General features: G+C 61.5%; 47 protein-coding genes and 1 tRNA gene (1 of these 48 running past the window's edge). 21 read left to right on the forward strand and 27 right to left on the reverse strand.

All coding sequences use genetic code 11. The features are described from left to right. Positions 1-649: 649 nt before the first annotated feature. The 4 genes from F0P96_RS04545 to F0P96_RS04560 all read right to left on the reverse strand — a co-directional run bounded on the left by F0P96_RS04545 (position 650) and on the right by F0P96_RS04560 (position 5,024). Entirely contained in the window at positions 650-1,921 is a 1,272-nt protein-coding gene (locus F0P96_RS04545) for an adenylosuccinate synthase (protein ID WP_151077650.1), read from the reverse strand. Beyond that, positions 1,922-2,272, reverse strand: a complete 351-nt coding sequence (locus F0P96_RS04550; protein WP_151077651.1) for an STAS domain-containing protein — start codon at positions 2,270-2,272, stop codon at positions 1,922-1,924. Beyond that, entirely contained in the window at positions 2,269-2,739 is a 471-nt protein-coding gene (locus F0P96_RS04555; RefSeq protein WP_151077652.1) for a Fur family transcriptional regulator, read from the reverse strand. The genes F0P96_RS04550 and F0P96_RS04555 overlap by 4 nt, the downstream gene beginning before the upstream one ends. 77 nt (positions 2,740-2,816) lie before the next feature. Further along, the gene (locus tag F0P96_RS04560; RefSeq protein ID WP_151077653.1) at positions 2,817-5,024 is read right to left on the reverse strand and encodes a RelA/SpoT family protein; all 2,208 of its coding nucleotides are present in this window, start codon (positions 5,022-5,024) and stop codon (positions 2,817-2,819) included. Positions 5,025-5,175: 151 nt separating this feature from the next. On the opposite strand from F0P96_RS04560, the gene F0P96_RS04565 reads away from it, so the two are divergent. The 5 genes from F0P96_RS04565 to clpX all read left to right on the forward strand — a co-directional run bounded on the left by F0P96_RS04565 (position 5,176) and on the right by clpX (position 9,601). Next, positions 5,176-5,676, forward strand: coding sequence for a hypothetical protein (locus F0P96_RS04565; RefSeq protein WP_151077654.1), 501 nt, complete (start codon positions 5,176-5,178; stop codon positions 5,674-5,676). A gap of 126 nt (positions 5,677-5,802) precedes the next feature. Next, positions 5,803-5,887 (forward strand) — tRNA-Leu (locus F0P96_RS04570). A 137-nt stretch (positions 5,888-6,024) separates the two neighbouring features. Continuing rightward, positions 6,025-7,350, forward strand: coding sequence for a trigger factor (tig, locus tag F0P96_RS04575; protein WP_151077655.1), 1,326 nt, complete (start codon positions 6,025-6,027; stop codon positions 7,348-7,350). A 132-nt stretch (positions 7,351-7,482) separates the two neighbouring features. Then, entirely contained in the window at positions 7,483-8,187 is a 705-nt protein-coding gene (locus tag F0P96_RS04580) for an ATP-dependent Clp protease proteolytic subunit (protein ID WP_151077656.1), read from the forward strand. Positions 8,188-8,374: 187 nt separating this feature from the next. Further along, positions 8,375-9,601, forward strand: coding sequence for an ATP-dependent Clp protease ATP-binding subunit ClpX (clpX, locus tag F0P96_RS04585; protein WP_151077657.1), 1,227 nt, complete (start codon positions 8,375-8,377; stop codon positions 9,599-9,601). A gap of 163 nt (positions 9,602-9,764) precedes the next feature. On the opposite strand, the gene lpxB is transcribed toward clpX, so the two are convergent. From lpxB to F0P96_RS04605, 4 genes are all read right to left on the reverse strand, one after another. After that, on the reverse strand, positions 9,765-10,874 hold the full coding sequence (gene lpxB, locus F0P96_RS04590) for a lipid-A-disaccharide synthase (RefSeq protein WP_151077658.1): 1,110 nt from the start codon (positions 10,872-10,874) through the stop codon (positions 9,765-9,767). A 93-nt stretch (positions 10,875-10,967) separates the two neighbouring features. Then, positions 10,968-11,387, reverse strand: a complete 420-nt coding sequence (locus tag F0P96_RS04595; RefSeq protein WP_151077659.1) for a 6-pyruvoyl trahydropterin synthase family protein — start codon at positions 11,385-11,387, stop codon at positions 10,968-10,970. 133 nt (positions 11,388-11,520) lie between these two features. Next, positions 11,521-12,522: a FecCD family ABC transporter permease gene (locus F0P96_RS04600; protein ID WP_151077660.1), complete on the reverse strand. Its 1,002-nt coding sequence runs from the start codon at positions 12,520-12,522 to the stop codon at positions 11,521-11,523. Next, positions 12,519-13,388, reverse strand: coding sequence for an ABC transporter substrate-binding protein (locus tag F0P96_RS04605; protein ID WP_235917384.1), 870 nt, complete (start codon positions 13,386-13,388; stop codon positions 12,519-12,521). Before F0P96_RS04605 ends, F0P96_RS04600 begins: the two co-directional genes overlap by 4 nt. 261 nt (positions 13,389-13,649) lie before the next feature. Between F0P96_RS04605 and F0P96_RS04610 the strand changes: the two genes are divergently transcribed. The 3 genes from F0P96_RS04610 to F0P96_RS04620 all read left to right on the forward strand — a co-directional run bounded on the left by F0P96_RS04610 (position 13,650) and on the right by F0P96_RS04620 (position 17,296). Beyond that, complete coding sequence (locus F0P96_RS04610; RefSeq protein ID WP_151077662.1) at positions 13,650-14,762, forward strand: DUF3298 domain-containing protein; 1,113 nt, start codon at positions 13,650-13,652, stop codon at positions 14,760-14,762. Positions 14,763-14,819: 57 nt separating this feature from the next. Then, positions 14,820-15,785, forward strand: coding sequence for an ADP-glyceromanno-heptose 6-epimerase (rfaD, locus tag F0P96_RS04615; protein WP_151077663.1), 966 nt, complete (start codon positions 14,820-14,822; stop codon positions 15,783-15,785). 107 nt (positions 15,786-15,892) lie between these two features. Further along, entirely contained in the window at positions 15,893-17,296 is a 1,404-nt protein-coding gene (locus F0P96_RS04620; protein WP_151077664.1) for an FAD/NAD(P)-binding protein, read from the forward strand. 107 nt (positions 17,297-17,403) lie between these two features. Here the strand turns inward: F0P96_RS04620 and F0P96_RS04625 are convergent, their stop codons facing one another. Together F0P96_RS04625 and F0P96_RS04630 are read right to left on the reverse strand one after the other, a co-directional pair. Continuing rightward, entirely contained in the window at positions 17,404-17,652 is a 249-nt protein-coding gene (locus tag F0P96_RS04625; RefSeq protein WP_151077665.1) for a hypothetical protein, read from the reverse strand. Between the two features lie 113 nt (positions 17,653-17,765). Beyond that, positions 17,766-18,767 (reverse strand): zinc-binding dehydrogenase, encoded by a 1,002-nt coding sequence (locus tag F0P96_RS04630; RefSeq protein WP_151077666.1) that lies wholly within the window; start codon positions 18,765-18,767, stop codon positions 17,766-17,768. Between the two features lie 140 nt (positions 18,768-18,907). Here F0P96_RS04630 and F0P96_RS04635 point away from each other — a divergent pair, with 140 nt between their 5' ends. Further along, complete coding sequence (locus F0P96_RS04635; RefSeq protein WP_151077667.1) at positions 18,908-19,384, forward strand: MarR family winged helix-turn-helix transcriptional regulator; 477 nt, start codon at positions 18,908-18,910, stop codon at positions 19,382-19,384. A gap of 17 nt (positions 19,385-19,401) precedes the next feature. Here the strand turns inward: F0P96_RS04635 and F0P96_RS04640 are convergent, their stop codons facing one another. Further along, entirely contained in the window at positions 19,402-19,809 is a 408-nt protein-coding gene (locus F0P96_RS04640; protein ID WP_151077668.1) for a thiol-disulfide oxidoreductase DCC family protein, read from the reverse strand. A gap of 242 nt (positions 19,810-20,051) precedes the next feature. Here F0P96_RS04640 and F0P96_RS04645 point away from each other — a divergent pair, with 242 nt between their 5' ends. From F0P96_RS04645 to F0P96_RS04665, 4 genes are all read left to right on the forward strand, one after another. Then, a complete protein-coding gene (locus tag F0P96_RS04645) occupies positions 20,052-20,381 on the forward strand; it encodes a hypothetical protein (protein ID WP_151077669.1) in 330 nt (109 codons plus the stop codon). A 191-nt stretch (positions 20,382-20,572) separates the two neighbouring features. After that, on the forward strand, positions 20,573-21,019 hold the full coding sequence (locus tag F0P96_RS20885) for a hypothetical protein (protein WP_160620452.1): 447 nt from the start codon (positions 20,573-20,575) through the stop codon (positions 21,017-21,019). A 9-nt stretch (positions 21,020-21,028) separates the two neighbouring features. Beyond that, on the forward strand, positions 21,029-22,660 hold the full coding sequence (locus F0P96_RS04660; protein ID WP_235917385.1) for a hypothetical protein: 1,632 nt from the start codon (positions 21,029-21,031) through the stop codon (positions 22,658-22,660). A 28-nt stretch (positions 22,661-22,688) separates the two neighbouring features. Then, the gene (locus F0P96_RS04665; protein ID WP_151077671.1) at positions 22,689-23,795 is read left to right on the forward strand and encodes an MBL fold metallo-hydrolase; all 1,107 of its coding nucleotides are present in this window, start codon (positions 22,689-22,691) and stop codon (positions 23,793-23,795) included. A gap of 69 nt (positions 23,796-23,864) precedes the next feature. On the opposite strand, the gene F0P96_RS04670 is transcribed toward F0P96_RS04665, so the two are convergent. Then, entirely contained in the window at positions 23,865-24,608 is a 744-nt protein-coding gene (locus F0P96_RS04670; protein ID WP_151077672.1) for an adenine nucleotide alpha hydrolase, read from the reverse strand. A 188-nt stretch (positions 24,609-24,796) separates the two neighbouring features. Between F0P96_RS04670 and F0P96_RS04675 the strand changes: the two genes are divergently transcribed. Continuing rightward, a complete protein-coding gene (locus F0P96_RS04675) occupies positions 24,797-25,285 on the forward strand; it encodes a hypothetical protein (protein WP_151077673.1) in 489 nt (162 codons plus the stop codon). Between the two features lie 70 nt (positions 25,286-25,355). Here F0P96_RS04675 and F0P96_RS04680 read toward each other — a convergent pair whose 3' ends face one another. Next, positions 25,356-25,994 (reverse strand): flavin reductase family protein, encoded by a 639-nt coding sequence (locus F0P96_RS04680; RefSeq protein WP_151077674.1) that lies wholly within the window; start codon positions 25,992-25,994, stop codon positions 25,356-25,358. A 404-nt stretch (positions 25,995-26,398) separates the two neighbouring features. Between F0P96_RS04680 and F0P96_RS04685 the strand changes: the two genes are divergently transcribed. Together F0P96_RS04685 and F0P96_RS20890 are read left to right on the forward strand one after the other, a co-directional pair. Further along, complete coding sequence (locus tag F0P96_RS04685) at positions 26,399-26,605, forward strand: hypothetical protein (RefSeq protein ID WP_151077675.1); 207 nt, start codon at positions 26,399-26,401, stop codon at positions 26,603-26,605. A 77-nt stretch (positions 26,606-26,682) separates the two neighbouring features. Continuing rightward, the gene (locus tag F0P96_RS20890) at positions 26,683-26,970 is read left to right on the forward strand and encodes a hypothetical protein (RefSeq protein WP_160620450.1); all 288 of its coding nucleotides are present in this window, start codon (positions 26,683-26,685) and stop codon (positions 26,968-26,970) included. Between the two features lie 218 nt (positions 26,971-27,188). On the opposite strand, the gene F0P96_RS04695 is transcribed toward F0P96_RS20890, so the two are convergent. From F0P96_RS04695 to F0P96_RS04705, 3 genes are all read right to left on the reverse strand, one after another. Beyond that, positions 27,189-29,018 (reverse strand): DUF885 domain-containing protein, encoded by a 1,830-nt coding sequence (locus tag F0P96_RS04695; RefSeq protein ID WP_151077676.1) that lies wholly within the window; start codon positions 29,016-29,018, stop codon positions 27,189-27,191. Positions 29,019-29,184: 166 nt separating this feature from the next. Next, positions 29,185-30,432 carry a T9SS type A sorting domain-containing protein gene (locus tag F0P96_RS04700; protein ID WP_160620448.1) on the reverse strand — a complete coding sequence of 416 codons (1,248 nt, stop codon included), beginning with the start codon at positions 30,430-30,432 and terminating at the stop codon, positions 29,185-29,187. A 573-nt stretch (positions 30,433-31,005) separates the two neighbouring features. Further along, positions 31,006-32,283, reverse strand: coding sequence for a tetratricopeptide repeat protein (locus F0P96_RS04705; protein ID WP_151077678.1), 1,278 nt, complete (start codon positions 32,281-32,283; stop codon positions 31,006-31,008). 271 nt (positions 32,284-32,554) lie between these two features. Between F0P96_RS04705 and F0P96_RS04710 the strand changes: the two genes are divergently transcribed. Further along, on the forward strand, positions 32,555-33,268 hold the full coding sequence (locus F0P96_RS04710; protein WP_151077679.1) for a 3-ketoacyl-ACP reductase: 714 nt from the start codon (positions 32,555-32,557) through the stop codon (positions 33,266-33,268). Positions 33,269-33,470: 202 nt separating this feature from the next. After that, positions 33,471-33,659, forward strand: a complete 189-nt coding sequence (locus F0P96_RS04715; protein WP_151077680.1) for a hypothetical protein — start codon at positions 33,471-33,473, stop codon at positions 33,657-33,659. Between the two features lie 74 nt (positions 33,660-33,733). On the opposite strand, the gene F0P96_RS04720 is transcribed toward F0P96_RS04715, so the two are convergent. The 4 genes from F0P96_RS04720 to F0P96_RS04735 are packed head-to-tail and all read right to left on the reverse strand — an operon-like array spanning position 33,734 to position 40,914. Next, positions 33,734-36,148, reverse strand: coding sequence for a hypothetical protein (locus F0P96_RS04720; RefSeq protein ID WP_151077681.1), 2,415 nt, complete (start codon positions 36,146-36,148; stop codon positions 33,734-33,736). Between the two features lie 54 nt (positions 36,149-36,202). Continuing rightward, a complete protein-coding gene (locus tag F0P96_RS04725) occupies positions 36,203-37,354 on the reverse strand; it encodes a DUF4249 domain-containing protein (RefSeq protein ID WP_151077682.1) in 1,152 nt (383 codons plus the stop codon). Between the two features lie 3 nt (positions 37,355-37,357). Next, positions 37,358-40,129: a TonB-dependent receptor gene (locus F0P96_RS04730; RefSeq protein WP_151077683.1), complete on the reverse strand. Its 2,772-nt coding sequence runs from the start codon at positions 40,127-40,129 to the stop codon at positions 37,358-37,360. A gap of 35 nt (positions 40,130-40,164) precedes the next feature. Further along, positions 40,165-40,914 carry a cupredoxin domain-containing protein gene (locus tag F0P96_RS04735; protein WP_151077684.1) on the reverse strand — a complete coding sequence of 250 codons (750 nt, stop codon included), beginning with the start codon at positions 40,912-40,914 and terminating at the stop codon, positions 40,165-40,167. 221 nt (positions 40,915-41,135) lie between these two features. Here F0P96_RS04735 and F0P96_RS04740 point away from each other — a divergent pair, with 221 nt between their 5' ends. After that, entirely contained in the window at positions 41,136-41,693 is a 558-nt protein-coding gene (locus F0P96_RS04740) for a BLUF domain-containing protein (protein ID WP_160620446.1), read from the forward strand. 12 nt (positions 41,694-41,705) lie between these two features. Here F0P96_RS04740 and F0P96_RS04745 read toward each other — a convergent pair whose 3' ends face one another. The 3 genes from F0P96_RS04745 to F0P96_RS04755 form a co-directional block, all read right to left on the reverse strand. Then, positions 41,706-43,364, reverse strand: coding sequence for an FG-GAP-like repeat-containing protein (locus tag F0P96_RS04745; RefSeq protein ID WP_151077686.1), 1,659 nt, complete (start codon positions 43,362-43,364; stop codon positions 41,706-41,708). Positions 43,365-43,693: 329 nt separating this feature from the next. Further along, positions 43,694-44,269: a hypothetical protein gene (locus F0P96_RS04750; protein WP_151077687.1), complete on the reverse strand. Its 576-nt coding sequence runs from the start codon at positions 44,267-44,269 to the stop codon at positions 43,694-43,696. Between the two features lie 285 nt (positions 44,270-44,554). Further along, positions 44,555-46,042 carry a T9SS type A sorting domain-containing protein gene (locus F0P96_RS04755; protein WP_160620444.1) on the reverse strand — a complete coding sequence of 496 codons (1,488 nt, stop codon included), beginning with the start codon at positions 46,040-46,042 and terminating at the stop codon, positions 44,555-44,557. A gap of 355 nt (positions 46,043-46,397) precedes the next feature. Between F0P96_RS04755 and F0P96_RS04760 the strand changes: the two genes are divergently transcribed. Both F0P96_RS04760 and F0P96_RS04765 read left to right on the forward strand, forming a co-directional pair. Next, positions 46,398-49,517 (forward strand): serine hydrolase domain-containing protein, encoded by a 3,120-nt coding sequence (locus F0P96_RS04760; protein ID WP_235917386.1) that lies wholly within the window; start codon positions 46,398-46,400, stop codon positions 49,515-49,517. 235 nt (positions 49,518-49,752) lie between these two features. Further along, complete coding sequence (locus F0P96_RS04765) at positions 49,753-50,436, forward strand: hypothetical protein (RefSeq protein WP_151077689.1); 684 nt, start codon at positions 49,753-49,755, stop codon at positions 50,434-50,436. A gap of 110 nt (positions 50,437-50,546) precedes the next feature. Here the strand turns inward: F0P96_RS04765 and F0P96_RS04770 are convergent, their stop codons facing one another. The 4 genes from F0P96_RS04770 to nagB all read right to left on the reverse strand — a co-directional run. Then, a complete protein-coding gene (locus tag F0P96_RS04770) occupies positions 50,547-51,746 on the reverse strand; it encodes an acyltransferase family protein (protein ID WP_151077690.1) in 1,200 nt (399 codons plus the stop codon). Positions 51,747-51,875: 129 nt separating this feature from the next. Next, positions 51,876-53,198, reverse strand: coding sequence for a RagB/SusD family nutrient uptake outer membrane protein (locus tag F0P96_RS04775; RefSeq protein ID WP_151077691.1), 1,323 nt, complete (start codon positions 53,196-53,198; stop codon positions 51,876-51,878). Positions 53,199-53,231: 33 nt separating this feature from the next. Then, positions 53,232-56,435 (reverse strand): SusC/RagA family TonB-linked outer membrane protein, encoded by a 3,204-nt coding sequence (locus tag F0P96_RS04780; RefSeq protein WP_151077692.1) that lies wholly within the window; start codon positions 56,433-56,435, stop codon positions 53,232-53,234. A gap of 294 nt (positions 56,436-56,729) precedes the next feature. Beyond that, positions 56,730-57,671 carry the end of a glucosamine-6-phosphate deaminase gene (gene nagB, locus F0P96_RS04785; RefSeq protein ID WP_151077693.1) on the reverse strand. It continues 975 nt past the right edge of the window, so 942 of the gene's 1,917 nt are visible here — the last part of the coding sequence; the start codon falls outside the window, past its right edge — the gene reads right to left on this strand; the stop codon is at positions 56,730-56,732.

Here is a 57,671-nt window from a genome sequence, read left to right on the forward strand (position 1 = left end):
TTAGGCCTGCCGCTAGCGTTCATCCTGAGCCAGGATCAAACTCTCCATTGTAGTAGTGTTTGTTGCTTCCCGTAAGAAGCTTGTGTCCTAGCATCTTTTGTCGACCCGCTTCCGAAAAAGCAGGCTTGTCCGACGGGATGTGTTCGTTCGTTTTCGCTTGTCCGCCGCAACCCCTTCCGTGGAAGCGCCTGCGGCGACCTTGTCGTTTTCACCACTCTCTCAAAGAACGTGCGAACCCCTGCTGGGTTCCGTGCGCCGCGCGGTCCGCGGCGGGTGTATCTGGTTTGGGGTGGCAAAAGTACTGCCGTTTCCCGTCCCGTGTCAAGCAACCAAGCAACTTTTTTTTCGCCGCCCGCCCGCTTGGCCCGCCTCCGGTCGAAGCGGGCTGCAAAGGTACAACCCCCGCCGCCGCTTTTGCAACCCACCGGCAAAACTTTTTTTTTTAGCCGGCGACTGTCGAATCCGTTTCTACTAAACAGGGCTGCGAAGATACAACAGCTGTTTTGTTGAAAGCAAGAACTCGTCAAAAGTTCTCAAAAACCTCTTCGTTTAGAAGAGACCCATCAGCCGTTTGCTGTAGCGGGATGACAAAGGTAAGGCCCACCTGCGGATTTGCAAGTGGGCCTCAGCAGAAAATTCATCTAATGGCTTAGTTCATGTGTAGTGTGCTGACGCGGTCGGGGCCGATGCTGACGATGGATACGGGTACTTGAAGCTGTTTCTCAAGGAATTGTACGTAGGCACGAACCTGTTCCGGAAGCGCCGCGGCTTGTGTTACGTTATCTAAAGAAACCTGCCAACCGGGAAGCGTAATGTACTCGGGGGCGAGTTGTTCCAACTCGCCGAGGTCGGGAAGCTGCTCGGTAAGGGTACCATCAGCACGTTTGTAATGAGTGCACACGCGGATTTCATCGAAATCAGACAACACGTCAGCCTTCATCAAGTGGATTTCGGTGACGCCGTTTAGCATAATGGCGTAGCGCAGGGCCGGCAGATCAATCCAGCCGCAGCGGCGGGGGCGGCCGGTGGTGGAACCAAATTCGCGGCCGGCTTGGCGGATCTTCTCCCCTACTTCGTCGTGAAGCTCGGTAGGGAACGGGCCGCTGCCTACGCGGGTGCAGTAGGCTTTGCTGATACCGTATACTTTATCGATGTGCTTTGGAGCAATACCCAAACCCGTGCAAGCTCCGGCAACGATGGTGCTGGACGACGTGACATAAGGATAAGTGCCGAAGTCGATATCCAATAAGGAACCCTGGGCACCTTCGGCCAAAATGCGCTTGCCTTGGTTAAGCAGGTCGTTCAGCAGGTACTCGGTGTCGACGAGGCTTAGCTGACGCAACTCTTCAACGGCAGCAAAGAAGGCAGACTCTTCGGCTTCGATGTCCAGTTCGCGCTGGTGGAAGTTGGCGAGCTGGCGGTGGCGCTCTACGGTTTCATTGTACCGCTCCCGGAAGTTGGCGTGCAGGATGTCGCCGACGCGGAGACCGGTGCGGCCTACTTTATCCTGGTAGGTGGGGCCGATGCCTTTGAGCGTGGAGCCAATGCGGCTGCCGCCGCGGGCTTCTTCCCAAATGCGGTCGAGGGCGCGGTGCGAGGGCAGAATGAGTTGGGCCTTGCGCGAGATGTAGAGGTTGGCAGTGCCGTCGACGCCGCGGGCGGTGAGCTTGCGCAGTTCTTCGCGAAACACGACGGGGTCGAGGACGACGCCGTTGCCGACTACATTGATGATATGCGGGTGAAAGATACCCGACGGCACTTGGTGCAGAACGTGCTTGGTACCGTTGAAAGTGAGCGTGTGGCCGGCGTTGGGCCCACCCTGAAAGCGGGCAACGACGTCGTACGTGGGGGCTAGCACGTCGACGATTTTTCCTTTCCCTTCATCGCCCCACTGTAGCCCGACAAGTACGTCTACTGGCATCTAGTTGGCGCTTTTGAGCAGGTTGGTGGCGGTGGCGTCGTCGTCGGCGATGGTGAAGATGGACGTGAGCTTGGTCAGGGCCAGCATCTTGCGGGGGTGCTCGGCGGGGTTGATGAGAACCAACTCGCCACCGCGGCTGCGAAACTTGGTGAGCAGCGACACCAGTACGCCAATGCCGGAGCTGTTGACGTAGCGCACGTTGGAGAGGTCGACGGAGCAGAGGGTGACGGAATCGTCGCCGAGGTGCTGATCAACGGTTTGGAGGAGGGATTGGGAGTCGGGGCTGCCGATCAGGTCGCCGGTGAGACGAACCGACAGGATGCCGTCGTGGACGGTGGCGTCAGTTTTCATTCAGTAATGGTACGAGCGGCTTTGGCGCGGCAGTCGCCGCAAATGCCGTAAAGATTCAGAGAGTGGTGCAAGATATGGAAGTTCAATAACTCCCCGACCATGGTTTGGATGCCGTGGATGCGTGGGTCGCAGAACTCCACGACCTTATGGCACTCGGTGCAGATGACGTGGTCGTGCTGCCGGTAGCCGTAGGACTTCTCGTACTGGGCGAGGTTGCGACCGAACTGGTGCTTGCTGACGAGGTGGTGTTCGACGAGCAGATCCAGTGTGTTGTAGACCGTGGCGCGGCTGACCTGAATGCCGCGCTCCTTCATGCCGGCGTACAGCTCCTCGACGTCGAAATGGCCGGTGCGCGAATAGATTTCCTCCAGAATGGCGTAACGCTCGGAGGTTTTGCGCAGGCCTTTGCTTTCGAGGTAAGCGGTGAAGATCTTTTTGACCTCTTCGTATTTCTCGGGGTCGAGCATTTTATGCTGCTATATATACTAAAGTGTACCAGTCTTGTGCTTGGGCATACCAACCAGCAACCCCGGCTTCTGGTTCATCAGGAATCGAACCGCTCGACGGACAGCACGCCGCGCACTTTGCTCAGGCGCTGGATGAGCTTGTCGAGGTGGGCGGTGTCGTTGACGAACACCATGATCTGGCCTTCAAACATGCCGTCGTCAGAATCGATGGTGATGGAGCGCATGTTTACTTTGAGGCTATTGCTGATGATTTTGGTGACGTCGTTCACAAGCCCCACACGGTCGGAGCCTTTGATGCGCAAGCCAGCCAAGAAAGCCAGCTCCAGCTGATCGGTCCATTTGGCACGCACCACGCGGTTGCCGAAGCTCGACATCAGCTCCACGGCCCGCGGGCAAGACGTGCGGTGAATTACAATGCCGTCGTTGGTTTCGAAGCCGAACACATCGTCGCCGGGAATGGGGTTGCAGCAGGTGGCAATGGTGTAGCTGATTTTGTCGGTTTTCTCGCCAATCACCAACATATCGGGTCGCACGCCGCGCAGCTTCTGCACTTCCGCATCGAAGGTTTTCGGCTCCAGCATCGACGGCAGCTTGGGTGCGGGTAGCGTGGGGTCGAATAGGTGTTCCTTGATTTCACGGCCGTCGAGTTGGCCAATGGCCACACGGTAGAAGAAATCCTGCGGGTTGTGCACGTTGAAGTGCGCCAGCAGGCGGTTCAGGTTGTCCTGGTTCATTTCCACGCCCAGCAGTTCCAGCCGTTTTTCCACCAAGAACTTGCCATCCTCGGCCTTGGTGCGCTTTTCGTCGCGCAGGAACTCACGGATTTTGCTTTTGGCCTTCGACGTGGTGACGTACTTGAGCCACTCGTCCGTAGGTTTTTGCTTCTGCGAAGTCAGGATTTCAACTTGGTCACCGTTGCGTAGGCGGTAGCTCAGCGGTTCCAGCTTCTGGTTCACCTTCGCGCCGAGGCACTGCATACCAATGTGCGTGTGAATCTCGAAGGCAAAATCCAGCGCCGTGGCACCGTCGGGCAGAATGACCAACTTGCCTTTGGGCGTAAAGGCGTAGACTTCCTTCACAAACAAGTTCTGGCGAAACTCGTCCATGAACTCCAGGGCGTTGGAGTTGTTGGTTTCGAGCATCTCGCGCACCTTGTTGATCCACGTTTCCAAGGTCGATTCGGGCTGCACGGCACCGGTGTCCTTGTATTTCCAGTGCGCCGCGTAGCCTTTCTCGGCAATGTCGTCCATACGGCGGGACCGAATCTGTACTTCCACCCATTGGCCGGGGTGCGACATGACGGTGGTGTGCAACGACTCGTAACCGTTGGCCTTGGGCGTGCTCACCCAGTCGCGCAGGCGGTCGGGGTTGGGCTGGTAGAAGTCGGTGACGATGGAATACACGCGCCAGCAGGCGGCTTTTTCCTGCTCCGGCGGCACGTTCAGAATGATGCGGATAGCAAACAGGTCGTACACTTCCTCGAAGGGAATGTTCTGCTTGCGCATCTTCTTCAGAATGGAGTAGATGCTTTTGGGTCGGCCTTTCACCTCGAAGCTGAAGCCCTGCCGCGCCAGCTCCTCTTCGATGGGCGCCACGAACTCCTTAATAAGGCGGTTGCGCGTGGCCCGGCTCTGCCGCACTTTCTGCGTCAGCTCGTTGAAGGTGTCGGTGTCGGTGTACTTCAGATGCAGGTCTTCCAGCTCGCTCTTGATGGCGTAGAGGCCCAGGCGGTGGGCCAGCGGCGCGTAGAGGTAGATGGTTTCCGACGCAATCTTGAGCTGCTTGTGGCGCGGCATCGAGTCGAGCGTCCGCATGTTGTGCAGACGGTCGGCAATCTTGATGAGAATCACGCGCACATCTTCGCTCAGCGTGAGCAGCATTTTGCGGAAGTTTTCCGCCTGCTCGCTCGTGCCGTACTCGAACACGCCCGAAATCTTGGTCAGGCCGTCGACAATCTGGGCCACACGCGGGCCGAACTCGCGCTCCACGTCGGAAATTTCCCAGTTGGTGTCTTCCACCACGTCGTGCAGCAGCGCCGCCACGATACTGGTGGTGCCCAAGCCGATTTCTTCGACGGCAATCTGCGCCACGGCCAGCGGGTGCAGAATGTACGGCTCGCCGGATTTGCGGCGCATGTCTTTGTGCGCCTCCAGCGAGGTATTGAACGCCTTCTTGATGAGCTTGGCGTCGCCTTCCTTCAGGTAGGGCTTGGCCGTGCGCAGCAGGCGGCGGTAATGACGCAGGATTTCCTGGCGTTCTACTTCGGGGTCAATGAGGGTGGCCATCGGCAAAGAGCACTGCCGCGACGGCAGCGGAACGAAGGTACGGAGGAAACCGCGGGCCCTCGTTTGGGGCGCACGGGGCAGCTCAGCATGGAGTTGCCGTTTATCTTTAACCACTAAAGGCTGCTCCTCGTTACCGAACCTCTCACTTCCCATGCTTCGACTGCAAACGCGCCGAAAAGCCATGATAGCACTTGTGCTGGGTTTATGGATGAGTTGCCACTTAGCCGGTAATGCCCAACAGCGCCCTCAACGCGTTACCCAACTGCGCGTGACAGAGTCATCCTTTGGAGAGGAAACGCGATATACCATTACCGCTGACTCTATTCAGGTACGCAGGAAGCTACTTTTAGAAGAAGGGGCAAAAGACACGTTGCTTTCCATTCCTCTGGATTTACAGCGGCGGGATTGGCTATTAGCCTCTTTCGACAAAATCTATTTATCGAGTCTTCAAAGCAAATACGAAGGGCCAAGTCTTCATGGTCATTCCTTTGGATACCACCTTGTCATTTATAAAGGCGAACATCTCGCCGTAACGGACCTCTATAAATACCGGCTCGACGCGTTTTTTACCTTTTGTCAACGCCTCAATCAGTTGCTGCCCGAGGTTTACCAAATTCACTACACCGCCAATTATTTTAAGCCAGAGTACTAATGCCGCACTACTCCAATGGTTCTCAGCTTAGCAACTGACCGCCCCGCGTTGCCAAAACCGCACAGGCATTTGAATTTACGCCCTGCTTCCGTAGCTTTGCGCCCCCGAGGCGGCCGGCCTCGCTCTGCGGATGTGGCGAAATTGGTAGACGTGCCAGACTTAGGATCTGGTGCCGCAAGGCGTGTGGGTTCGAGTCCCTCCATCCGCACCAATACCTGCCTGTTCCGGGCAAGTGCTTCGTATCAAACCCCCAAGTGAAGCCCTCAACTACCCGGCGACGGCGCGTTGGGGGTTTGCTGTTCCCGGCCTTTTGGCTTTTCTCACGTTACCCTTAACCTCCGACTCGTTTTGGACATTACCCTCGACAAGAAAGACGACCAGCAGAGCGCCCTGCTGACCGTGCGCCTCACGGAAGCTGACTACTCGGAAGCAGTAGAAAAGCAAATCAAAGACCTCTCGAAAAAGGCGCAGATTAAGGGCTTCCGCCCCGGCAAAGTACCCGCCGGGCTGGTGCGCAAAATGTACGGCAAAGGGGTGCTGGTAGACGAAATCAACCGTTTGCTGCAAACCAACGTCGATACCTACATCAAGGAAAACAACCTGCGCATTCTGGGCGAGCCGCTGCCGGTGCCTTCGGATGTGAACTTCGACACCGAGAAGGAATTCTCGTTCCAGTTTGAACTAGGCCTGCTGCCCGAGTTCGAACTGCCCGTCGACAGCCTGGAAGTAGAGCGCCCCGCCGTGGAGCTCGACGAAAACACGCTCAACGAGACATACGAGCAGATTGGCATGCAGTTCGGCGAGAACACCACGCCGGAAACCTCGGAAGCAGGCGACTACCTCTCGGGCCAGCTGACGCAGGAAACCACCGAGTTTTCGCAGAAGGTGATGCTGCCCACCAACAAGGTGAAAAGCGGTGCCGACAAGTTCGTAGGCCTGAAGGCCGGCGACAAAGTGTCGTTCGACGTGAAGGACGTCTTCGGCGGCAACGTGACGGATGTAGCCAACTTCACGGGCCTCTCCAAGGAGCTGGCCGCCGGTGTAGAAGGCGAATACACGCTGGAAATCGAGAAAATTAACCGTTCGAGCAAGGCCGAGTTCAACCAGGAATTGTTCGACAAGGTGTTTGGCAAAGACGCTGTGACGACGAAGGAAGACTTCGACGCCAAGGTGCGCGAAACCATTCAGGAGAACTACAACCGCGAGTCGGAAGGCCTGGTGAACCGCCGCCTGATCGACAAGCTGGTGGAAAACACGAGCATCGAGCTGCCGAAGGAGTTCTTCAAGAAGTGGCTGGTGGTGGCCAACAAAGGCCAGCTGACGCCCGAGCAGGTAGAAGAGCACTATTCGGACTACGAGAAGGAGTTGAAGTGGTCGATGATCCGCAACAAAGTGGTAGAGGAGCAAGGCCTGAAGGTGTCGAACGACGAAATCGTGGACCGCACCATGACCAAGATCATGGCCCAGTTCAACCTGCCCGAAGTTTCGGACGAGTTGCGCGAATCGGTGCGCGGCTTTGCCGACAACTACCTGCGTCAGGAGAACGGCAAGAACTACGTGCAGGAGTACGAAGCCATTCTGGCAGAGAAAGTACTCGACAACCTGCGCGGCCGGATTGTTGTTAAAGACCAGCCGATGACGGCCGAGGACTTCCGGAACCAAGCCAGCGCGTAATTCTCGCGCCGGGGTTGGTTCCCTGCAAAAAAGCCCTTACTTCGTCGGAGTAAGGGCTTTTTTGCGTCCTTACTGCGGCGTTGCCCGTTTAATTCGTCCCAACCAATCCTCTCTCCTACCGCAGTCAGTCACATGCTGAACAAACAGGAATTCCGCAAATTTGCCGTGAAGGGCCAAGGCCTCAGCGGCTTGGGTGTCGATCAGTACCTGCACCACATCGAAGGCCAAAGCAGCCATTTCGTCACGGGCATGACGCGCTCGGTCATCGAAGAGCGCCCCACGCGCTTCGCCGAAATCGACGTGTTTTCGCGCCTGATCATGGACCGCATCGTGTTCCTGGGCACGCCCGTCGACGATTACATTGCCAACATCATCACGGCCCAGCTGCTCTTTCTGGAGTCGGCCGACGCCAAGAAGGACATCCTCTTGTACATCAACTCGCCGGGCGGCTCGGTCTACGCCGGCCTGGGCATCTACGACACGATGCAGTACGTGGGGCCCGACGTGGCCACCATCTGCACCGGCCTGGCCGCCTCTATGGGCGCCGTGCTGCTGGCCGGCGGCGCCGAAAACAAGCGCTCGGCCCTGCCCCACGCCCGCGTCATGATTCACCAGCCTTCGGGCGGCGTGCAAGGCCAATCGTCGGATATCGAAATTACCGCTCGGGAAATTCTGAAATTGAAAAAAGAGCTGTACGATATCCTCGCCAAACACTCGGGCAAAACCTACCAGGAAGTGCACGACAATTCCGACCGTGACTACTGGATGCGCGCCGACGAAGCCAAGGAATACGGCATCATCGACGAGGTACTGGAGCGCCACAAACTCGAAAAATAGCCGCGTAACTATTTAAGACAGTGCCCGCTTCCGGCTTGCAACCCCGGGAGCGGGCATTTGTTCTTATAGATAGAAAGGCATTGCACCGGCACTTTTTTCCGCTGCTAGGGCGTTGGCCTTTTCGTACCTTTGGAGCCGCCGGAATAATTCCGCCGGCGTAATACCCTTGAATTCCGACTCTTCAGCAATGGCAGATATCACCTGCTCGTTTTGCGGCAAAAGCAAGCGCGAGGTTTCCATCATGATTTCCGGCATCAACGCCCACATTTGTGAGCGTTGTGTGGGCCAGGCGCAGCAAATTCTGAACGAGGAAAATAAAATTCGTTCGAACACGAAGACGCCGAAATTCAACCTCGTGAAGCCCCGCGAGATGAAGGACTACCTCGACCAGTACGTGGTGGGCCAAGACGAGGCCAAGAAGGTGCTGAGCGTGGCGGTGTACAACCACTACAAGCGCCTGATGCAGAAACCGACCACCAAAGACGAGGTGACGATTGAAAAATCGAACATCATCATGGTGGGGGAAACCGGTACCGGCAAAACCTTCCTGGCCAAAATGCTGGCCTCGGTGCTGCAAGTGCCCTTCTGCATTGCCGACGCCACCGTGCTGACCGAAGCCGGCTACGTGGGCGAAGACGTGGAAAGCATCCTGACGCGCCTGCTGCAGGCCGCCGACTACAACGTGGAAGCGGCCGAGCGCGGCATCGTGTACATCGACGAGGTGGACAAGATTGCCCGCAAGAGCGACAACCCCAGCATCACGCGCGACGTGAGCGGCGAGGGCGTGCAGCAGGCTATGCTGAAGCTGCTGGAAGGCACCACCGTGAATGTACCGCCCCACGGCGGCCGCAAGCACCCCGAGCAGAAGATGATTACGGTAAACACCGAGAACATCCTGTTCATCTGCGGCGGCGCTTTTGTGGGCATCGACCGCATCATCAAGAGCCGCCTGAACACCAAGCCGCTGGGCTTTGCCAAAACGTTGCTGGAAGACAAGGTGGACACCAACAATTTCCTGCGCTACATCACGGCGCAAGACCTGAAGCAGTTCGGCCTCATTCCCGAACTTATCGGCCGTCTGCCCGTGCTGACGCACCTGAACCCGCTCGACAAAGAGACGCTGCGCCTGATTCTGACGGAGCCCAAGAATTCCATCCTGAAGCAGTACAACCGTCTGTTTGAGATGGAAGGCATCGAGCTTTCTTTCTCCGACGCCGCCCTGGACTACATTGTCGACAAAGCCGACGAGTACCGCCTCGGGGCCCGCGGCCTGCGCAGCATCTGCGAAAGCATCATGACCGACGCCATGTTCGACATGCCCTCGGCCACCGACGTGACGGAGCTAGTTATCGACCTGGAATACGCTCAGGAGAAGTTCGAGAAGTCTCCACTCAAGCAGTTGCGCGCCGCGTAAGCTTCTTCCGATTCAAACAAAAAAGCCCGCTGGATTCGTCCAGTGGGCTTTTTTGTTTGAATCGGAAGAAGCGAAGGACTTATTCACCACTGAGCGAGTCGTTGCTTCGGCCATCGTTCCAGCGTGAGAAGGTCCTTCGCTTTGCTCAGGATGACGAACGGTACTACTTCTTCAAGTACCCAACCATCAGCTCCGCAGCCTTTTCAGCAGCGTTGCTGCGGCCGAGCTTCTCGCGAATTTCGGCGTAGCCGGCCTTCACTTTGCCTATGTACTGCTCATCATCGAGCACGCGCTGCAGCTCGGTAACGAGGTTACGGGCGGTGAATTCGCCCTGAATGAGCTCTTTCACCACTTCGCGCTCAGCAATGAGATTGACGAGCGAAATGAACGGCACCTTGATGACGGCCTTGCCGATGCGGTAGGAAATGGCGCTGGTGCGGTAGCACACCACTTGCGGCACGTCGAACAGCGCCGTTTCAAGCGTGGCGGTGCCGCTGGTGACCAGCGCGGCTTTGGCGTGGCGCAGCAGGTCGTAGGTCTGCTCGAAGATGATGCGCACGTTGTTGCGCTCGAAGTGCGCGTAGTAGTTAGCGTCGAGGTTTTTGACGCCGGCCACCACAAATTGGTAATCGAAGAACGGCGGCAGGATTCGCAGCATCTCGAAGAGCATTTCCTCGATTTCCTGCTTGCGCGAACCGGGCAGCACCGCAATAATGGGCGTTTCGGGGTCGAGGTTGTTGCGGTGGTGGAAGTCGTCGGTGGGCTGGTGCTCGTACACGGCATCGGCGGTAGGGTTGCCGATGTAGTCCACGTCGTAGCCGAAACGCTGGTAGAACTCCTTCTCGAAGGGCAGGATGACGAACATCTTGTCGACCAGCGCCTTGATTTTGTGCACGCGCCCCTGATTCCAGGCCCAGATTTTCGGCGAGATGTAGTAAAACACCTTCAGGCCTTTCTCCTTGGCGAACTTGGCCACGCGCATGTTGAAACCGGCGTAGTCGACCAGAATCAGCACATCGGGCTGGTAGGCCAGCAGGTCCTGCTGACATTCTTTCAGGAAGCCCCGAAAGCGGAAAATGCTGGTGGCGGCTTCCACAAAGCCCATGATGGCCATTTCCTGGTAGTGGTGCACCAGGGTGCTGCCTTCGGCCTGCATCAGGTCGCCGCCCCAGCAGCGGAACTCGGCCTGGGGGTCTTGCTGCTTGAGGGCGCGCATGAGCCGGGCGGCATGAAAGTCACCGGACCGTTCGCCGGCAATGAGGTAGTATTTCATTCAATTGACAATGAACAATGAACAATGAGCAATGACCATTGAGCCGTATCGACCTAATTGGTCATTGCTCATTGTTCATTGTCAATTGAGGTATTACTCGCCGTAATATTCGACGAAGTTGCGGGGCGTTTCGAAAATCTTGACGCAGTGCAGCTGCGCGGTGCTGGTGATACTGGGCAGTTCGCGCTGCAGAATCTCCCAGAAAGCCAGCGACAGGTTTTCGGTGCTGGCCAGCTTGCCGCTCATAAAAGCCACGTCGAGGTTCAGGTTCTTGTGGTCGACGTGCTGGATGATGTGCTGGCGGATGAGGGTGCTGAGCGCCTTCAAATCGACAACAAAGCCAGTTTCGGGGTCGGGCAGGCCTTTCACGGTCACGATGAGGTCGTAGTTGTGGCCGTGCCAGTTGGCGTTGGCACAGGGCCCGAACACTTCCTTGTTGCGCTCCTCGCTCCACGCGGGGTTGTAGAGCTTGTGGGCGGCGTTGAAGTGTTCTTGGCGACTAATGTAGATCATGCTGGGTGGTGCTTCGCGGTGGTTGAGGGCTGGGCTTCGGGTGCCGCTGGGATGTTCTGCCAACGGCTAGCCAAGAAAATGGGCCGCGCTGGCGCGCTGCGTGTTGCAGCATCCAAGCGGCGGCCTTCAGCAATCAACCCTTTTTCCGCAGCAAATATACGAAGAACGGTACGCCGAACAGGGCCGTGATGAGGCCCACGGGCAAGCCGGCGGGCGGGTAGAGCCAACGCGCCAGCAGGTCGCAGGCCAGCAGGAAGGTCCCGCCGAGCAGGGTGCAGAACGCCAGGTTGAGCCGCCCGGTAACGCCCAACAGGCCCCGCGTGGCGTGCGGAATAATCAGCCCCACGAAACCCAGCGGTCCACACAAGGCCACCACCCCGGCCGTGATGCCCGACGAAGCCAGCAGCAGCAACCAGCGCGTGCGGCCCACGTCGAGCCCGAGCGTGGCGGCCCGCTCCTCCCCCAGCAGCAGCACATCGAGGTGGCGCCGCAGCAGCCAGGCCACCAGCATGCCCAGTACCACCGCCACGGTGGGGCCCGCCAGCAACGGCCAGCCGGCCCGCTCCAGACTGCCCATGCCCCACGACACGGCGGCGCGCAGCTGCGAATCGGTTTGGGCGCGAAACGTGATAAGCCCACCTAGGGCATTGAACAACGACGCCGTGGCCACGCCCGCCAGCAGCAGCTGCGTGGGAATGAGCCGGCCGCGCCGGGTACCAATGCCGATAACCAAAAGTGTGGCACCCACAGCGCCGGCCAAGCTACCTACCGGCACCAGCCAAGGCGTCATGCTGCTGGAGGCGGGCAATAAGATGGTAATGACGAGGGCGCCCAACGAAGCCCCCGACGCGGTACCAAGCAAATACGGGTCGGCCAGCGGGTTATTCACCATCGTCTGCATCAGGTAGCCGCTGAGGGCGAGGCCGCCACCGGCCAGCAGGGCCAGCAGCAGGCGCGGTAGGCGCAGTTCCACCAGCACCACGTGGGCGGGGTTGGTGGCGTCGTAATGCCGGAGGGCTTGTAGCAAGGTGGCGTAATCGGCGCCCTCAATGCTGCCCTGCCGCATGCCCGCTACCACCAAAACGACGGCGACGAGCAGCGTGAGCAGGATGTAGAGCGGGGCGCGGCGTTTCATTGGGCCGAGCGCAGCAGGCGTTGTAGTTCCCGCACCGACTCCACTACGCGCGGGCCGGGACGCTCCATCAGGCTGCCGGTAATGGCGAAAACCCGGCGCTGCTGGTAGGCGTGAATGCGCTTCAGCTCGGGGTACATGCGGAAAAACGTGCTGTCCATTTTGCCGAAGCGGCCGCCGATGAGCACGTCGGGGTTGAGCTTGAGAATGTACTCGCGCGTGAGGGCCGGATAGGGCTGCGGGAAGGTTTCGGTGAGGGCGTTCTGGCCACCAGCCCGCCGGATTTTATCGGTAAAGAGGGTGTTGAAGCCGTAAGCGTAAATCGGGTCGAGCCAGGTAATGGCCAAAACCCGAGGCCGATTGCCCGCGGTAGAGTCGGCGGTGAGGCGCTGCAGCTCGGTTTGGAGCGAATCGGTGAGGCGATGGGCCTGCGGTTCGCGGCCGAGCAGGCGGCCCAACTCGCGCAGGCCGCGGAAGATGTCGGGTACCGAGCGGTAGGTTTGGTAGTACACCGGCACCCCCAGCTGCTGCAGCCGCGCCGCATCGGCCGGGCTGGTAATGCCCTCGGTGGTAAACACGACATCAGGGTGCAGGCCGACGAGTGTTTCGAAATCGAGCGGGTAGCTGTTGACGACGGGCTTTTTGAGCGCCGCGGCCGGGTAGTCACACACCTGCGTGCGGCCCACGATGGCGGCCGTGTCGGCTACGGCGTAAAGCATTTCCGTCATGGAAGCGGCCAGGGCCATGATGCGCCGCGGCTGGGCCTTGAACGTGACGGCGCGCCCGAGGTCGTCGTGCACGGTGACGGTGGTGGGCTGCGCAGGCTGCTTGTCGGCGGGCGACGAGCAGGCGGCACATACGAGGAGCAAGAACAGGCAAAAACGCATCGGCGGCAAAGATAGACGGCGCCGGCAAGGAAGCTCGGGTGCAGCCCGCTACCTTCACGGCCGCGGCTTTTGGTAACCGGCCGCTTATAGGGCGTGAATCGTTTCCTTCTGCTTATCTGCCTTGGATTGGCAACGGCCTGCTCAGGACAACCGGATGCGGCCGCAACCACGGCGCCCGCCGCTTCGTCGTCAGCTATTACCGCTGTTTCCCGTTCTCCCGCCTCCAGAGCCCGAGCGGCCGCATTGGCCCCACCAGCCACCAACGAGTTGGTATACACCGGCACGATTGGCCCCTACCCGGTGGTACTGAACCTGCAGCTGAGCGACACTACGGACCGAGTAACCGCCCGCTACTATTACCTCAGCCGAGGCTCTGACCTGGCGCTTACCGGCCAACGCTGGGCCGACAGCTTGGACCTGGGCGAAACCGCCGAGCCACCTTACAACCGGGAGTACTTCGAGGCCACGGCCCAGCTGCGCGCCCGCTTGAGCGGCGACAGTCTGCTGACCGGGTACTGGCAGGCCACGGGCAAGGCTCGGCGGCTGCCGGTGAAGCTGCGGCGCCGGCCGCAGGCCTACGATTACGCCTACGCGGCCCGGCTTAGCCCCGGCTACTGGCTAAACGGCGTTTACATGCAGCTAGTGCGCCTGACCGACGATTCCCCGCTCATCAAGCCCGACTCGGAGGCCCCGGACCCGACGGTAGAACTTTACTACGACAACCGTTATCCGCTGGTAGCCGGCTTAGAGGACAAACAAGCCGAAGCCGCGCTCAACGACCTGCTGGCCCGCGACGCCGATGATTGGGTCCAGACGCGGTTGCACCCCGATAAATCGTACGCCTGGCTGAACGCCTGCTACCTCAATACCACCACGCTGGAGCTGCTCACGCCCGAGCTGGTGAGCATTGCGCGCGAAAGACGGGTCGATGGGTGCGGTAGCCCCTCCATGCAGATTCAGCACGAATACACTGTCCTGTCTCTACCAAAGCTGCTTCCTGTGCCGCTCACCGAAGTGCTGCACGGCGACTACCGCGCCTTGTTTCAGCGCTACGCTCGGCAGAAACTGTCCAGTGAACCGGTGGATAAAGCAAAATCAGATGACCCAAATGAGTCGTGTACCCAAGCATATATTCTGCAGTCGGTAGCGCAGGAGTTGGCGGCGGTTGGCACGACGGAGAACATGCTGCTGACCGACAAGGGACTAATCATTCACCAGTTCAACCTGTACAGGTATTGCGTTGGTCCAGCCATGACCGAAGTGGAGGTACTCATTCCCTATGCAGCCCTGCGGCCCTACATCCGCCCGAACTCGGCCCTGGCCCGCGCCGTACCGGCCGCGGCACCGAAGCGCTGAATTCGCCCAAGCCCGGAGAAACTGCGTACTTCGCAGCTCAGAAACGACTCAGAGCTTATGATTATCGTGACGGGCGCAGCGGGCTTCATCGGCAGCTGCCTGGTTGGCCGGCTCAACGCCGACGGCTTCAACGACGTGGTGGTGGTAGACAACTTCTCGGTGGAGAAGAAGCTGGCCAACCTGAAAGGCAAGCGCCTGCGCGAATACGTGGACCGCAACGAGTTTTTCGCCTGGCTCGATGAGCACCACGAGCAGGTAGAGTTCGTGTTTCACCTCGGCGCCCGCACCGACACCGCCGAGCAGGACAAAGCCATTTTCGACCTGCTGAACCTGAACTATAGCAAGCAGATGTGGCAGGCCTGCGTGCGCTACCAGCTGCCGCTGGTCTACGCCTCGTCGGCGGCTACCTACGGCTCGGGCACCCTCGGCTATTCCGACGACGAAGTGCTGCTGCCCTTGCTGCGCCCGCTCAACCCTTACGGCGACTCCAAGAACGACTTCGACAACTGGGCTGTGCAGCAGGCCGAAAAGCCGTTTTTCTGGGCCGGGCTGAAGTTTTTCAACGTGTACGGCCCCAACGAATACCACAAGGGCCGCATGGCCTCGGTGATATTTCACACTTTCCAGCAAGTGCAGCGCACCGGCTCGATGGAGCTGTTCCGCTCGCACCGCCCCGATTTTGCCGACGGTGAGCAGAAGCGCGACTTCATTTACGTGCGCGACCTGGTGGACGTGTGCATCTTCTTGATGCACCACCGCCGCAACTCGGGCATCTACAACCTGGGTACCGGCGAGGCGCGCACCTTCCTCGATCTGGCCCTGACGACCTTCGCTGCGCTGGGCAAAACGGCCGATATCCGGTTCAAAGACACGCCTGAAGATATCCGCGACACCTACCAGTACTTCACGCAGGCCGACATGAGTAAGCTGCGCGGCATTGGCTACGCGCGGCCTTTCACCCGCCTCGAAGACGGCATCACCGAATACGTGCGCGACTTTTTACTGCCGGGCTCGTATTTGTAGCCCGAATCGGGCACCGCGCCGCGTGGCGGGTTGAGCATTGTCCGAAATTTTGTTTTTTACTGGACGAAAAGCCTCAACGGCCCACCACGGGTCTACCAGTGCCTTCTATGACGCGGCAGACCATTGTAATCATCGGCGGAGGAGTAGCGGGCAGTTTGCTGGCCCTGCATCTCACGCGTCTGCCCGGCGGTCCGTGGCCCCTCGATGTGGAGCTGGTAGAGCCGCGCGAGCAGCTTGGTCCCGGCACGGCCTACAGCACCGACCGGCCCGAGTGGCTGCTGAACGTGCGCAGCTCCGGCCTGAGCGCCTTTGCCGACGAGCCCAATCATTTTGTCGACTGGCTGGCCACAAACCAGATTCCTACGTGCCCGCAAGGATTCTGCCCGCGCCAGGTGTTTGGTCGGTACATCGGCGAGTTGATCGGCGGAGTTGTCGGGAATTCGTCGCGGGCCCACAACGGGGTGCAGGTACGCTGGCAACAGCAGCGCGCCACCGCCGCCCACCTAGCCGAAGATGGCCGCCACGCCACCGTTTCGCTGGCCGACGGCAGCCGCTTGACGGCGCACTTTGTGGTACTGGCGCAGGGCAACTTTCCACCAGCGTCGCCGGTGCGCCCCGATACCGGCTACCGCACCCACCCGAACTACCACGGCAACCCCTGGGCCCCAGGCGCCTTGCGCAACATCGGCCCCAAGGAGTCGGTTTTGCTTGTTGGTACTGGCCTGACTGCGGTCGACGTGCTCATGGCGCTGCAAGCCGATGGCCACCAAGGGCCGCTACTGGCCGTTTCGCGGCACGGCCGCTGGCCGGTGACGCATCTACCCAACCCCGCTCTGCCCTACCCCAACTATTACGCAACCGATGTAGCCGGCCTGCGCAGCGTAACCGAAGTACTGTATACGGTGCGCCAACACGTGGCCCGAGCGGCCTCACAGGGCTACGATTGGCGCGCGGTAATGGACGCCCTCCGTCCCGACCTGGGCCGTATTTGGGCGGCGTGGCCACTTGTGGAACAGCAGCGGTTTATGCGGCATTTCGCGGCTACCTGGTCGGTATTGCGGCACCGCAACCCGCCCCAAAACGCGGCCGTGCTCGAACAACTAACCCAAAGCGGCCGCCTGACCGTGCACAAAGGGCGCGTGCGCCACATCGAGCCGCGCGGCGACGCCCAACTGGCCGTGCAGCTGCGGCACAACCATAGCCACGAGTGGCTGACCGCCGACCATGTAGTGCTTTGCACGGGCCCCTTGCTCGATTATCAGTCCTTGACCGATTCCCTGGTGGTTGAACTGCGCAGCGCGGGCCATTTGGTGCCGGACCCTATGCGCCTAGGCATCCGAACCGACGAGCATGGAGCCTTGCTAAACGCCGCGGGCCTTCCCTCGGAGCTGTTGTTCACATTGGGCCCCAGCCTGCGGCCGCAGTGGTTCGAATCGACGGCCGTGCCAGAGCTGCGCCAGCAGGCCGCGGCATTGGCCAAGCTGCTGAGTGAGAAAGCGACACGCACCTGAATAGTCAGCGTGCGGCCGGCACGATACCGTTTGCACGACTACGTAATACAAAACAGGCGGCTCGCATGTACGAGTCGCCCGTTTAATATGCCCAACGTTGCCCGTGCTTAAGCTGCCATATCGGGGTACAGCGGGCGAATAGCCGCTTCTACGGCCGATTCGGCGAGGCCGCCGGGCACGGAGCGGCGCAGGGCACGCATGAGCAGATACTTGTATTTCTCGGCATCGGCCAAGGCAGTTTCCACGGCGCGCAGCGCGTCGTCGTAGGATACCACGGGCACTTGCTCGGCTTCTTCGCCCGTCGGATACGTCAGGTACAACAGCGGGGCGTCGAGGTATTCAGCGGGAGTTTTCATCGAATGCAGGCGTTGAAATGTCGTTCTGGTATAGAACATCAATTCCCAGCAGCGGATTCCCGGAAGCGTGTTACCAGAAGCAATTATTATACTTGACAATCAACTAGTTAAAACTATTTTATTGCAAGAATAAGCTTGCCAAACTGAGCTGCGCTTTCCATGCGTCGCATAGCTTTTTCCCCGTCGGCCAGCGGCATTACTGAATCAATAACGGGCTCCAAGCGTGTGCGTTCAACGAAGGCCAAGAGAGCCGCAAAATCGTCGGGGGTGCCCATGGTAGAGCCCAGCAGGCTGAGCTGTTTCCAGAAGACGCGGGCCGGTGGCACGTTGGTCATGGTGCCGGCCGTACCGCCATAGAACACGATGCGGCCACCCGGCGTTGCGGCTTCCACCAGCTGCGCCACACCCGGTCCGGCCGCGCTGTCGATAATGACATCGAACCCGCCGCCGGCCTGTTTGGCCAGCTCCACGCCCCACTTTTCCTGCCGGTAGCTGATGCCGCCGCGGGCGCCGAGTTGCTGCGCCCGCTCCAGCTTCTCGGGCGTCCCCGAAGTTACCCATACCTCGGCCCCGGCCGCCAGGGCCAGTTGCATGGCCAGCAGGGCTACGCCCCCACCAATACCGGTAACCAGCACCCGCTCGCCGGCTTGCAAGCCGCCACGCGTGAACAGTGCCCGGTAGGCCGTAACGCCGCCCAACGGCAGCGCGGCGGCCTGCTCCATGCTCAAGTGCGTTGGTTTGGGGTATACATGCGCAGCAGGTACGCATACATACTCGGCAAATGTGCCATCGAGCGGCAGGCCCAGAATATGGAAGTCGCGGCCTTGGGCTTTGGGGTTGTCGCCCCAGTTGAAACCGGGGTTGATGAGCACCTCCTGGCCCTGCATGTCGACGGCAACGCCTTCGCCGGTGGCTTCCACTTTTCCAGCACCGTCGGAGCCGAGGATGATGGGAAAGCGCAGGCCGGCATACTGGCCTTTCTGAATCCAGACGTCGCGGTGGTTAAGGGCAGCGGCATGCAGGCGCACAAGTATTTCGCCGGGCTTGGGCTGCGGGGTGGGAACGTCGCGCAACACCACTGGCTGGCCAATGCCATCAAGAACAAGAGCTTTCATAGAATGGGAAAGAGGCTTTTTGTGTAATTGAAGCACGCTTTCATTTTAGTAAACAACTATACAGTAACCTTATTTACAAACAATTCGTTTACTGAATCGACAGCGCACAGGCCTCGCCGGCGCAACCTACCAAAAATCTTATGCCGCTCCCAACCGATCCGCTGTTCACCTTCGAAGGTCCGGATGATAACCCTGGCTTTCTATTAGCGCAAGCTGCTGCCAACTGGCAGCGCCAACTCGGGCACACGCTGGAGCCGATGAACCTGACGCCCACGCAGTTTTTACTCCTGGCCTCGGTGCAGCGTCTCAGCCACGACAACCCCGCCGTGACGCAGGCCGCCGTGTCTCAGCACGCTCGCACCGATAAAATGACCGTGAGCAAAACGCTGCGGGCCTTGGAAGAAAAAGGGTTCCTGACGCGCCCTGCTCACGAACAAGATGCTCGGGCCCGAAACCTCACCCTGACCGCGGCCGGGCTAAAAGCGGTGGTGCGAGCTGCATGGGCGCTGGAAGAATTTGACCAGCGTTTTTTTGGGGCCGACGTGGAAAAGCTAATGCACACCCTGCAACCCCTAGCGCACAAAGCAGGCGCCGACGAAGCTAAACCTGCCACTTGAAAGGTCTCGAATTCAGTTTAGCGAAGAAACCGGGCCTGTAGTTCGGGCGTCGGTAACCAGCAGCTTTCCTGCTTGCCAAACCAGCGGTACCGGTTGCGGGCCACCAAGCGGTAGGCGGCGTCGCGCAGGAAAGCGGGCAGAACAATGCCGACGGAGAGCCAACGCCACGGCCCCGCTAGCTGGCGCAAAATGCGGAGCACTGCCGTGGAATGTGTATAGACCCGCCCATTCTCTACTAACACCACCGTATCGAGGTTCTGTGCATCGGCATTGAGGCCGGCAGGCAGTAACTGGCGGCCGGCTTCGGACTGCAAAGAGGCAAACTGAAACCGTGCGGTCGGGTCGCGCTCGATGATGAACTGCACCAGCCAGTGGCAGAGGTTGCACACGCCGTCGAAGAGAATAGTGGGAGAATCTGCACGCATACCGAACCGCTGATAATGGCCCTTACGAAACCAGCAATTCGCAGTTTGGTTTGTCTTCACTGCATGAGTTGAAAGCTGATTCAGAGAGCAACACGAGGGCACTCTGCAAACGCGCAGGCTCCGTATTTTCCAAATTTATCCGTATTAATTCGCTACCCAAAACTTAGCTACGAACTGCTAATCAGCGTAGAAGGGCGCTACACGCACCGTTTTCTCTACTTCACAACCAAACATTTTTCGCCATGATTATCATGCAAAAATTGGGCTTGTACGCGGCTTTGGGCACGCTGCTTACCCTTGGCGCCTGTGGTGCCGACAGCAATTCCAACGCGGGCTCGGGTATGGGTGCCGACGGTTCTGGCTCTTCTTCCAGCACCGGCACCACCGACGAAACGATGTCGTCGTCCTCCGATAACATGAGCACCGGTACAGATACGATGGGCACCGGCAACAGCAGCACCGCCGGCTCGGCGGCTACTACGTCGGGCGGCACCACGTCGGGCGCTACTACGTCGGGTACGGGCGCAGCCACTACCAACGAGGCTACTACTGGTGGCACCACGGGCCGATAGTGAACGGCTCGTTTTGGGTGTGCAACACACCAGATGAGCTAACATGGAGGACCGCCGCGCTTGCGGCGGTTCTTTTTTGTCACTTGCTATATGCGCTCTACAGCATCTTAGGTGCGCAATTTGTCGTACCTAGTTAGCCTTGCTGCAAGGCGCTGCCGCACTTTTTCTTTCTATCCAAACACTTTGTCACCATGAAAAAGCTCGTTTTAGCGCCTTGGCGCCTCGCATCCGTCGCTGCTGTGGGCGCAGCACTTTTGTGCTCAGCCTGCAACCAAGAAGCCGCCACCGGCGACTCCACCACCACGCCTAGCACTACATCATCGAGCGCCACGGACGCCACGACCACCACCGGCACGACCACCACCGGCAGCACTACCGATGGTTCGATGAGCACCACAGCCGGTAGCACCGCTGGCTCCACTACCTCCTACGGCACCACCTCGGGTTCTACCACTTCGGGCAGCACGGCGGGTTCCACTACGTCGATGAATACGACTTCAGGCTCGACCACCAGTGGCTCCACGACAGGCTCCACCACGGCCAGCACCTCGGGCAGTACCACGCGGGGCACGTCCACTGCCGGCTCTACCACGAGTGGTACCACTGGCGGCACCACGCGCGGCACTACCACCCGCTAACCCGCTGCCGTGGAGGTACCGTTGCAGTCTTTTGTGCAGCCGCAGGGGCAGGCGTCCGCTTCGGACGACGCCTCGGCGGCGCTATTGCCCGCGCCTGCCCCGGTAGTTCCTCGTCCACTGGCCCGCATTGGGGCAGTATTGCGGCGGCCGTTCATGCTCGATTTGCGGGCTTTGGCGCTGATGCGCATGGCGGTGGCCGCAATTATTCTGGTGGACCTGGCCATCCGCAGCACCGACCTCGAAGCCCACTATACCAACCTGGGGGTGTTGCCGCTTCATGTGCTGTTCGAACGCGCCTGGAACCCCTATCAGTTTTCGCTGCACACCATGAGTGGGCTGTGGGAGGTGCAGGCGCTGCTGTTTGCGCTGGCGGCGGCCTTGGCTGTGGGCTTGCTACTGGGCTGGCGCACGCGCTGGATGACTTTGGGCTCGTGGCTGCTGCTGGTGTCGTTGCAAAACCGCAACCCCCTTATTGCGCAGGGCGGCGACGATTTGCTGCGGATGCTGCTGTTCTGGGGGCTGTTTCTGCCGTGGGGCCGGGTGTGGGCGAAAGACGCCCGGGAACTGCCGGCGCCCGCACACTACAGCTGCTTTGGCGTGGCCACGGCGGCCTTTGTGGTGCAGGTGGCGTTGGTGTACGTGTGCACGGCCTTCCTGAAAAACGCCCCCGAGTGGACCACCGAAGGCACCGCCATTTACTACGCCCTCAGCCTCGACCAAGTGCTAATGCCCGCCGGCCGGCTTCTGTACCCGCACTACGAGCTGATGCGGTGGCTCACGCACTTCACCTACTATACCGAGCTGCTGCTGCCCATCCTGCTTTTCATGCCAGTGGCCACCAACACATGCCGGCTGCTGTTCGTCCTGGTTTTGTTCGGATTCCATGCCGGCATCAGCCTCACGCTGTTCGTGGGACTGTTTTTCCTGATCAGCTTTGCGGCGCTGCTAGGCTTGCTGCCTACACCGGCCATGAACTGGCTGGAAGCCCGGCTGGGTCCGGCAGTGCAGCTTGGCGCGGCTCACCTGGCCCGTTGGCGGGAACAGTTGCCGGTATGGCAAACCCCGTTGCAGGTGGAGCTGCGGCTGGCCTTGCACCCGCGCGTGCCTCAGCACCGGCACTTTCGGCTCCTGCCGGCCCTGCGCGATACCGTGCTGCTGGTGCTGCTGGGCTACGTGGTGTGGTGGAACCTCGACGGCATTGTGACGCCGCGCTACGGCATGGGTGAGCCGCTGCGCTGGTTTGGCTACCTGTTTCGTACCGATCAGCACTGGGGTATGTTTGCGCCGGCCGTGTTCAAAGACGACGGCTGGTACATTCTGGAAGGCAGCACCCGCGACGGCCGCTTGCTCGACCTGTACCGCGGCGGCCGGCGCGTGAGTTACGCCAAACCGGCTTCCATTATGGCGCTGCACAAAAACGACCGGTGGCGCAAGTACTCCGAGAATTACCTGTTCGTCGACAACGACTGGATGCGGGCCTACTACTGCAACTACATGCTGCGGGTGTGGCACGACAACCCCAAGAATCCACCACTGACGCACCTGAACGTGGTGTATATGAAAGAGGTATCGTTGCCGCATTACCGCGTGCAGGGCCCCAGCCGCGAAGTGCTGTGCGGCTGCGACGCTCCGCCCCGTTAACCTTTCTTCGCCTTCACCCCTCCCTGCTATGTCCGACAAACCAACTGCTCCGCTGGCCCGCCCCACGCGTGCCACCACACCCGATTTGCAATACGTAGCTCCCGGCGTGTGGGGCCTGCGCAACGTGTTCGTCAACCTGTACTTTGTGCGGCAGCAGCCCAGCAGTGGGCCGTGGGTGCTGGTAGACGCCGGCCTGCCCGGAAGTGCCGCTAAAATCCGCCACACTGCCGAAACCTTGTTTGGTGCCCACCTGCCGCCGGCTGCTATCATCCTCACCCACGGCCATTTCGACCACGCCGGCGCCCTCGAAACCCTGGCCAGCGCCTGGGACGTGCCCGTGTACGCCCATCCGCTGGAGCTGCCTTACCTCACCGGCCGCTCGGCCTACCCGCCGCCCGACCCCACCGTGGGTGGTGGCGCTATGGCCGCGCTGTCGTTTGCCTACCCCAAGCACCCCTACAACGTAGGCTCCCGCGCCCATGCGCTTCCCGCCGATGGTTCGGTGCCGGAGTTGCCGGGCTGGCGCTGGCTGCCCACGCCGGGGCATACCCCGGGCCACGTGTCGTTTTTCCGCGACGAAGACCGGGTGCTGCTGGCCGGCGACGCTTTTTGCACCGTGCAGCAGGAGTCGGCGCTGGCGGTGTGGGCGCAGGAGCAGGAAGTGCACGGCCCGCCCCGCTACTTCACCTGCGACTGGCAGCAGGCCCGACGCTCGGTGGCGCTGCTGGCCGACCTGAAACCGGCTGTAGCAGCCACCGGGCACGGTATTCCGATGCGGGGCGGCACGCTGCAGCGGGAGCTACAGGACTTGGCGCTGCATTTCGACGAGCTGGCCGTGCCCGCCCACGGGCGCTACGTGCCCCAGCCCGCCGTGGCCGACGAAACCGGCGTGGTGTCGGTGCCGCCCGCGGTATTTGACCCCACCAACCCGTGGCTGCTGGGTGCCGCTGCCGCCGCTCTGGGCTTGGCTGCCGCCGTGATACTCACGCAGCGCCGCAGCCGCAAAAGCGGCAAAGCCCGGCGGCGCCTGCAGCGCAATCAGCGGATGGAAGAGTCGGCTTTTCCACCGCACGCCGATTCCATCGACCCGTTTGAGCCCGACACGCGCTACGACCACAATTCCGTGCCGCTGTAGCCTAAGCATGAAAACCAACCGGGCCGCCGTCGAACCTCCGACGGCGGCCCGGTTGGTTTTCGGCAACGCTTACGCGGTAGCCAGTTGCAGGTCGCAATACCAGAAGCCAGCCTCGGCAGGTGTGGGCGCGTCGCGGAAACAGTCGTCGGAAGGAGTTTCGGCGGTTGCGGGGTTGCGGTAGCTTCGGCGCACTTTTTCACCGCGCCGAATGGCAATGGGGCTACTGAAATACGGCGCCTCGTAGACGAAGGAGTGGTATTCGCCGTTTTCGCCGCAGGGGTCGACACCGGGTGGCAGGTCGCGAAGAAAGTCGCGGTCCAGCTCCCGGCCACAGAAGCTGGCGTCGAGGTGCTGCTCGTTGGTGCAAACGACAATGGCTCGAAAGCCCAGGTCGAAAAACTCGGCCAGCAGTTCAGAAGCGGGCTTATGCCAGATGGGAAACTGGGCTTCCAAGTGCAGCGCCGCCACTTGCTGCTCGCGGTAGGCGCGCAAATCCTGCAGGTGCAGGTCGCCAAACACCGATACGGTTACGTTGTGCTGCCGCCGCAGGTCGCTCAGGGCCGTAGCCATTCGCTGCTCGTATTCGGCCATGGAGGGCATTTCGGGCAGCCACACGGGTTGCAGCGGTAGGCCAATGCGCTGGGCCTGGGCGTCGAGCAACTCCGGGCGCACGCCGTGCATGGCCACGCGCTGGTAGTGCTCGTTGAGCGTGGTGAGCAAGTGCGAAACGTGTACCTGCGGCTGCCGCAGGGCGTGGTAGAGGCACAGGGCCGAGTCTTTGCCACCGCTCCAGTGCTGGACTGCGTTCTTCAAACGAGGTTGTTCTAAATGGTTCTGCAAAGATGCGCTGGCTCGGGTAACCAACGCGTTCGGAGCGTATCAGTACCTATTTAGCACGGCTCTACTTACTGCTTTCTGAGGCGCCGTTAGCCATTAACCGCGGTTGGCGCGTATACACCGCACGCTCATTTCAGACACGCACTCCCAAACCCTACCTCGCTATGCTCCGCTCTCCTCGCGCCTTGTGGGCCGCTGCCCTGCTGCTTCCGCTCGTAGCCTGCGACTATTCCTACTCTCCCGGCGTCGACTCCATGCGCCGGGACTCGTTTGCTGCCGCACCGCGGGCCACTCACGTCGACACCGACCGCGACAGTATGTCGGGCGGCGGCAAGGCGTACCGCCCGGTGGGCACTACGTCTGGGGCCCGCTCAACGGCCGAGGCCGTTAGCTCGCAGCCCGGCGGCGACCCCAACACCTCTAAATACACCAGCGGCGGCACCACCGACGGCACCTCGACCACGAGCGGCCAAAGCCTGACGCGCGGTGGAGCCAGCCCAGCGGATATCACGTCGGGCCAGAGCACGGAAAAAGCCGCCAGCGGCACGGCCACCGGCCAAACCACCGGCGGCCGTGGCACGCTCAACAACGCCCCCCGCACCACCGACCCCAATGCCTCCCAACGGCGAAACGCGGTAGGTCAGCAGCAATAACCTTTCGTTTTCACGTCGAACAAACACCGCAAACCCCGTTGCCTTGGCCAAGGCAACGGGGTTTGCGGTGTTAAAGCTCCTTGGGCTTGGGACCTTGTCCGGCTCGGGCGTACGCAAAAGCCGCCAGGGGCGAAACCCGGTGGTAGCCGTCGAGCCCGGAAATAGCAACGCTCTGCACCGCCGCCAAATCCAGCGTGCCGTCGGGTTGAAGGGCTGCGTCGTCGAGGTACACGTGCTCCACCTGCCCGATGAGCAGCACGGTGCCGTTTAACTCAATGGGCACTTCGGCCACCAGCCGCAGACCTATACTGATGCGGCTTTCGGCCACGTAGGGGGCTGGAAAGCCGTGGCGGTACTCCGGGGTGAAACCGCATTGGGCAAACTCCGACTCCTCGCGCGGAAAATTGGCCGAAGTGTAGTGCGCGGCGGCCACCTGCCCGTCAGTCACATGGTTGATGGTGTAGCTGCCCGTGGCCCGGATATTCTCGTAGGTGTGGCGCGGCACCGAAGTAGGCCGGGTAACCATGCCCAGCAGCGGTGGGTCGGAGCCGAGGTGCACGACGGAACTGAAAATGGCCAAGTTGGTAGCACCATCGGGCGCAGCGGTGCCGATGAGGTTGGCCGGTTTGTAGCCAGGCAACGAGTTGACGAGGTTGAGGCGAAAGAGCTTGTCGAAAGCCTGAATATCGGCGGCGGAAATGTGGCGCATGCGAAGTAGGATGGCGAACAGCTGTGGGACCGGCAACGCCGCTTTTTGTTCAGTTTGCGCAGGGCTTGGTTGACTATACGCTCTTCCCTTTGCCGGGCCGCGCTACCGCTGCAGCACGGCAACGCAGTACGCAGTTGGGCCTATCCGTTCCTCCGCACGCCCGACCGAATAGCATCGGCGCCCAGCGGCATAGTCGTTTTTGCCCGGCGACCCAAGTCCAATCGTTACCAAATCAAATAGCTGGTTACAAAGACTTTAATCCTGTCTTACAGGCAACCTTTCGTCCTATGCTGTCTGAGTATGCAAGCACACTCACCAAGGCAACAGTTGCCGGGGAATTGGCCACCGCGACGGGCGGTGCGCCAATTCCATTCAGTACCCGTCGCACCTTAACGACTACGCCCATGCACACTCGTTTCCGACGCATTTTTCTCGGCTTGCTCACGAGCACGGCACTGCTGCTCACCAGCTGCGAAGGCGAAGACGTGCGCCCGCGCCCAGACTCTTCCGACCGCGGAGCGGCAACCGGAGCCGGTTCCGGTGACCACGGCAGCCACCCGCACGGGGGCTGCGGATCAGGCAGCAACGGTGGTTCGGGCCCGGCTAGCTGATCGTGCACGGGCTCAATCCTACTTTGCATGCGTGGAAGCAGTTCGCACTCCAATTGTTGGCACCGAAGGCACTAGCTATGAAAACTCTCCTGCCCCACCCAGCGCGGCTTGGGTTTGCTGCCGCGTTGCTCTTCCTCACCGGCTGCGACGGTTGCAACGACGACGGCGTAACGCCCAGTTCTGCCACCACCGGCACCACCAGTGGTTCTACCACCAGCGGCTCGACCACCAGCAGTACCACTTCCGGCACCACTACGTCGGGTTCTACCACTTCAAGCACTACTGGTTCCACCACGTCTAGCACGGGTGGCTCTACTGACGGCGGCACCACGGGCTCGACCACGTACGGCAGTACCACCTACTAGCCCATCTTTTGTCGGAAAATGCTTCAGCAAGGCATTGCACGTCTTTTTTTCGCTACAAAACCTGCACGTTGGTCGGCCACTGCGGCGGATTTATGAGACCAGAATCAACCCGCTGCAGCTGAGCTATCCGTTTGTAGAAGCCATTCTACACACCCGTTAAAAACAGCAGCGGCAGCTTCGGGGAAGCTGCCGCTGCTGTTTTGCCGGAAGGCTTACAATTAATTATTGGCGGCTTGCTTGGCGGCCCAAGCGTCCATTTTGCGCTCCAGCACGGCCAGCGGCATCACGCCGTCTTTCAGCAATTCGTCGTGGAAGTTGCTGAGGTTGAACTTGGCGCCGAGTTGCTGCTCGTACTTGCGGCGCAGCTCCTGAATTTTGAGCGCGCCGGTTTTGTACGACAAGGCCTGGCCCGGAATGGCCATATACCGCTCAATTTCGGCCGTGGCGCCCTGCTCACTGATGGCTTCGTTGTCCATCATGTACTTGATGGCCTGCTCGCGCGTCATGTTGCGGGAGTGCATGCCGGTGTCCACCACGAGGCGAATGGCGCGGTGAATTTCGTCGCCGAGGGCCCCCATGTACTGGTAGGGGTCGGTGTAGAGGCCAAGCTCCTTGCCCAGGCTTTCGGTGTACAGGGCCCAGCCTTCGCCCATGGCACCGTACCACGCAAAGCGGCGGAATTTGGGCAGGTCGGTATTTTCCTGCTGCAGCGAAATCTGGTAGTGGTGGCCTGGAATGGCTTCGTGCAGAAACAACGACTCCATGCCCGAGGTGGTGTTGAAGGTCTTCGCGTCGAGAATCGGTACGTAGAAAATGCCGGGGCGCGAGCCATCGGGGCTGCCCTGGTTGTACTCAGCCGACGCCGAAGCGGCGCGGAATGCTTCCGTCTGGCGAATCTCGAACGGCGTTTTGGGCGTGCGCCCGAACATCTTTTTCAGGTTCGGGTCAATCTTGGTTTGAATGGCCTTGAACGCGCCGAGCACCTGCTGCGGCGTTTTGTAGGGCATAAACTTCTTGTCGGTCTTCAGGTAGTTGAAAAACGCCGGCAGGTCGCCTTTGAAGCCCGTGGAGGCTTTCACGCGCTCCATTTCCGAGCGAATGCGCTTGACTTCGGCCAAGCCCGTCTGGTAAATCTCGTCGGGCGTCTTGTCGGTAGTCGTCCAGTACCGCACGTAGTACCGGTAGATGTCGGGGCCACCCGGCACGGCCGCAATGCCGGTGCTGGGGCGGGCTTTGGGCAGGTATTCGGTTTGCAGAAACTGGCCCAGACGGCGGTACGTGGGCACCAGCTCGTTCATGATGGCCGTGCGGTAGGCCTCCGTAATGCGCTGCTTGTCGGCGGCGGAGAAGCTGGCGGGCAGCTTGTTGATGGGGCCGTAGAACAGGCTTTTGGTGGGGTCCGTCACCACCAAGTCGTTCATCTGCGGAATCATCTTCTGCACCAATGTTTTGGGCAGCACCACGCCGGCTTTCATGCCTTGGCGCATGTTGCTGATGGCCGTATCGGCCCACACCGAAAAACCGCGCACCCGGCCCAGCCAGTTGTCGTAGTCTTCGGGTGTTTTGAAGGGCTGCACGCCTTCGCCCGAGCCGTACTGCCCCATGGTAATGGGCAGGCCCCAGAACTGCTGGTAAGGCAGCATCCAAGTGTTCAGCTTCAGGCCGTCGAGCTTGCTTTGCAGGTCGTACTGAAAGATGTCGTAGCTGATTTTGTCGTTATCGGATAGCTTTTCGCGGTCGAACTGCTGCAGCTGGCCGAGGTATTTCTGGTAGAAGGCCTGCAGGTCTTTGCGGAACGCCACGGTACCGTCGTTGGGCAGCTGGTCGTTGTAGCGGTTGTCGCCTTGGGTGGTGGCGTCGAGCGGAAAGAGCTTGGCGTTTTCTTCCCAATAGGCGTCGAACACGGCCGGCAGGTCTTTGGCGGCCGTTTCGGTAGTGGCAGAAGTGGCGGAGGAGTCGGTTTGCACTTCGGTTTTGGTTGGCTGCGAGCAGGCGGCGGTCAGCAAGGCCGCGGCCAAGGCGCCGGCCGCGAGGGTACGGTGTTTCATGGAATGGGAAGGCGTGTGGGGCTGTGGCGCTAAATCTAGCATGCTTTGGGCTGGGAAGAACACGCCGGCACGTGTGAAGCTGCATCGGGCAGTTGCCTGCATGCAAAAAAGCCTGCCTGCCAAGGGGCAGACAGGCTTTTGAGACTTGGCTGAGCGCCGCGTGGGCTTAGTTCAGCATCATAAACTTGCGGCTCACCGTGCCTTCGGTGGTTACGGCTTGCACAATGTATACGCCGGTACCGGTGTGTTGCAGCGGCAGCTGGCGCACGAAAGATCCGGTCGGCGCATCCGTCAGGGTTTCGGTGTAGAGCACGCGGCCCATGCTGTCGAGCACGCGCAGCATGTGGCAGGGAGCATTGCCGTGCATCTCCACGTTCAGCAAGCCGGCCCGGCCGTAGGCTTGCAGTTGCTCGCTACCGAGGCTGCCGGCGGTGACGGGCAGCGCCGTCGAGTACGTGAAGGTGCCGTCGAGGTCTATTTGCTTGAGGCGGTAGTAGCTGGTGCCCGACAACGGGCGGCGGTCGGCGGCGGTGTATGAGCGGCGGCTGCTGGAGTTGCCGGCCGCTTCCGTGGTCGTCACGGTTTCGAAGCTCTTGCCATCGGCCGAACGCTCCACGGCAAAGCTGGCCGAGTTTTTCTCCGAGGCCGTAGCCCACTGTACCACCACTTGCCGATCGGCATAGCGGGCCGTGAAGCTCACGAGCTCAACCGGCAGCGGCTGGCGGCAGCCGTTCACCGTAATGGCATCGAGGGCGCGGGGGTTGCACTGCAGCCCGCGGTCTTCCTCGGCAACTGCGCAAGAACTAGCGCCTCCCTGGATGCACACGCTCAGGTTGGGGCCAAACAGCCCGTTGAGCGACCCGTTGCCCTGCGTCATCACGCAGCCGCTGATGGAGAGCGTGCCCGACCCCACGAGGCTGGGGTTGCCTTGGCGCACCATCAGGTTGCCGTCGATGTCGAGCACGGCGCCAGCCTCAATATCCAGATTCGACTGGTTGGCCAGGGCCACGCTGCAGGAAGTTCGCAACACGGCGCGGCTGCCCAGGTCGGCGTCGGCCTTGTAGAAGCTGGCCCGGCTTACCTGCAGCAGGCCGTTGAGTTCGAGGCGCACTTGGTCGGCTTTCTGCTGCTCGCCAAATGCGAGCGACCGGCCAGCCTGGTCTTCTACCAGCGAAGCGCCGGCATTGATGATCAGTTTGCCATTGTCGCCGCCCACCAGGTAATCCCGGTCGAGGCGTACATCGGAAGCAATGATGACGATGCTGTTGTTGGCGTCCTGGCCGTTGCGCTGCAGTTGAGTGGTCGGCACCAGATGGCCGTTGGCATTGCCGGAAATGACCCACGTGTTGGGGTCGCTCCACGCACCGCCGCCGGGCTTAGATGTGTAGGTGCATTGCGCTTGCACCGAACCCATACCGCAGAAACCAAAAACAAAAATTAGGACAAAAGAAAGTAGTGTCGTTTTCATGGGGAGAGTCGTTTGAAGATTATTTCAAAGCAAAAGCTTGGTTTTATAACGACAGACACTAGATTGCGGACAAATATTTTTGTAAATACATAAGTAATATTATATTTTAATATATAAATATTATAATAAAGCCCCGCTTTTCACTTTAACAGGCTCATCCCCGTCAGACGTTATTCAGTGCCTGATAGTATTGCACTTATCGGGAGTTACTGTTCCCGGTACAACTCCGTTAAAGGGCCAAAACCAACTCCGTTTTTTTGTTTGACTGTCACTGGTTTACCCTCTTTTCATCTCCGGCACAGCTAAGCTTCAACTCGTTGAACTCGCGCGAAAGGCAGCTAAAAAGGAGGCATTTGCAGGGCTAATATTGCTCAAATAGCTCTGTTTCAGCGAGCCGGCAAACTGTACATCTTGAAGGAAAACGAATCGGCCGCTGTAGTTTATGGGCTAGCTACATAAACGCTGCCGGGGCCCCTTTCTATGAAAAGGGCCCCGGCAGTTGCTTTTTGCAGGTAGGCGCTACGACTTGCGGTGCTGTTTCAGGTACAGCTTGGCTTCGCGGTATTCGGCGGCTTTGCGGTCTTCCCACTTGTCTTCTACCACGGCGTAGTAGCGGGCCGCCGTTTTGGGGTCCTTCTGCTGCTCGGCAATGCGGGCCAGGTTCAGGTGGGCGTAGAGGTAAAAGCCGGTGCGGGTTTCGCCATTGGCTTCGGCAAACACAATGCTGCGCTGGTAGTATTCCTTGGCTTTGGGCAGGTCTTCGTACTTGCGGTGCATCAACGAGCCCAGGAAATAGGTGGCGTATTTGCCGCTGATGCTTTCGTAGCCGGCGTAGCCGCGGTTGAGCTTGTCGAGAATGGAGCGGCTTACCTGCTCGCATTCCTGAAACCGGCCTTGGTTGTAGAGTACCAGCGCATAGAACCGCTGGAAGTAGCCGTTGTCGGGGTACTTCGAGGCCAGGTAGCGCGCCATGGGCAAGGCTTCGGCGGGCTGGTTCTCGGTGTTCATGTAAATCTTCATCAGAAACACCCGCGCCTCGTTGCCGGTGTAAAAGCCGTTGTCGGCCACGCTGCGCAACTGCCGCAAGCCCAGCTCCTTGTTGCCTTTGGGGAAAAACAGGAGCACGGGGCGCAGCAGCGGGTATTCCTGGCTGATCCAGGGGGCGTAGTAATTCATCAGCGCCTGCCCGAAGAGGAACTCGGGGCTGAGGTCGTTGGCTTCCTGGCTTTTGTCGAGGTAGGCCAGCGCCCGTTTGCTGCTGACGGTGGCCTTGCGCCAATCTTTGCGCTCGGCGTGCAGGCGGGCGTCAAAACCATAGGCGGCCGAAAGGAAAAAGCAGGCCTCGTAGTTCTTGTTGTTTTGCCCGTAGAGCGCCTCGCCTTTGGTAATGGCCGAATCCATGTAGGCGTAGAACCCCCGGTCGTACTGCGTGCTGGTGATGTTGCTGGGCATGATCTTCCACCACTGGCTCAGGCCCAGCAAAAAGTAGGGCATGGGGTGGTTGGGGTAGCGCCGCTTCAGGCTGCGGAATTGCTTCTCGGCCTTGTCGTACTTGAAGTTGTAGAGGTTCTGGATGGCGCCGTCCAACTCCAGCTGAATATCCCGGTCCAGCAGCAGCCAGCCCGAGTAGTCGAGGGCCGAAGGCGCCACGTCTACGTTCTCCAGCTGAATGTTGCGAATGGGCGCGGGCACCCGGGCGGTATCGGTTTGCTGAGCCCGAACAGTGGAGGCTCCCAGCGCCAGCAGCGCCACCACAAACCAGACGGGCAAAATGAGGAAACGCGAGCAACGGATCATGTACAATACGGCAGGAAGAACAAGACGCTGTTTGTCACTGGTTTGTTGCCGAGGGGCTCCGACTACCCAAACACGGCCACCGAGGCGGACAGTTCACGGTGCATAGCGGCGCCCGTCAGCCCTTCACAACAATAGCCGCAAACGCCTTGTTTACCGCCTTCCGGCGTGGGCGCAGCTTGGGCGTACTCTCTATACGGCAATCCGGAGTTGCCTGCAGTGCACCCGCAAGGCAGTTTTTCGCGCCGACATCTACCTCTTTCACTCTCATTCCATGCAAGATTTAACTGGCAAAATTGCCTTGGTCACCGGTGCCGGCCAAGGCATCGGGCGGGCGGTAGCCCTGGCTTTGGCCACCGAAGGCGTACACGTAGGCCTGTTGGCTCGTTCCGAAGACCAGCTACGCGCCGTGGCGGCCGACATTGAAGCCCTTGGCGGGCGGGCCGCTGTGGTGCCAGCCGACGTGGCCGACCTCGAAGCCGTAACGGCGGCCGTGGCGCAGGTCCAGCAGCTTGGCCCCATCGATATTCTCATCAACAACGCCGGCACGGCTGCGTTCGGCAAATTTCTGGAGCTGGAACCGGCCGTGTGGGAAAACATCGTGCGCGTGAACCTCATGGGGACATACTACGCCACCCGCGCCGTGCTGCCCGACATGATTGCGCGCCAAACCGGCGACATCATCAACATCTCGTCGACGGCGGGCAAAACCGGCGCGGCCGTAACCAGTGCCTACAGCGCCTCCAAGTTTGCCGTGCTGGGCCTCACCGAGTCGCTGATGCAGGAGGTGCGCAAGCACAACATCCGCGTGTCGGCCCTCACGCCCAGCACCGTGGCCACGCCGCTGGCGGTGGAGCTTAAGCTTACCGATGGCAACCCGGATAAGGTGATGCAGCCCGAAGATTTGGCCGAGCTTATCGTGGCCCAGCTGAAGCTCAACCGGCGTGTGTTTTTGAAAGAAGCAGGCCTCTGGAGCACGAATCCGTAGGGCCGAGGCGCATGAAGTGGAAAGCAGGCCGCGGCACTGCGTATATCAGCTGATGAGCTTGGCGGTAAATACGCAGTGAAAATCAGTAGGGTAGCGACCAAAAAATCAGAGGGTTGCCTTAGCCGTTGGGGCACGCGGTGCGTATACAGGTTGCGTTCGGCCGCTGCGGCGGGTTGGCGCGTCATTTTTGCCCTCTTTCCCCATGACCAAGCCCCTCACATATCCCATTACCGCTTCGCCCCAGGGCCTGCCCCCGGCGCGTCCCACCGATCCGCTTCGCTCCCCCCGGCGCCGGCGCACGTTTCAGCCCGGCCAGCAGGAAGATGAGCCGCAACCCGACCGCACCCAGCCCCACTCGCACCCCAGCTTTGCCACCGGCCGCTGGTGCTAACGGAGCTCCGTATTACCCCAAAACAAAGCCGCCTGTTGAAGAAGCAGGCGGCTTTGTTTTGGGGCCATGTTGAGCTATTTGTTTCGGGCAACGTCGGCTTGCTTCACCTCGAAGCGGTAGGTGGCACTGCCCGACTGGCCGTTCGCGCCCAGCCCTTGCACCACCACCAAGTAGGTACCGGCTTCGTCGGCGGTGTACCAGGTTTGCTGGCTGGCACCGCTGGCATCGGTCAGCACGGCGGGGTTCCAGTAGAGCAGGTTGCGCAGGTCGGGCAGGCGACGCTGCTGGTCGTTGGGGGTATCGTAGCGGGGCGCGTAGAACTCCCGTTGCCACTGCACGCCCTCGTACTCCTGCACCAAGGCGCGGGCATCGAGTTGGTGGTTCGCCATGTCGCCCTTGTAGGTGCGGTAGCTCACGAGGCCGCTGTATTTCAGCTGCCCCTGCTGGTAGCCGCTGGTTACTACGTCGAGGGTTTGCACCTGCAGCGGGTCGATTTTCAGCACCTTGTTCATGTCGAAAATCGGAACGCCGTCCAGCAGCACCATGGGGTTTTCGGGGAAGAAGTAGTTGCGCGGCTTGTTGAGCACCATGTAGTTGAAGCCGTTCTTCCGAATGCGCACCTGCACGCCGGGCACATACTCGCGCATTACCTCTTCCATCACCTTGAAGCGGGTGTAGTCGTCGAGCCGGTAATGCTCGGCGGGCTGGCCATAGAAGGCGGTGCTGTCGGCCAAGGGCTGCGGACGCGGTGCGCGGTACTGGCGGTAATAGGCATTTTGCACCTGCATCTGCAAGTGGCGCTGGGTAAGCGCCGCCCGGTGCCGTTCGTCGAGGGCCAGTGGCGGCCGCAAGGTTGTGGTGTACTCGGTCGAAAACGGGTTCAACAGCTCGATGCGGTAGGTGCTGTCGCGGCTCAGGTCGGGCTGCACCACCGGGTTGCGCGGGCCGCTGAAGTCGCGCACCTCAAACTGAATGCTGCCGTCGGGTTTGCTGATGGAATTGTAGAGCCGCAGGTAGCGGCTGGGCGAGGCAAGGAAGGTGGCAATGCCGGGTGCCGGTGCCCCGGTAGCAGCCTGCACCACCCTACCCCGAATCAAATGCCCGTTCAGCTCGGGCACATAAGCCGGAACTGGCGGCTGCGCGGCCAGCACATCCTGCCAGGTAAACCGGCGCCAGCCCTGCGTCAGCATCAGGTTGTCGGTGGCTTCGGCTACTTCGGCCCCCGTGGCGTGCACGTAGTACTCCGGCTGCTCAACTGCGCCCTGCAGGTCTGCCGCCAGCCACAAATAACTGCTAATGTCGGTGCCCGGGGCCGCAGCCAACGAGTCGAGCTTGTAGACGGCCAAAGACAGGTTGGCGGCCGGCTGCGGCTGTTGGGCCGCCCCGGTCGCCGTTACCGCCAGGCTCACTTTCTCGCGGGTTCCGTACTGCGCTTTGTCGGTTTTGAGTTGCAGCTGCAGCGGCCGGCCGGGACGCCGGAAATACAGCCGCTCGGCCACGGGTTGCCGCTGGTCGTTGAAAACGGTGAAGTGCAGCACGCCCTCGGGCAGCGCGCTGTTGGCGACGGTGAACTGCGCCTGGCCGTTGCGCAGCTGGCCGGCTACGGAGGCAAAAACCTGCTGCCCGGCATGGCCCAGCAGATATACCGTGCCCGCGCCGGGCACTGCTGCCTGCACCGTTACGGCTACGTGGTCGGCGGCCTCGTCGAGGCGCAGCACGTGGCCTTGCGCGTGCACCGGGGGCAGCTTGTGCGTCAGCGGCTGCCCATCGGCCAGCTTCACCACGGCGGTGTACACCGCCCCCGGTTGGCTGGGAGTAAAATCCACGTGGCCCATCCCGAACTTGAGGGTAGCAAAACGCGCGACAGTGGCCCCGCTGCCGTCGAGCAAGGAGCCTTCGGCCGCAATTCCCCGCCCTGTTTTATCGGTTATTTTGAAGGCCACGCGGCTTTTCAGGCCCTGCACCAACTGGCCGCCTTCCGGGAAAAACTGCACGTCGTACCGGCCGGAATCGACGGCCGCCGGTAGCGCGGCGGCCAGCGTGTTGACGACCGTAATCGAGCGGTGGAAGTAATATTCCGGCCCGGTGTTTTTCATCCAGTTGGTGTAGGCGCGCACCGTGTAGGAGCCCGACACCAACGAGGCGGGCAGCAACAACGACCCGCTGCCGATGGCGTTGGTCAGGGCTATTTTGGTTTGCAGCACCGGTTTCTGCTGCCGGTCCAGCACTTCCACGTAGGCAATTTTGCTGAGCGGCAGCGGCCGGTGGTACGTGGCATCGACGGCGTAGAGCTTGAACCACAGAATGTCGCCGCTCACGTAGGCCGGTCGGTCGGTGTGCAGAAATAGTTTTTCCTGCAACGCCTGCGTCTGGTAGCGGGCAAACGCGCGGCTGATGCCCGGCAGCGAATCACGTTGCGCCTGAGCCGTCAGCGCCATGCACAGTGCGCCCAGCAGCAGGCAGCCGCGCACCACGTACGCGACGCGCATGGGTCGGCGGAAAAACATCGGTAGCCTAAGAATATTGCTCATCGAAAGCCGGGATTAGCGCCAGAAGGCAGGTCGCACGTTGGTACCGCGCAGGCGGCAGTCCACGCATTCGGCCGTCGCGCCGGTGTATACCTGAAAGCCCATGGAGTTGGCCATGGGCCCATCGACGGGCAAGAACTTCTTGGTACGGAAAGCCGAAGCAGCGTTTCTCACTTCTACGCTGTCGAGAAACAGGCACTCTTCGTAGCCCACGTTGGGAACTATCCACTCGCGCGGCAGCTCGTCGCGGCCAATGAAAATGCGCTGCTGAGTGGCCGAATACGCGCCAATGTAGCCCAACACCGTGGTTTCGGGCTGCGAGAGGCAGCGCACGTTGCCCGTCACCTGCGAGGGCAGCGGATCGAACAGGGTGCCAATGCTTTCGGTGTTTTTGCGCAGCATCTCCCAGTACTCGTATTCTTCGCGGGTTTGGGCATACTGCGTCACCAGCACGCTGTACTTGATGCGCAGCTTGCCCGAGCTGATGGGCAGCTTCAGCAGGGGGTACTCGGCCACCACGTCCTGGCTGAGGCGGGCCGTGTTGCCGAGGCGAATGGCGGTGTTGGGCTCGATGCGCCAGCAATGGAAAATCTGCTCCTGCCGGAACACCATCTGGTTGTTGAGGTACTCCAGCATGGAATTCCAGCGCGAGGTAAACTCCCAGGTTTCGTCGCACACCCAGCGGTAGTAGACGGACTGCTTGCTGGCGTCGTGGGTGCTCAGGTACACCTGCACGCCGTCGGCCTCCTGTTTCCACGTCAGGGCATCGATGTTGGGCGTGGTCTTGACGGTTGTGTAGTCGGAAGCAAATTCCTGGCCGGCGGCGGTGGTGAAGTGCAGGCGGTATTTCTGGGCCGGGTCCAGCGTGAGGGGCGTTGTGGTGTAGGTGCCCGCCACGCCTTCGGTGAGGTTGTAGCGGGTGCCGCCCTCGGCCTCGATGTAGAGCTTGGCCCGCGTTTCCACCGGCGGCGCCGCGGCCGATTTCAGTCCGAACGTGTAGCTCAGCTTGATGGTGGTGATGCCCTTGCTGTTGATAAAGCCGTCGACGACCAAAAACTTCCGGTCGGTTTCGGGCACTTGCGGGTCAAATTCATCCACGCAGCCGCCCAGCACCAACAGGCTCAGCCACACCACCGCATTTTGCAGAACAGAGAAAAGCGTGCGCATGGGCTAGAGCTTGAAGTTGTAGGTGAGGGTGGGAATGGGCCGGCCGAAGATGGAAAGCTTGTAGCCCTTGATCTGTCCGTTTTCCGACTTGAAGTAGATGGAATACGGGTTTTTGCGGCCCGTCAGGTTGTACACGCCCAGCGTCCAAGAGCTGTGGGCCAGCTTCCGCACTTTGTGGTTGCCTTCGATATTGAGGGCGAAGTCGGCGCGGTAGTAATCGGGCACGCGGTAGGCGTTGCGGTCGGAGTAGAGCACGCGCAGGGAGTTGCCCACCTGGTACTTGGCCAGCGGCAGCGTGATGGGCCGCCCGGTGCTGTAGTTCATGTTCAGTGAGGCACTGATGCGCCGGCTGAAGCGGTAGTTGCCAATGAGGGTGAAGTCGTGGGGCTTGTCGAAGTTGCTGGGGTAGAACTGGCCGCCGTTCACGCGCTCGGCCGGGGTACCTTCGTTCACCTGCACCAACGAGCGGGAATAGGTGTAGCTCACCCAGCCGTTGATTTTGCCGGTGAGCTTTTTCACCATCACCTCCACACCGTAGGCCTGGCCCTCGGCATTCACCACGTCGGTTTCCAGGTGGTGGTTGAGAATGAGGGTGGCGCCGCTCTTGTAATCCACAAAGTCGTGCATGGCTTTGTAGTAGGTTTCCACCGACGTTTCAATGGTGTTGTCCTTGAAATTCTGGTAGTAGCCCAGCGCCACCTGGTCGCCCACCTGGGGCCGAATGTGCGCGTCGCTCAGCTTCCACACGTCGGTCGGCGACATGGAGGCCGTGTTGGAGAGCATGTGAATGTACTGGCGCATGCGGTTGTAGCTGGCCTTCACCGAAGAGTTGGCCGTCAGGGCGTACTTCATGGAAAGGCGGTATTCGGGGCCGTGGTAGGTGGCCATTACCTGGCCGGCGCGGTACTGCACGGTATCCACCACGTTGCCTTCGGTTTTGGGAAGGCCGGGGGTGTAGCGGCGCACGTCGCCGGCGCCCAGCGCGTGGTAGAGCGAGTAGCGCAACCCCACCGACACGGCCAGCCGGGGACTGATATCGATGCGGTCGGAAACGTAGGCGGCGCTTTCCAGGCCCTGCTCCCGCGGCAGCACATCGGTAGCCACCAACGACTCGCGCCCCCGCGGCAGGAGGCTGCCCGGCGACACGTGGTAGAGAATGGAGCTGGCCCCGAACTCGACGGTGTGCTTGGGGCTGAGGTAGTAGCTGAAATCGACCTGCCCGTTGGTTTGGCCCAGGCCGTAGGTCAGGCGGGAAGCACTTACGGCGTTCCGCTCACTGGTGATGTCGTAGTCGTAGCGGCTCACGCCGGTCGTCACCACGCTGTAGAGCTTGTTGTTGAAAATGTGCTTCCACTTCAGGCTCGCGTTCTGGTTCAGGTAGCGGTAGAGCGTGTCGGAGGCCAGCTTAAACTGGTCGCGGCTGACGTAGCCGGTGAGGTAGAGCGCGTTTTTAGCCGACAGCTCCACGCTCACGTGGGCGTTCAGGTCGTAGAACGCGGCCGAGCTTTCGCGGAAGCTCTTGGTGGGCAGCAGGTGCAGAATCCAGTTGGAGTAGGAGGTGCGCCCGCCCACCAGAAACGAGGCCTTGTCCTTCACAATAGGGCCCTCCAGCGTGAGGCGGCTGGTGAGCGGACCGATGCCGCCCACGGCCGAAAACTGCTTTTTGTTGCCGTCGCGCGTCACAATGTCGAGCACCGACGAAAGGCGCCCGCCGTACTTGGCCGGCACCGCGCTCTTGTAGAGCTCCACCGACTTGAGCATGTCGGGGTTGAAGGCCGAAAAGAAGCCGAACAAGTGCGCCGGGTTGTACACCGTCGCGTCGTTGAACAGAATCAGGTTTTGGTCGGTGGCGCCGCCGCGCACGTTCATGCCGGTGCTGCCCTCCCCCACCGACTTCACGCCCGGCAGCGTGAGAACCACGCGCAAAATGTCGGCCTCACCGAAAGCCGTGGGCACCTGCCGGATGGTGCGGATATCGAGCTTCTCCAGGCCCATTTGCATGCCCGCCACGTTCTTGTCTTTCTCGGCCTCAATCACCACTTCTTTGAGCGGCGTGATGTCCTCGTCGGTTTCAATTTCCAGCTTGCCGTCGTCGTAGAGCACAATCTGGCGCTTGGTGTTCTTGATGCCGATGCCGCGCACCAGCACGGTGTGGCGGCCCCGCGGCAGCGTGAGCGAGTAGTACCCGAAGGCGTCGGTGGCGGTGCCCACGGCCGGCGACTCCACGTACACAGTGGCTCCCACCACCGGCTCGCCCGATTGCGCATCGCGCAGGTGGCCGGCCACGGTGGCTTTGCCGCTCAGGTTGCCGCGGGCATTCCCAATTTCGTACACCCGACCGGCCGCGTTGCGGCGGGCGGCGGCTTTGTTTTGCTCCGCAAACGGATCTGCCAGCTCGGCCGGCGGCGCCTCGTTGGCGGTGGTGGGCAAGGTGAAAAAGTCGCGGGGCAGCTCGGGCTGAATGCGCACGCCGCCGCTGATGTACACGTGCTGCTGAGCGTCGATGGCGTAGTGCAGCGCGCTGTTCTTGAACAAGCCGTCGAGCACCGCAGCCAAGGGCTGCTGCTCCACCTTCAGGTTGATGCACAGGCTGTCGACGGCCAGGGGGTCGAAGTAGAACCTATACGGGGTGGTGCTTTCGATGTGCTGGGCAAAGGCTTCGAAGGAGGCATTGGCAAACGTGCCGCTGACGGTGGGCGCGGCCTGCTGCCCGTGGGCCGCAGGCGGCCCGCCAACAAGCAACAACAACAGGATAAGCCAGAAAAAATGCTTCATACGAGCCCGATTGCGGCGTAGCGTTTAGGACAGAACTAGTTTGCGGCGGCCGGAGCCGGGCTGGCGTAGTAGGAAGCCAGCAGCACAATGGATTTTTCGCGCTGCTCCCGCCCAAATTTCAGGTGCTGCGTCTTGGCGTATTTGCGCAGGTCCTTCTGCCGGTCGGGAAACGCCGCCAGCACCGACGACTTGCCTGCTACCGCGTGGTAGCGGCCTTGACTGAAGACGTAGTACCGGTCCTGCGGCACAAATACTTTCAGCACGCCCTTGCCCGCCACGTTTTGCAGTTCCTTGGTGCGCTTCACCAGCACGTGCACGGCCGCGGTGGGCTGGCCCGCTACCACGTCGTAGAAACCGGTAACGGGCGGTGCCGTGGCCTGGCCGGTGGCCACCAAGCGCACAAAGCGGTGCCCGTGCAGCTCGAAGGCGTGCACCCACTCGCTCACTAGCTGCAGCTGCGCGGGGCTGGTTTTGTTACGCGCCACCAGCACGTCCCGGTTCAGGTCGTAAAGCAGGGGCACGTTGGGAAAAGCAAAGCCGTCGTAGTCCACCGTGCCCAGGGTTTCCTGGTCGGAAACAAAGAACTGATGCCCCTCGGTCTGGCTGTTGTCGTAGTTGATGTACTCCGGCCCGTTGTAGAGCAGCGCCTCGCCGCCCAGGGCCTCCAGGTAGCGGCTGGTTACGTGGCGCACGGCGGCCCGCAGCTCGGGCACCTCGGCAGCCCCCCCCGCCTCTGCCGACTGTGCCACGGCGGGCACGGCCAATGGCCAAACCAGGCACAGCACACTTGTATATAGTTTTTTAAGCATGTAATTCTCTTTTTTGACGCTGCCCAAAGAACGACATGCGGCGGCAATAATGCCCGCCGCTCGCTAAACCCTTCCTGGCTGCTGGCCCCCAATCGGCAGGTATAAGAGGCAGGTTGATGCCCAAGGGTTGCGCTACGCTTGGGGTTGCAGTCGGCAACCCGGCGCCCGGTTAAGCACCGCTTCTGCCCGGGCCAAACGTGCTACCCACTGCCCAAAGCGGCTCTACGGGTTGCATCGGCAATGCGCCGGGCTCCGGCGGGCCGGGGGCCTTGCGCCCCACGCGCCAACTCCCGCCCCTTCAGTCCGTATCGGGGGCAGCAGTTACCGAGTTCATGCACCACATTATCTACGTCAGCACCGCTACCGAGGACTTTACGCCCGCGCAGCTCCAGGCCCTGCTGCACCACAACCGCCAGCGCAACGCCCGCTACCACGTCACCGGCATCCTGCTCTACCACGAGGGGCGCATCATGCAGCTGCTGGAAGGCGACGAGGCCCCCGTGCGCTACCTCTACCAGCAGATTGCGCAGGATGCCCGCCACACCGGCGTGGTGAAGCTGGCCGACGAGGCCATTGCCAGCCGCAGCTTCGCGCAGTGGCACATGGCTTACTGGGAGGTAGAGGCCCAGGATTTTGCCTACGCCGCCGGCTACATTCCCCTGCAGGAGTGGGCGCCCCCGCCCGGCCGCTTCGGCCCCGAAGACGCCCTGCGCCTGGAGGTGCTGCGGGCCTTTGTGCTGCCCGAAGCGGGGTAGCTTCGGCGGCCCCTACTCTACCACCACGCGGGCCGCGCCGCGCCCAAACGCGCCACTCACCTGCACGGCATACACCCCGGCGGCCCGGCCGGCCAGCGGCAGCGTCACGGTACCATCGGCGGCGGGGCGGGCGGCGAGGCGCAGTACCTGCTGGCCCAGGGCGTTGTAGAGCTGCACTTCCACCGGCCCCGTGCCGGGCGGCAGCTGCAGGATGGCGCGCTCGTGGGCCGGGTTGGGGAACAGCGCCAGGGCGCGGGCAGCCACCGCCGGCTGGCTGGCCGTAATACCGCCCTGGTTAAGGAGTACACTCACGGTATTGGTGTTGAAGTTACCCGTTATCAGGTCGATGTCGCCGTCTTCGTCCAGGTCGCCGGCGGCCAGCACGTCGGGGGTGGTGCCCACCACGGCGTCGGCGGTGCGCTGAAACCGGCCCTGGCCGTTGTTGAGGGCCACGCCCACGTAGTTGCGCGCGACACCAGCCGCCGCCAGGTCCAGGTCGCCGTCGCCGTCGAAATCGGCTGCTACCATGCCGTAGGGGTTTTCGGCCACCAGGGCATCGGCCGGGGCGGGCACGAAGCTGCCGGTGCCGGTGCCCAGCCGCACGTGCACCCGGGTTTGGGGGTCGTAGCCGGCCACCAGCACATCCAGGTTGCCGTCGCCGTTGACGTCGGCCATACGCAGCGTAACGGGCGACGGGGGCACGGGCACGTCGTTCACGCGGCTGAAAAAGCCGTTGGCGTCGTTTAGGTAAATGGCCACCGCGCTCAGCTGGTTGTTCATGTCGAGCAGGCCGATATCTAGGTTGCCGTCGTTGTCGAGGTCGGCTAGGTTCAGGTCGGTGGGGTAACTGGCGCCGTGGGGCGCGGCCACGATGGTGGGCGTCAGCAGTTGGCCGGTGCCGTCGTTGTAGCTCACGCGGCCGCCGCTGAAGCCCACGTAGGCCAGGTCGAGGTAGCCGTCGGCGTTCAGGTCGCCCACTTTCAGCGACGACGCGGCTTGGGCAAGGTCGTAACCGCCGCCGAACACGCCCGCGCCGTCGTTGAAACGCACGTGCAGGCCCCCGGCAGACGTAATCAGGTCGAGGTCCTGGTCGTTGTCGAGGTCGGCCAGCGCCACGTGAGCCGCTCCCAGGTTGGGGTCGGGGCCGGGCGCGAGCACGCCGCGGCCGTTGTTGAGCAGCACCAGCGCACTACCGCGCCCCACCACGGCATCCAGGTCGCCGTCGTTGTCCACGTCGCCCAGGGCAATGTCCACCACGCGGCTGCCCGTGGCCACCGGCGGCAGGCTTTGGAACAGGCCACTGCCGGCCGGTGCCGCCACCGTAAACTGCTGCACCCGCGCCGCTACCGTTCCGCCCGCACCCTGCACCGTGGCGGGCACCGTCAGGCTCACCACTTCGCCCGCGCCAAACGGTTGGGCCGGCGTGAGGGTGAGGGCCGCGGTGCCGCCGCCCGTTACTGCCGCAGCCCGGTAGCCGCGTCGCTGGTTGCTGAACACGCGAATACCCGCCGCCGAGGCGGCCGACACCGGCTGCGAAAACGTGAGGGTAATGGGCGCGGCACGCGGCACGTGCAGGGCGTTGCGCACCGGGCTGGTGCTCGTCAGCACGGGGGCTTGGGCCCGGGCCCAGCCGGACAGCAGCGCCAGGGCCGCGAGTAGGGGAAACTTCATGGCCCGAAGCTACGCCCTGCTGGGTGTTGCTGCACAGGGCAGAAAGGAAAACCTACAAGGCCGAGCGCCGCAAGTTTGGCTTCCTGATAAGAAAGTTGCTAACTGCGGTTGCCCGAAGAATGAAAAAGCCCGCCGGTGTGCGCTACCCGGCGGGCTTTTTTGTGGGGGTGGGACGGATTGATTAAGAGCATATTTGTGCGTCATGCTGAGCTTGTCGAAGCATCTCTATTGATAGTAATTTCTATCCAACGAAGCGGTAGAGATGCTTCGGCGGGGCTCAGCATGACTTAAACCGATTTTGCGGCACATACGTAACGCAGGAGTCGCTTTCATGGAATAAAGCGGTTAGTGCTATCGGGTTTTGGAGCGAACCGCCGGAACGAGAAACGCTGCTCTACGGCTTCGGTTTGCACGCCCCGGCTATCGGGGTAATGCTTCTCCAACTGGGTTATCTGAAAGGTCGTGTCGTTCAACACATCACCCGTTGCCAGCACGGTGGATCGGCCGCAGTGCCCATCAATCCAGTAGTTAAGCTGAATGCTACGCCCGTCCAAGGTACAAATACCCCAACTGGACTTCCGCCCTGGTACATTGCCGCCTGGGGTACGGGTTGACCGCTCGATTGAGCGAACATATTCATTCAGCTTTGGTAGCTCGGCCGCTCCAGCGGAAAGCAGCACCCCGTTTTGGTACAGCACCAGCACTTTTTGGTAGGTTCTTCCGCCTGGCCCGGTCTCGGTAATAGGCGCGCCGTAATAGTAGCCGTTGGTTTGCAGTGCTGGGGTAGCCGTCAAGTCGCTTCTGGTCAGGCTTAGCTTTTCGTCTGTGCACAAACCTGTTTTTTCGCAGCTGGCACAGGCCAGCCAGCACACAATCCATATAGAGGGTTTCAGAATAGATTTCATAGCTGCGGATATCCTTCTTGTTTGGATGAAGCTAGTGAATTCCGTTGTGGTACTGCTGATACCGCATTGATCCAGAGGCTAGCATCGTGGTCAACCCGCGCAACCCCACATTCAAGTTAAATTCGTCCCGCACCACTCCCCTACCGCTTTGCGTTTCCCCAAGCTTCTGTTGTTGCTGGCTTCAGCACACGTGACTCAATTCCTAGCTTAATGCAAACAGCCCGCCGGATGCACTATCCGGCGGGCTGTGTATGCAAATCTACCGTTGCTTGGGCTGCGGCTTGGCTACTGCTTGATGAGTTTTATTACCTGCTTTTGCTTGCCTTGCTCGGCGCGGAGGTAGTACAGGCCGGCGGGCAGCAAGGCTGTAGTTGGTAGCTCGAACCGCTGAATGCCGGTGGTGGTGGGCAAGGTGGTGGTGCTGAGGGTATGCCCGAGTACATCCAGCACGCGGAACGTGACCGTGCCGGGGCCAAAGGTATCGAGCTGCACGGTGGCCATGTGGTCGAAGGGATTGGGGAACACGCTGGCCGTAAAGGCGCGGGCGCTACCCGTTACCTGCACCGTGCGCACCGCCGACGTATGGGTTTGGCGGTTTTCATCGACCTGCTGCAGGCGGTAGTAGACCATGCCCTGGGTGCCGCGCGGCACATTGGTATCGGAAAAGCGGTAGGCAATTTGCGCCGTGCTGGTGCCGGCGCCGGCTTGCTGGCCTACTGTCTGAAATGTGCGGCCATCGAGGCTGCGCTCAATGAGGAAGTAAGCGTTGTTGGTTTCGGAAGCCGTAGCCCAGGTGAGCTGCACGGCCTGACCGTTCCAGTTGACTGCAAAAGCCATCAACTCCACCGGCAAAGGCTGCTTGTTTACCGTGATGGTGAGCGAAGACGAGCCGGAGCAGCTGCCGGCACTGGTGGTGCCGCTAACGGTATAGAGCGTGGTGCGCGTGGTGGTCACGTTTAGCCCTGGTCCGGTTCCGGTGAGGGTAGTGGTGGTAATGCCGTCGTTGGCGGTGTAGGTGTAGGGTTGAGTACCACCCGAGGTGGTCAGCAGGGTTTGGGCGCCCGAAGCCACGTTGTTGTCGGCATCATTCGATGCCAGATTTAGATTGTTGACGGCTACCCGCACGGCTTGCGTCACGGGGGTGTTGTCGCAATTGGGGGTGGTGGTGGTAACGGTGTAAACCGTGGAAACGGCGGGGCGCACGTCAAACACGCCGGTGGTGTTGCTGTCCAGCGCCTGCCCGTTGCTCGACAGGGTGTAGATGGTGCCGGCAGTGGCGCCGCTGGCCGTAAGGCGCACCGCGGTATTGGGGCACACCGCGCCGTTGTTGGCGAGAGCTGCGCCGTTTGCGCTGGCAATAACCGACAGGGTCGGGGCCAGCGTCAGCGAGAACAGCTTGAGCTTGGTGTTTTGGCAGGCAATCTGGCTGGCCAGCACGTAGGTGGCTTCCTGGGCTATCGGCGGCAGCGGAAACGTGTACGTCATGCCCGCAACCGAGGGACTGATGACGCTGAGCGTGGTCGTATCCCCGTCGATTACCCTTTTAAGCGTCAGGGTGCCACCGGATGCCGGATTAACCACCAAAGCCGGTGTAGCTGCGTCGGTTGGGCAGTAGACGCCATCGAGCGTACCGGTGCCGTTGTTGATGGTTTTTGTGGTGGTGGACGTTCCGGTTGGGTAGGTGATGGTAAACTGACCTGAACAGTTGCTGTTGTTGGGTTGGCTATAGGCCGTGAGGATGGACGTGAAAAGCACCAGAATGAAGCAATTCAATGAAACGTATGTTTTTTTCATTATTTCTACATTTTTCTTGCCTTATCTAAGTCAAGATACATGCAGTACACCACTCAAGCGGTTATAGTTTTACTTTATCCAACTTAATGTAGTACAATTTACAATTACTATTCTCACAGCCATGAAAGGGCTTTTGCCAGAAAAATAATATTCGACTCTGTTTATGACGAAGCTTAACACAGCCGAACTTTGGCTGTTAAGTTGGCTTGTCAATAGGTCGCCTGCACCAAGCCAAAAGCCAAAGCCAGCCAGGAACGTACAGCCAGTATTTGCCTGACTACGGCCGAGGTGCCGCATTCAAGTTAAATTCGCCCCGCACCACTACCCTACCGCTTTGCGTTTCCCCAAGCTTCTGTTGTTGCTGCTGTTGCTTTTCGGGCCACTGCTGGCCCCGGCGCAGCGCCGCCCGGCCCGCAAGGTGCCGGCCACGCGGCCGGCCAAGTCGGCGGTGGCCCCGGCCAAAACCTCGGCCACGGCGGCCAAGCCCGCCGCTACGCCCCCGCCCTTTGCCAAGTACCTGAACTCGCCCTGGGTTGATTCGGTGATGCGCACGCTCACGCCCGACCAGCGCGTGGCGCAGCTGTTTATGGTGGCCGCCTACTCCAACCGCCAGCGCATCGACGAAGATTCCGTGGCGCGGCTGGTGCAGCAGTACGGCGTGGGCGGGCTCATCTTCTTTCAGGGCGGCCCCGTGCGGCAGGCCAAGCTGCTCAACCGCTACCAGGCGCAGGCCAAAGTGCCCCTGCTGGTGGCCATGGACGCCGAATACGGCCTGGGCATGCGCCTCGACAGCACCATTCGGCTGCCCTACCAGATGGCCATGGGCGGCATCCGCGACAACGCCCTCATCTACGACATGGGTCAGGAGTTGGCGCGGCAGTTCAAGCGCATCGGCATGCACGTGAACTTCGCGCCGGTGGTCGACGTGAACAACAACGCCAACAACCCCGTCATCGGCAACCGCTCGTGGGGCGAAAACCGCGACAACGTGGTGGCCAAAAGCTACCAGTACATGCAGGGCATGCAGGACGCGGGCATTCTGGCCGTGGCCAAGCACTTCCCCGGCCACGGCGACACCGACACCGACTCGCACCTGGCCCTGCCGCTGATTCGGGTGGACAAGCGCCGCCTCGATACGCTGGAGCTGGTGCCGTTCCGCTCGCTAATGCAGCGCGGCCTGGGCGGCGTGATGATTGCCCACCTCAACATTCCGGCCCTCGACACCACCGGCACGCCTTCCACCCTGTCGGAACCCATTGTGACGGGCCTCGTGAAAAAAGGCCTGGGCTACGAGGGCGTCATCTTCACCGACGCCATGAACATGAAGGGCGTCATCAACAAGTACCCGCCCGGCGAGGCCGACGTGCGCGCCCTGCAAGCCGGCAACGACATCCTGGAATTCTCGAAGAACATTCCGCTGGCCTTGCAAATGGTGCGCGCCGCCATCGACAGCGGCCAGATCAAGCAGGCCGACATTGATATGCGCTGCCGCAAGGTGCTGGCCCTGAAACAGTGGGCCGGGCTGAACCACTACCGCCCCATTGAGCTGCGGAATCTGTACCAAGACCTGAACACGCCCCACGGCCTGTACCTCAACCAGCATCTGCAGGAGCTGAGCACCACCCTGCTGCGCAACCAGCGCAACCTGCTGCCCTTGCAGCGCCTCGATACGCTGCGCATCGCGGCCGTGAGCATCGGCACCAAGGACACCACCGCCTTCCAGCGCATGGTGGGCGACTACGCCCCGGCCGGCTACTTCTCCGTGGCCGCCTCACCCTCGATGGATGAGCTGGCCCGGCTGCGTGAGCAGCTGAAAGGCTACAACCTGCTGCTGATTGGCATTCAGAGCCTGGGCCGCCTGCCCGCCACCAACTTCAACGTGACGGCCGAAACCAACGTGCTGCTGCGCGAGCTGGTGGGCCTGAAAAAGCGCATGGTAGTAACGGTATTCGGCGACGCCTACGCCGTGGCCAAAGTGCGCGACATCAACGCCGCCGACGCCGTGATTCTGGGCTATCAGGAAGGCAAAAACGCACAGGAGCTGGCCGCGCAGCTGATTTTCGGCGGCGTGGGGGCATCGGGCAAGTTGTCGGTGACGGTCAGCCCGCAGTACGGCTACGGCTACGGGCTGACCACGCAGGGCGGTATGCGGCTGGGTTACGCCTACCCCGAGGCCGTGGGCATGAGCAATACACTGGAAGCCCGCGTCGATTCGTTGATGAACCAGGCGCTGGCGGCCAAGGCCTTTCCCGGCGGCGAGGTGGTCATTGCCCGCCGCGGCACGGTGGTGCTGCGCAAAAGCTACGGCACGCTCAGCTACGGTCCCGGCGCCCGCCCCGTGCGCAACACCGACCTCTACGACCTGGCCTCGGTGACGAAAGTATCGGCCGCGCTGCCGGCCCTGATGAAGCTGCAGGACGAGGGCAAGTTCAGCCCCGACAAGACCTTGGGCGACCTGTTCGACTTCCTGAAAGGCACCAACAAGCAGGACCTAAAGATGCGCGACGTACTCACGCACCAGGCCCGCCTGAAAGCCTGGATTCCGTTCTGGCAGAACTACACCCAGCCGAAGGGCATCTTCGCGCGCCTCTTCGCTAAGTACCCGCACGAGCCCATCAAGTCCGCGCCGGGCGAGGTGCTGCCCATGAGCCGCCGCTTCTTCCGGGCTGATTCGTCGGCGCGCTTCCCGCTGCAAGCTGGCACCGGCTTGTGGGCGCGCAAAGATTTTCCCGAGCGCATTTACAAGGCCATTGGCGAGTCGCCGCTGAACGAGAAGCCGGGCTATGTGTACTCCGATTTGTCGTTTATCATGTACCCGTACTTCGTGCAAAAAGCCACGGGCAAGACGCTGGGGCAGTTTGTGCAGGATGAAATTTACCGGCCGCTGGGCGCCAGCACGCTCGGCTACAACCCCACGCGCCGCTTCCCACTCAGCCGCATTGCCCCCACCGAATACGACTCGCTGTTTCGCCGCCAGCAGCTGCACGGCACGGTGCACGACGAAGGCGCGGCCCTGCTCGGCGGCCTTTCGGGCCACGCGGGGCTGTTCGGCAACGCCAACGACCTGGCCAAACTGGTGCAGCTGTATGCCTGGAACGGCAAGTACGGCGGGCAGCAGCTCCTCAAGCCCGAAACCGTGCAGGAGTACACCAAATGCCAGTTCTGCCCCGACAACCGCCGCGCCCTCGGCTTCGACCGACCCGCCGCGAATCCATCGGTTAATTCGGCCAAAAACGCCAGCCAGCAGAGCTACGGCCACACCGGCTTCACCGGCACCTACTTCTGGGTCGACCCGATGTACGACCTGACGGTGGTGTTTCTCTCAAATCGCGTGAACCCCACGCGCCGCAACAACAAAATCGGCGACCTGAGCGTGCGCAGCCACTTGCTGCAGCTGGCCATTGACGCCGTGCAGTCGGAGCGCCCGAAGGTGGAATCGACGGTGGAAGAGTAGTTTGGGCCGCATCACATGTAATGCGCCCGGCGGGCGGCTCAGCAATGGGCCGCCCGTTGCGTTTGGGACCGGTGGCAGGCGTCTCGTGGCCAGGCAACCCTGCGGGGTCGGCGCCCATCTTTGACTTACTCACATGCTTATGCGATTTACAAGCGCCTTGATTTACACGAGGTTTGCATTGTCAACGCCTCGTTCGCCAGCCCCGGCATCGTTCCGCTTCCGCCTCCTTACTTCCATGCTTCTGCTCCGTTTTTTCCTGCGTCGCGCTTCCCTGCTGCTGGCACTGACCTCCAGCCTGGCACTGAGCGGCTGTGGCAACGGATTTTTCCCCGACATGGACGACGAGGAGCTGCCGCACTACACCTTGTCGGCCCAGGAACAAGCCTGGGTAACACCCTACCGCTTGGGCGAAGAATGGCGCTTTCGCAACGCGGCCGGCTACGAGCGGCGCTACCAGGTGCGTGGGCTGACCGACCGCACCTGGCCCGGCCACCCCGCGGGCAGCTCCATGATGCAGTATTACCAGCAGGAAGTGGGCGCCCGCGTCGAGCGCGTGGATTCGGCCTACGACCAGCGCGCCGACCAGTACAAGTTTGCCGCCACGATGGTGGTGGGGGCGGCCATCAAGTTCGAAGCCCAGCCCTTGCCGCTGATGGCCCGCTTCGAATGGGGCTCGACGGCGCTGGCGCTGCCCGTGGCCGAGGTCAATTCCATGCGGCCGCTGCCGGCGGGGGTGCGCCTGCTGCCGGCGGCTACGTTCGGAAGCCAGACCTACCAGAACGTGCTCGAATACACCAACCTGCAACCGCGGGCAGACCAGCCCTTAGCGCCGTGGGTGACCACGCGGCTTTACTACTCTCGGGAACAAGGCGTCGTCCGTTTCGTAGAAGCCGATGGTACTGTGTGGGACCGGGCCTAGCGCCGGCACCGAAGAAGTAGATTTAAGTGAAAAAAGGTTGGTAGCAGGCGGCTCCGGTTGGGGCCGCCCGCTCTGTTTTTGGCCCTATCCCAACGCGGCCACGTGGCGGCTCAGACCTTGATGATGATGCGGCGCGAATACATCCACCACAGAATGCCCATCCAGATCAGGATAAGCGTGACGGCACCCGCCAACGAGGCATTGCGCGGGTCGGCAAACAGCGGCTCGAAATAGTGCTGGTAGAGCCACTCCTTCAGCCCTAACTCCTTGCCATTGGCACCGGGCAGCTTGATGAGGCCCATGATGCGCGGAATGAGGCCGGAGAGGAAGAACACGGTAATGGCATTGACGCCGTAGACGAGGAAGGGCTTGATCCAGCCGCGCCAGCCCTGCACGTCGCAGAGCCAGTAGAGCGTGGCGAGGCAGGCCACGGCAATGCCGCCGGTGTAGAGCACGTAGGAGCTGGTCCAGAGGCTTTTGTTGACGGGAAACCAGCCGTTCCAAATCAGTCCCAGCGCAATGAACAGCCCGGCATCCACAAACAGCCACGCGACTTTGGTGGCCGGCTCCACGTCGCGCCGCCGCAGCCACTGCGCCGTGATGACGCCCAGCAGGCCCGTGCCCACCGCCGGCAAGGTGCTCAGTAGGCCTTCAGGGTCCCAGGTCTTGCTGATTTTCCAGAGGTGCGCCTCGCCCAGCAGCGTGCGGTCGAGCCAGGCGCCGAGGTTGGTGGCGGGTTCCAAGTTGGCTGGGCCGAAACCGGGCACCGGCACCAGTTGCAGCAGCACGTTGTAGCCGACGAGAATAGCCGCCAGCAACCACAGCTGCGTGCGGCGCTCGGTTTTCAGAAAGATGACGCCGCAGGCAAGAAACACCAGCCCAATGCGCTGCAGCACGCCCAAAAGGCGCACGGTGCTGAAATCGAACTTCGGAAAGAGCGACAGAAACACGCCCAAGGCAAACAACACCGCCGCCCGCCGCACTATCCGCCACATAACCGGGCCTTGTGGCCCGCCCTGCTGCTTCACGCCATCCAGCGCGTACACGAGCGAGACGCCCACGATGAACAGAAAGAAGGGAAAGATGAGGTCGGTAGGCGTGCAGCCGTTCCACTCGGCGTGCTCCAGGGGCGCGTAGATGTGGCCCCAGTCGCCGGGGTTGTTTACCAGAATCATGGCCAGCACCGTGATGCCGCGAAACACGTCGAGCGACACGAGGCGGCCCGGCGGCGCGGCCTGGCTTACGCCTTCCTTCGGTTCGGCCAAAGGCACGGTGTGGGTGGTATCAACGGCAGCTTGAGTGGTTTGCATGACAGTCAGGGAAAATAACAGGCCGTACTGCTTGGTCCGTAAGCTAGCGGCGGCGCCCACCCAAGGTAAACAGAAGTAGCGCGAAGCCGGGGCCGCGCGCTACTTCTGTTTGCCAGTGTATTGGCCCCCTTAGGCCGGGTCGGTGGCGGGCGTCGAGGTATTGTTTTCGCGCTCTACGCGGGGGTACGGGAAGAAATTGCGGTTCCGCTCGGCCCCCGTGGTGCCCGGTCCCGGCCGCCCGAACCGGCGGCTGTCTTCGAGGCGGAAGCCCTGGAAGGCCAGCTCCACCTGCCGGTTGCGGTAGATGTCGAGCAGCACGGCATCGGCGGTGAGCGGACCGGCGTACGGCGCCAGGCCGGCCCCGGGCGGCGCCGTGGGCAGCGTGGTGTTGCCCAGGAAAGTGGCCGGGGCCGTGCTGGTGCGCACTTTGTTCAGCTCCAGCACGGCGTTGGGCAGGTCGCTTTTGCGGGCGTAGGCTTCGGCCCGAATGAGGAGCATTTCGCCGGGCAAATACACCGGAATGGGGGCGCCGCTGGCCGTGTAGAAACCGGTGCCGCGGTTTTGGGTGGCCGTGGGGTTGGCGCGGGTGTAGAAGGGAATGCGCCGGTCGCCGGCTTCGGGGGCCAGGGCGGCGGGCAGGCCAAGGTTCACGTCGGTGGGCTCAAACACGTTGCGGTTGCCGAAAGCCACTTCAAACACCGGGTTGCGGGCCAAGTCGTCGAAGCTGAAATACGAGCGACTGGTCAGGTCTACGCGGCCGGCCGCGGCCAGGGCCTTGTCGTAGTCGCCCGCCATCAGGCTGTAACGGGCTATGAGGGCCTGCAAAGTGTTGGGCAGGTTGATGCCGCCGATGATTTTGCTGGTAAAATCGGCCGACACGGGCGTGGCGCTTAGTTGCGTGGCGGCCGCCTCCAGCTGTGCTACGGCTGACTGCAGCGCCTGCACGCGCGTTACGAAGGGCGCGTTTTCCTGCGTGACGATGGGCAGCTGCTCGAAGTACTGCGCCATGGTGCCAATGGCTAGCGCCCGAAAAACGCTGGCGTAGGCCACAATGCCGCTGCGCGTGCCCGGATCGGCGGCGTTGTTGGCGTTGGCCAGCACCAGGTCGGCGTTGGCGCGCACCAGCTGGCACTGCGTCCAGAGGTTGCGCACCACGCCGTTGATGTTGGTGATGTTGCCGGCGCCGAGGCTGACGTTGAACTCCTCAATGTTGCCCTGATTAATGATGAGCAACTCGCGGGTGGTCAAGCCGCCGCTGGCCACCGTGTTGTAGAGCGGGCTAAGCGCGCCGCCCGTGGTAAAGCGCGACTGTATGCCGTTGCACACGGTTATCAGGCCGTCGGAGTTGGTGAGCACCTGGGCGGCGCTGGCGGTGCTGGGGTTCAGGTATTCCTTTTCGCAGCCGCTCGTGGTGGCCGTTAGCACGGCCAGCAAAACCAGTATCTTTTTCATGAGGTAGCAGAGGTTGGAAGGTGAACACCCACGCTAAAAGCTGGCCGACAGCCGCAGCTGGTAAGTGCGCGGAATGGGCACGTTGCCGAAGTCCACGGCCCGCAGCAAATCGGATGAGCCCCCGGCGCTGGTTTCGGGGTCGAAGCCCTTGTAGTCGTCCCACGAGTACAGGTTGCGGCCAATCAGCGCCACCGACAGCTCCCGGATGCGGGGGCTGAACGAGGGCAGCGTATAGCTCAGGGCGGTTTCGCGCAGCTTCACAAACGAGCCGTCGTCGATGCGAAACTCCTGGGTGTTGTAGGTGGCGAAGATGTAGCCGCGCGGCAGTTCGCCGCGTAGTTCCTTCTCGGCCACCTCGCCCACGCCCACGCCCTGCCGGGTGCGGTAGTCGGCATTGAACACATCCACGCCCTGCACGGCATCAACCAGCACGCGCAGAGAGACCTTTTTGTAGGTGAAGCTGGTGTTGAACGAGCCAGTCCAGTCGGGGTTTGGGTCGCCAATGACCACGTTGGCAATGCTGGTGCCCGGGCCGTAGCCGGGCTGCCCGTCGGCCCCGCGGGCGCGCGTAAACCCAATTTCGCCGTTGCCTTGCCCAATGGCACGCTCGTCCTGCCGGAAGCCCTGCGGGGTGAGTAAGAGCGAGCCGTCGGGGTTGCGGGCGTAGGCCGAGCCGTAGAACACGCCCGCCGGCTGGCCGTTGATGAGGTACACCGGTGCGCCGGCCACGTTGTCGATGGGCACGGCGGCCGAGCCCACCAGGTCCACAATCTTGTTGCGGTTGCGGTTGTAGATCAGGGTAACGTCCCAGCTAAAATCCGCTGTGCGCACCGGCGACGCACTCAACTGCACTTCCACGCCCTTGTTGTTGAGCCGGGCCACGTTTTCGACGATGGTGGAGCCGCCCCGCGAAGGCGCAATGCTGCGGTCGACTACCAAATCGGTGGTTTTCTGGTCGTACACCGACACGCCCAACCCAATCCGGTCGTTGAGGAAGCCCAGGTCGGCGCCGAACTCCAGCTCGGCCACCCGCTCCGGCCGCACCCGCGAGTTGGCCAGGCGCGCGTTGGGCACAGTGGTGTTGCGCCCCTGAAAGCCCACCGGCAGGTATTGGTAAAACCGGTCGTAGGAGTTGATGGCCGTCAGGCCCCCGGCTTCGCCGTAGCTGGCGCGCAGCTTGAGGGCGCTGAAGGCTTTGTTGTAGCTGCCGTTTTGCCAAAAGCCCAGATCCGACACCACCAACGAGCCGCTCACCTTGGGGTAGTACTGGTTGGTTTCGGAGGGCGAAAACTTCGACGACCGGTCGCGGCGCAGGGCCCCGGTGAGGAACGCCAGGTTGCGGTAGCCAATGGTAGCCTGCCCGAAAATGCCGCTCAAATCGAACTGGTCCAGCTCGTAGGCCGAGGCCACCAAGGTGCTGGCCGAGCCGCTGACCGTGGTAATGCCGGCTACCTGGTTCTGCCCCTGGGTGCGCACCAGCTCACCCCGCAGGTACTGGTAGCTGTAGCCGGCCAGCAGCGTCAGTTTGAGGCTTTCGGTCAGCTGCTTGTTGTAGCCCAGGTTCACATCGGAGTTCAGCTGGAGCACGTTGTTGTTGGCGTTGGCCGCAAACCCCGAGGGGTAACGAGCCAGCGGCAGACCGGCCACGGCCTGGTATGGGTACGGTCGGATGTAGTTCTGCCCCGCCTGCGAGTAGGTATCCACGCCCAGAATGTAATCAAGCGAAATGTCCTTGAAAGGCGTCAGGTTCACCTGCAAATCGGCAATGGTGCGGTTGATGCGCTGCGTGAACTTCATGTCCTCGATGGTCGAGAGCGGGTTGACGCGCGTGGGCTCCACGGCCAGCAGGTTGCCGCTGATGTCGCGGCGGTTGATGTCGTAGATGTTGTTGGTGATGTTGACGGAGTTGATGGGGCTGTAGAACACGTTGCCGTTGGCCTTCTCGTTGGCAAAGCTGTTGTTGTAGGCCACCCCCACCGTGGCGCGGGCCCAGTTGGTGAGGCGCTGGTCGACGCGGGCCCGCACGTTGTAGCGCGTGAAATCGGTGCCCTTGATGATGCCCTGGTTTTTCAGGTAGCCCACCGACACCAGGTACTGCGTGCCCTCCGAGCCGCCGTTGATGGAAATGCCGTTGTCGGTGCCGGTGCCGGTCCGAAAAATCTCCTTGAAGTAGTCGTAGCGCTGCACGTCCACCAGGTTGGTAGCCAGCTGGGCCGTGGCCCCGGCCCGGTTGATGCCCGTGGTGGTGGTGCCGGGGTTGGCCGCCAGCTCCTGCGCCGTGGGCACCCCAATGGTGTAGAGGCGCAGGCGCTCAAAGCCGAACTGCTTGCCGTAGGTGTTTATCGGCACCGATTTCCGCAGCTCGTTCACGTTGAAGCTGGTGTACGCCGACACCCGCGGCGCCCCGGCCTGCCCCCGCTTGGTGGTGATGAGCACGACCCCGTTGGAAGCCCGCGACCCGTACTGTGCCGCCGCCGCGGCCCCGTTTATCACGTTGATGCTGGCAATGTCGTTGGGGTTGAGGTCGGCCAGGCGGTTCTGCCCTGGGTTGGCTTCCCGCCCAATCCCGCCGTCGGCGGCCGCGGCCAGCTGCGACACGTTGGTGCTGGCGTTGCTCACAATCACGCCGTCGATGACGTAGAGCGGATCGGAGGAGCCGCGCAGGGAGTGAATGCCGCGCAGGCGCACCGACATCGAGCCCGATGGGTCGCCGGAGTTCTGCACGATTTGGGCCCCGGGCAGCTTGCCTTGCAAGGCATTGAGCGTGCCGCCCGTGCCGCTCTGCACAATGTCCTGCGCCTTCACCGTGCTGATGGCGTTGCCCAGTTCGCGCCGGTTGACGCTGATGGTCGAGCCAATCACCACCACGTCATCGAGGCTTTGGCGAGCTTCCGACAAGGAAATGTCGGTGGTTGCGCCCGGCCCGGCACCCAAACTCACGGAGCGGGTCTGCGTTTTGAAGCCTACGATGGAAAACGTGAGCGTGTAGGTGCCGGGGGCTAGCTGCACGGGTAGCGTGTAGGCGCCGTCGGCGTTGGTGGAAGTGCCCAGCGTGGTACCGCTGATGAGCACCGTGGCACCGGGCAGCCCCTGCCCCCGCTCATCCGTGACGCGCCCCTGCAGGGTATATGCCTGGGCGCCGCCGGCCTGTGCAAGCACCTCGGTGCTCGTCAGCAGACACAGAAAAAACCAGCCCAACAATAATGTCAGCCTGGCAAGTGTGTACGTGTTCCGCATAGCAAGAAATGGAAAGGGGAAAGCGACAATGCTTGCTAAATATATCGTATTAATAATTTAAATAGTACAAATATTTAGTCACCTAATTTTAATTCTACAACCCTGGAATTATCCTATTATTCAATTCTTTACCAGCAGGTTTCCAAGCAACGACCAACCACCAATTGACCGTGGCAATCAGTTTGTACGCCGGCAACGGGCCTAGGCTAACAAACGAGCAGCGCGGCCCACCGCAACCTAGGGTTCCGGCGGGCCGCGCTGATGCTTTGGGCTACGACTGTGCTTCTTCTGCGCTTAAAATATCCAGCGCACGAAGGCTTCAATGCCTTCGTACTCGGGCAAACCCAGTTGGTCGTAAATTTTGGCCGTGGTGCGGTTGCGCTCCTCGGCGCGCTGCCAGAACTCGCGCTGGTCGGCGCCGGGAAACAGCGGCCGGTCCTTCTGCGACTGGTGCTTGAAGATAGCGCGGCGCTTGCGCGTCAGCTCCTCGGGCGAAACGGGCACGGCCATTTCAATCTGGTCGATGTCCCACTCCTGCCACGCGCCCCGGTAGAGCCACACCCAGCAGTCCTGCAGCCAGTCGGTGTTGGCCGCTTTCAGGCGCTGCACGGCCTGCATAATGGCCGAGAGGCACACGCGGTGCGTGCCGTGCGGGTCAGAAAGGTCGCCGGCGGCGTAAATCTGCTGCGGCCGGATGCGGTTCAGCAGGTCGATGGTGAGTTGGATGTCTTCTTCGCCGATGGGCTTTTTGCGCACGCGGCCGGTTTCGTAAAACGGCAGGTCCATGAAGTGCGCGTTGGCGTCGGGCACGCCCGCCAGCCGGCAGGCCGACTTGGCCTCGCCGCGCCGGATCAGGCCTTTGATTTGCTGCACCTCCGCCGAATCGACTTGCCCGGGGGCTTTGTTTTTCAGGAAATCGGCCACGCGCTGGTAAAGTGTTTCGGCCGGCGCTTCACCCGACAGGCGGAAGGCTTCGTCGTAGTCGGCCACGAACTCGGCAAAGCGAATGGCCTCGTCGTCGAACACGGCAATGTTGCCGGAGGTCTGGTAAGCCACGTGCACCTCGTGCCCCTGGTCAACCAGCCGCAGCAGCGTGCCGCCCATCGAAATGACGTCGTCGTCGGGGTGCGGCGAGAAGATGAGCACGCGCTTCGGAAAGGGTGCGGCGCGCTCGGGGCGGTGGGAGTCGTCGGCGTTGGGCTTGCCGCCGGGCCAGCCCGTGATGGTGTGCTGGAG

The organism is Hymenobacter busanensis (assembly GCF_008727865.1).
In the GTDB taxonomy this organism is placed as follows: Bacteria; Bacteroidota; Bacteroidia; order Cytophagales; family Hymenobacteraceae; genus Solirubrum; species Solirubrum busanense.

Bases quoted from the DNA above. Each gene is read 5' to 3' on its own strand.
- F0P96_RS04545 (WP_151077650.1), bottom strand. From the start codon at position 1,921: ATGCCAGTAGACGTACTTGTCGGGCTACAGTGGGGCGATGAAGGGAAA.
- F0P96_RS04550 (WP_151077651.1), bottom strand. From the start codon at position 2,272: ATGAAAACTGACGCCACCGTCCACGACGGCATCCTGTCGGTTCGTCTC.
- F0P96_RS04555 (WP_151077652.1), bottom strand. From the start codon at position 2,739: ATGCTCGACCCCGAGAAATACGAAGAGGTCAAAAAGATCTTCACCGCT.
- F0P96_RS04560 (WP_151077653.1), bottom strand. From the start codon at position 5,024: ATGGCCACCCTCATTGACCCCGAAGTAGAACGCCAGGAAATCCTGCGT.
- F0P96_RS04565 (WP_151077654.1), top strand. From the start codon at position 5,176: ATGCTTCGACTGCAAACGCGCCGAAAAGCCATGATAGCACTTGTGCTG.
- F0P96_RS04580 (WP_151077656.1), top strand. From the start codon at position 7,483: ATGCTGAACAAACAGGAATTCCGCAAATTTGCCGTGAAGGGCCAAGGC.
- clpX (WP_151077657.1), top strand. From the start codon at position 8,375: ATGGCAGATATCACCTGCTCGTTTTGCGGCAAAAGCAAGCGCGAGGTT.
- lpxB (WP_151077658.1), bottom strand. From the start codon at position 10,874: ATGAAATACTACCTCATTGCCGGCGAACGGTCCGGTGACTTTCATGCC.
- F0P96_RS04595 (WP_151077659.1), bottom strand. From the start codon at position 11,387: ATGATCTACATTAGTCGCCAAGAACACTTCAACGCCGCCCACAAGCTC.
- F0P96_RS04600 (WP_151077660.1), bottom strand. From the start codon at position 12,522: ATGAAACGCCGCGCCCCGCTCTACATCCTGCTCACGCTGCTCGTCGCC.
- rfaD (WP_151077663.1), top strand. From the start codon at position 14,820: ATGATTATCGTGACGGGCGCAGCGGGCTTCATCGGCAGCTGCCTGGTT.
- F0P96_RS04620 (WP_151077664.1), top strand. From the start codon at position 15,893: ATGACGCGGCAGACCATTGTAATCATCGGCGGAGGAGTAGCGGGCAGT.
- F0P96_RS04625 (WP_151077665.1), bottom strand. From the start codon at position 17,652: ATGAAAACTCCCGCTGAATACCTCGACGCCCCGCTGTTGTACCTGACG.
- F0P96_RS04630 (WP_151077666.1), bottom strand. From the start codon at position 18,767: ATGAAAGCTCTTGTTCTTGATGGCATTGGCCAGCCAGTGGTGTTGCGC.
- F0P96_RS04635 (WP_151077667.1), top strand. From the start codon at position 18,908: ATGCCGCTCCCAACCGATCCGCTGTTCACCTTCGAAGGTCCGGATGAT.
- F0P96_RS04640 (WP_151077668.1), bottom strand. From the start codon at position 19,809: ATGCGTGCAGATTCTCCCACTATTCTCTTCGACGGCGTGTGCAACCTC.
- F0P96_RS04645 (WP_151077669.1), top strand. From the start codon at position 20,052: ATGATTATCATGCAAAAATTGGGCTTGTACGCGGCTTTGGGCACGCTG.
- F0P96_RS20885 (WP_160620452.1), top strand. From the start codon at position 20,573: ATGAAAAAGCTCGTTTTAGCGCCTTGGCGCCTCGCATCCGTCGCTGCT.
- F0P96_RS04665 (WP_151077671.1), top strand. From the start codon at position 22,689: ATGTCCGACAAACCAACTGCTCCGCTGGCCCGCCCCACGCGTGCCACC.
- F0P96_RS04675 (WP_151077673.1), top strand. From the start codon at position 24,797: ATGCTCCGCTCTCCTCGCGCCTTGTGGGCCGCTGCCCTGCTGCTTCCG.
- F0P96_RS04680 (WP_151077674.1), bottom strand. From the start codon at position 25,994: ATGCGCCACATTTCCGCCGCCGATATTCAGGCTTTCGACAAGCTCTTT.
- F0P96_RS04685 (WP_151077675.1), top strand. From the start codon at position 26,399: ATGCACACTCGTTTCCGACGCATTTTTCTCGGCTTGCTCACGAGCACG.
- F0P96_RS20890 (WP_160620450.1), top strand. From the start codon at position 26,683: ATGAAAACTCTCCTGCCCCACCCAGCGCGGCTTGGGTTTGCTGCCGCG.
- F0P96_RS04695 (WP_151077676.1), bottom strand. From the start codon at position 29,018: ATGAAACACCGTACCCTCGCGGCCGGCGCCTTGGCCGCGGCCTTGCTG.
- F0P96_RS04700 (WP_160620448.1), bottom strand. From the start codon at position 30,432: ATGGGTTCGGTGCAAGCGCAATGCACCTACACATCTAAGCCCGGCGGC.
- F0P96_RS04705 (WP_151077678.1), bottom strand. From the start codon at position 32,283: ATGATCCGTTGCTCGCGTTTCCTCATTTTGCCCGTCTGGTTTGTGGTG.
- F0P96_RS04710 (WP_151077679.1), top strand. From the start codon at position 32,555: ATGCAAGATTTAACTGGCAAAATTGCCTTGGTCACCGGTGCCGGCCAA.
- F0P96_RS04715 (WP_151077680.1), top strand. From the start codon at position 33,471: ATGACCAAGCCCCTCACATATCCCATTACCGCTTCGCCCCAGGGCCTG.
- F0P96_RS04720 (WP_151077681.1), bottom strand. From the start codon at position 36,148: ATGCGCGTCGCGTACGTGGTGCGCGGCTGCCTGCTGCTGGGCGCACTG.
- F0P96_RS04725 (WP_151077682.1), bottom strand. From the start codon at position 37,354: ATGCGCACGCTTTTCTCTGTTCTGCAAAATGCGGTGGTGTGGCTGAGC.
- F0P96_RS04730 (WP_151077683.1), bottom strand. From the start codon at position 40,129: ATGAAGCATTTTTTCTGGCTTATCCTGTTGTTGTTGCTTGTTGGCGGG.
- F0P96_RS04745 (WP_151077686.1), bottom strand. From the start codon at position 43,364: ATGAAGTTTCCCCTACTCGCGGCCCTGGCGCTGCTGTCCGGCTGGGCC.
- F0P96_RS04750 (WP_151077687.1), bottom strand. From the start codon at position 44,269: ATGAAATCTATTCTGAAACCCTCTATATGGATTGTGTGCTGGCTGGCC.
- F0P96_RS04765 (WP_151077689.1), top strand. From the start codon at position 49,753: ATGCTTCTGCTCCGTTTTTTCCTGCGTCGCGCTTCCCTGCTGCTGGCA.
- F0P96_RS04770 (WP_151077690.1), bottom strand. From the start codon at position 51,746: ATGCAAACCACTCAAGCTGCCGTTGATACCACCCACACCGTGCCTTTG.
- F0P96_RS04775 (WP_151077691.1), bottom strand. From the start codon at position 53,198: ATGAAAAAGATACTGGTTTTGCTGGCCGTGCTAACGGCCACCACGAGC.
- F0P96_RS04780 (WP_151077692.1), bottom strand. From the start codon at position 56,435: ATGCGGAACACGTACACACTTGCCAGGCTGACATTATTGTTGGGCTGG.